Genomic DNA, 57,093 nt, shown 5'->3' on the forward strand with positions numbered 1-57,093 from the left:
AGCCAGAGCGCCCGGGCGTCCCCGGCGAGGGCCCCGCGGCCGGCGAAGGCGCGGCGCGGCACGACCGCGATCGAGTCGGGCGTCCCGAACGTGCTGCTGAGCGTCGCCCACACCGCGGGCGCGCGGTCCTTGGCGGCGTACAGCCCCACGACCCGCAGCGGCACCGGCCGTGCGCCCGCGCCCCGCACGGTGATCCGGCCGCCGAGGTCGACGGCGAGCTCGGCGGCGGCGGCCTCGGTCAGGGCGACCTCGGTCGCCCCGGCCGTGGCGCGCGGCCACCGTCCGGCGCGCAGCGCCGCATGCCGGCCGGTGTCCTGGAGGGCGACGACGGAGAGGGTGGCGTCCTCGCGCGGGTGCCCCCCGGCCTCGGTGACGGAGAGCTCGTCGTTGCGGGCCGCGGGGGCCCGCAGCGCGGACCAGGTGCGGTGGGGCACGTCGCCGTAGGTGCGGTCGAGGGCGGCCCGTACGTCGTGGTCCAACTCCCGGGTGCGGTCCGCCCGGTGGGGGCCCGCGACCTCGACGACGGCGTCCCGGTCGGCGGCCAGACGCCGCTGCACCCCGCCCTCGACCGCCTTCTCGGAGAGCGCGGCCAGCGCGGCGAGCACGGTGGCGGCGAGCAGCACCGCGAGCCCTGCCGCCCCCAGGACGAGCCCGTGGTGGCGGGTGGCGCGCAGGGCCGCGGGCAGGCGTCGTCCCCTCACCGCACCGGTCTCCCCCCGATCGACCGGCACAGTATGGGCGTACGCAAAAGTGGCCCGCAATGGATCCGGACGAACCGGAACCACCACGGGCCACTTGGCGGTCGAGACATCGTCCGCCCGGCGAGGAGCCATCGGCCCGGCGCGAAGCCGGGCGCGGCAGCGGGGTCAGCGCACCTCGGTGATCTCCGGACCACGCTGGAGCTGCCCCATGCCGCCGGAGAAGCGCGAGCCCTCCTGCTGCTCCTGCTGGACGCCCTCGGCGACCATCTGCGCGTCGTCCGGCAGCTTCAGGACGATCGGGTCGCGGGGCGCCATCGGGCCCTCGCCGCGCACGACGACGGTGTCACGGAAGATCTGCTCCAGGAGCCCGGCGGCCTGCGGCTGCACCGCGCCCTGGCCGGAGATCACGCCACGCAGGAACCAGCGCGGGCCGTCGACGCCGATGAAGCGCACGACCTGCACCCCGCCGGTGCCGTCGGGCAGCTGTACCGGGACCTGGGCGCGCAGCTCCCAGCCGAGGGGGCCCTCGACCTCGTCGATGACACCGCCCTGCTGGGTGATGCCGGAGGCGATCTCCTCGCGGACCTCGCCCCAGATGCCCTCCTTCTTGGGGGCGGCGAAGCCCTGCAGCTGGATGGCGCTGTCCTGGAGAACGACGGTGGCCGCGACGATCGCGTCGCCCGCGACCTCCACCCGCAGCTCCATGCCCTCGACACCCGGCACGAAGAGTCCGCCGAGGTCCACGCGGCCCTCACCGGGCTCGCGGACCTCCGCGAGGTCCCAGGGACCGTCGGGGCGGGGCTCGGGCTCGAGCCTCACGCGCGACCGCGCGGCGTCGGACCGGTCATCGCCATCCACGCCGTCGACGACCTGCTCGTCCGCGCCCGCCGCGTCCTCGGCGGCACTGTCCTTCTTGCGACGTCCGAACACGTCACTGTCCTTCCCGGTCGGATACGACCGATGCGTATCGATTCCCACCCGTTTGTTGGCCCGGGCTCGCGCCCGCGCCGGTGCCCACGGCGGCATGGCCGCCGGTGGACCCGAAGCCCCCCTCGGCCCGCGCCGATGCGGGAAGCTCCGCCACCTCCTGGAAGCGAACCTTCTCGACCTGCTGGACGACCAGTTGGGCAATCCGGTCGAAGCGCTCGAACCGCACTGCCTCGCGCGGGTCGAGATTCACCACGATCACCTTGATCTCTCCACGGTACCCGGCATCCACCGTCCCCGGGGCATTCACCAGAGCGACACCGCAGCGGGCGGCGAGGCCCGAACGGGGGTGCACGAAGGCCGCGTACCCCTCCGGGAGCGCGATGGACACCCCGGTGGGGAGCACCACCCGCTCGCCGGGGGCCAGTTCGCAGGATTCCGTCGTCCGCAGATCGGCACCGGCGTCGCCGGGCTTCGCGTACGCGGGCAGCGGCACCTCGGGGTCGACGCGCCTGATCAGCACGTTCAGCTCGGCCGGGCCGCTCAGGGGGGCAGGGGACGTCACGGGTTCACCTCGAAAGCGCGGGCACGCCGGACCTGGTCCGGGTTGTTCATGGCGGCCTGGATCTCCTCCGGCCTGCCGTTGTCGATGAAGTGGTCGACCTTCACCTCGATGAAGAGGGCGTCCGCGCGGACCGCGACGGGCCCCTCGGGGCCGCCGATCCGGCCGGTGGCCCTCGAGTAGATCTTGCGCCCGGCGACGGCCGTGACCTCGGCCTCCAGGAAGAGCACGGTGCCCAGCGGCACCGGCCGCACGAAGTCGGTCTCCAGCCGTCCGGTCACCGCGATCACGCGCAGCAGCCAGTTCAGCGAGCCCAGCGTCTCGTCGAGCGCGGTGGCGAGCACCCCGCCGTGGGCCAGGCCGGGCGCGCCCTGGTGCGCCTCGCGCACGGTGAACTCGGCCGTGATGGCCACGCCCTCGCCGGCCCGTGCCGCGAGGTGCAGTCCGTGCGCCTGACCCTCGCCACAGCCGAAACAGTGCTCGTAGTGGGCACCGATGAGCTCGCCCGGGGCGGGCGCGTCGGGGTGGCGGACGGGCGCTATGGCGTCGGCCGGGGGCGTCAGGGCTGCAGATGTACCACTCACAGGCGCAGACCTTACCTCCGCGTCAGGGCGCCGACCGCACCGTGCCAAGCTTGGTTCCATGCAGCCTTACGAAGAACGCCTGACCGCGCCCCGATCGTGGTGGTTCGTCTCGGTCCTGGTGGGGGTCGCGATGGCCCTGATCATGCTGCCGTTCGGCACCCTGCCGCTGCTCGGCGGCCTGGTCGGCGGCACGGCGGTGGCGGCGGTCGTGACCAGCGCGTACGGCGCGGTGCGGATCCGCGTGGTGGCGGGCTCACTGGTCGTGGGCGACGCGAAGATCCCGGTGTCGGCGCTGGGTGACGCGCAGGTGCTGACCGGCGAGGAGACGCGCGCCTGGCGCACGTACAAGGCCGACCCGCGCGCCTACATGCTGCTGCGCGCCTACATCCCCACGGCCCTGCGCGTGAACATCACGGACCCGCAGGACCCGACGCCGTACGTGTACGTCTCCACGCGGCGCCCCGAGGAGCTGGCGGCCGCCCTGGAGTCGGTACGGGCCGCCCGGCCCTGACGGCGGCGCTCAGCGGCCCCTGAGGGGGCACTGGGGCCCGGCCCGGAAGGCCCGGCGGGGCCGGCACCGGGAGGTCGGCGGCCCGGGAGTCAGCGGCCCAGCTCCTTGGGGATCTCCCCCATGCGCAGCGGGTCGCTCGGCCTGTCCAGGGGCGGCAGCGCGGGCAGCGCGTCCCACGGCACCTGGTGCTTGCGCAGGTCCCGACGGATCCGCCCGGCGAGCTTCCGGGTGTCCCGGCGGTTCATGACCGCGCCGACCGCGGCGCCCACCATGAAGGGCATGAGGTTCGGCAGGTTCCGGACCATCCGCTTCATGATCTGCTGGCGCAGCTCCCGCTTCATCTGGCCGCCGAGGGCGGCGTTGAGCGTCGCGGGCTTGGCGACGTCGATGCCGCGCTCCTGGGACCAGGAGTTCAGGTACGCCGTGCTGCGCTGCGTCAGGGGGCCTTCCGGCCGCAGGCCGTAGACCTCGTGCAGCTCGGCGATCAGTTTCAGTTCGATGGCGGCGACGCCGGTGATCTCCGCCGCGAGCTCGGCGGGCATCGCGGGCGGCACCGGCAGCATCGCGGCGGCGCCCACTCCCGCGCCCACGGTGGACGTGGCGTTGGCGGCGCCCGCGACGAGCTTGTCCGCGAGCTGCTCGGGGCCGAGGCCCGGGAACTGCTTGCGGAGGGTCGCGAGATCGCGGACCGGGATCCGCGGGGCGTTCTCGATGAGGCGGTCGGCGAGATAGCCGATGCCGGCCTTGGCGCCGCGCCCGCCCTTGCGCACGCCGTCCCTCACTCCGAGCGTGACGGCGGCGACCCGGCTGCCCCTGGACCCTGCCCCACGGGCATTCCGAGCGGTCCCGGGAGCCTTGTCCACCGCCGTCGCGTCCGGCGGCGCCGTCAGGGCGTCCGCCGGTTCGAGCGAGGCTGCCCCGGTGGCGGAAGAGCCTCGCCCGTCATCACGTGCACCGGCGTCCGGAACGCCGGCCTCGTCCGCCCCGCGCTTGCGGAAGCGGCGCTTCCTGGACGGGGTCGAGCCAGTCACGGCCGACCCCGCCTCAGTCGCAGTCGCGGCAGATCGGCTGGCCGTTCTTCTCTCGGGCCAGCTGGCTGCGGTGGTGGACCAGGAAGCAGCTCATGCAGGTGAACTCGTCCTGCTGCTTCGGGAGCACGCGCACGGCGAGCTCCTCGTTGGAAAGGTCGGCGCCGGGCAGCTCGAGGCCCTCGGCGGCCTCGAACTCGTCGACGTCGACCGCTGAGGTCGACTTGTCGTTCCGCCGTGCCTTGAGTTCCTCGATGCTGTCCTCGTTGACGTCATCGTCGGTCTTACGTGGGGTGTCGTAGTCCGTTGCCATGTCGCTCTCCCCCTCTGGGTGTCTGCGGTGTCTCAGCGCACGTAACGCGTGAGAGGCCGGACTTGTGCCCGACCTGAGGCGGAGATTTTGCCTCACATCAAGGTCTGTTACTCAATCGACACCCAACCGCACCCCTGAAGAGGTGATCGGGTTGGATGGCGATCGGGACCGTACACGGTCCGAATGTCGCACTTCACGGGCGCCACCCCGTGTACTTCCCGTGATCAAGACCCCCGAAAACCCGGATTTTCCCGGCTTTCCGACGACTTTCACGATCACAGAGAGTAGATGGCCGAAAAATCGCCTCTGTGATCGATCGCACACGTCCTTCCCGGGATGGGCCCCCGAAAATTCCGCGCAAAGCGAACAGGTCGGCGCGTCCGCGACAGCATCTCAGAGAGGCAAGGTGACTCGCATCACGAGGCCACCCCCCTCACGCGGCTCCGCGATGATACGGCCCCCGTGGGCCCGCGCCACCGACCGGGCGATCGACAGGCCGAGTCCGACGCCCTTGTCGCTGCCCGTGCGCTCGGTCCGCAGCCGCCGGAACGGCTCGAAGAGGTTGTCGATCTCGTACGCCGGGACCACCGGGCCCGTGTTCGACACCACCAGGACCGCCTGGCCGTGCTGGGCCTCCGTGGTGACCTCGACCCAGCCCTCGTCCGGCACGTTGTACCTGACGGCGTTCTGGACGAGGTTCAGGGCGATCCGCTCCAGGAGGACGCCGTTGCCCTGCACGACGGCCAGGCCGCGCTCCCCGCGGATCTCCACGTTCTTCGCCTCGGCCTCGGCGCGCACCTGGTCGACGGCGCGGTGGGCGACCTCGGCGAGGTCGACCGGCTTGCGCTCCACGATCTGGTTGTCGCTGCGGGCGAGCAGCAGCAGGCCCTCCACGAGCTGCTCGCTGCGCTCGTTCGTGGCGAGCAGCGTCTTGCCGAGCTGGTGGAGCTCGGGGGGCGCACCGGGGTCGGAGAGGTGCACCTCCAGGAGCGTGCGGTTGATCGCCAGGGGCGTGCGCAGCTCGTGCGAGGCATTGCCGACGAAGCGCTGCTGGGCGGTGAAGGCCCGCTCCAGACGGTCCAGCATCTCGTCGAAGGTGTCGGAGAGCTCCTTCAACTCGTCGTCCGGGCCGTCCAGTTCGATCCGCCGGGTCAGGTCCGTGCCGGCCACCCGGCGCGCGGTGCGCGTGATGCGGCCGAGCGGCGAGAGGACCCGGCCCGCCATCGCGTAGCCGAAGGCGAACGCGATCACGGCCAGGCCGAGCAGGGCGAGCAGCGAGCGGCTGAGGAGGTTGTCGAGGGCGTTCTGGCGCACCTGGTTGACGCACTCGTTCAGCGCGGAGTTGAGCTGCACCTCCGAGGGGTGGTCGGGCAGCCCCTGGAAGTTGGCGCACGTGCTGCTGCTGACCGTCGACTTGCCGGTGACCCGGAAGGGCAGGTCACTGCCCACGTTCAGGGCCTGCGCGGCGAGCAGATAGATGATCGAGAGCAGCAGGATGCCCGCGATGAGGAACATCCCGCCGTACAGCAGCGTGAGCCGTATGCGGATCGTGGGGCGCAGCCACGGGAAGGGCGGTTCGACCTTGCGGGGGTCCCAGGTGGGCTTCGGGGGCGCGGCTGGTGGCGCCGGGGTCGCGGCCACCGCCGATCAGATCCGGTAGCCCGAGCCCGGCACCGTCACGATGACGGCGGGCTCGCCGAGCTTGCGGCGCAGGGTCATGACGGTCACCCGGACCACGTTCGTGAACGGGTCCGTGTTCTCGTCCCAGGCCTTCTCCAGGAGCTGCTCCGCGGAGACGACCGCGCCCTCGCTGCGCAGCAGCACTTCCAGGACGGCGAACTCCTTGGGGGCCAGCTGGATCTCCTTGCCCTCCCGGAAGACCTCGCGGCGGTTGGGGTCGAGCTTGATCCCGGCGCGCTCCAGGACGGGCGGCAGCGGCACGCTGGTGCGCCGGCCGAGGGCACGCACGCGTGCCGTGAGCTCGCTGAACGCGAAGGGCTTGGGGAGGTAGTCGTCGGCGCCGATCTCCAGGCCCTCGACGCGGTCGCTGACGTCGCCGGACGCGGTGAGCATCAGGACGCGGGTCGGCATGCCGAGCTCGACGATCTTGCGGCAGACGTCGTCGCCGTGCACGAGCGGGAGGTCCCGGTCGAGCACCACCACGTCGTAGTCGTTGACACCGATGCGCTCCAGGGCGGCCGCTCCGTCGTACACGACGTCGACGGCCATGGCCTCCCGGCGCAGTCCGGTGGCCACCGCATCGGCGAGCAGCTGCTCGTCCTCGACGACGAGTACGCGCACGTCGCTGTCCTTCCTCTGTGCCCCTGCGGGCAGGTCTGGCGTGGGGTAAGGCCTCCATCCTGCCCCTTTCGGCCATAAACCGGCTGTAAGGCGGCCCTCAGGTGCTCCCGGGGCGCGGGAATGCGGGATTTTCTCCGGCGGTTGAGGTTTCTGCGGAAGGGGGCCAGGGGAAGACGGCCTTACACCCGCGATCACGCTTTGTATGTGGCACGCCACGAACCGCTTTCCGCGGAGCGGACGTGATCGCCCCTTCCCTTGAGGCACGCCCGTGCCATCGACGACCCACGACCCAGCCGAGGGGGCGCAACCATGGACGCATTCACCGCAGGTCTTCTGCAGCGCATAAAGGCCACGGAGTCCGACCTCACGAAGGCCCGTGAGACGGGAGACGACTTCCTTGCCGAGGTCGAGCTGGCGGAGCTGGAAGATCTCCACCGCCTGGCCGCCGAGCACGGCGTCGAGGTGGGCGTGCTCCACGCCTGACCCGCACTCCTGAGCGAGCTGCGCGGAAGGGCCCCCGCACCGGTGGACGCGGTGCGGGGGCCCTTCCGTGCGTCCGGGCGTCCCGCGGGGGCCCGGCGGACGTCTAGTCGTGCCAGGCGCCGAGGTCCTCCAGGCGGCCCTGGAGCGTCTCGAAGAGGCCGGGCGGGGCGGCGACGGCCAGCTCGCCCGACAGGGCCTCTCCGGGGCGTCCACCGGTCAGCGCGCCCGCCTCCCGGGCGACGAGGTCGCCCGCCGCGTAGTCCCAGGGGTTGAGCCCCCGCTCGTAGTACGCGTCGAGCCGGCCCGCCGCGACGTCGCACAGGTCGATCGCGGCCGACCCGGCGCGCCGGATGTCGCGCACCTCGGGGATCAGGTGGCGGGCCACCTCGGCCTGGTGGGCGCGGCGCTCGGCGACGTACCCGAAGCCGGTGCCGACCAGGGCCCGGTCGAGGGGCGGGGCGGGGCGCACGCGCGTGGGGACGTCGTCGAGGTGGGCGCCCCCGCCGAGGACCGCGTGGTAGGTCTCGCCGCGCATCGGGGCGTGCACGACGCCGACGAGCGTCCGGCCGTCCTTGCGGGCGGCGATGGACACGGACCAGTCGGGGCGGCCGTAGAGGTAGTTCACCGTGCCGTCGATGGGGTCGACGACCCACTGGACGCCGCTGCTCCCCTCGGAGCTCGCGCCCTCCTCCCCGAGGACGCCGTCGGCCGGCCTGCGCTCGGCGAGGAAGGCGGTGATCAGCTTCTCGGAGGCGATGTCCATCTCGGTGACGACGTCGACGGCGCTGGACTTGGTGGCGGCCACGCCCAGGTCGTCGGGGCGGCCGTCGCGCAGGAAGGTGCCCGCGCGGTGCGCGGCCTCCAGGGCGACGGCGAGGAGCTTGGCCGTGAGGGCTTCGGGTTCGGTCACGTCGGTCGTGTCGGTCACGTCGTTGTCCTCAGCGTTCTCAGCGTTCTCAGCGTTCTCAGCGTTCTCAGGCGTACGGGCTGTCGGCGCCCGCGGCCGCGGGCTTCGGGGCGCGGGCGGGGCAGCAGCCCACCGGGCACAGGTCGTGGCTCGGGCCCAGGGAGCCCAGGGCGCACGGGGTGACGGGCGTGCCGCTCTCGGCGGCCGCCCGCTCCAGGACCAGATCCCTGATCGCCGCCGCGAACCGCGGGTCGGCGCCCACGGTCGCCGACCGGCGCACCGGAAGGCCCAGCTCCGCCGCCTTGGCCTCGGCCTCCGTGTCGAGGTCGTACAGGACCTCCATGTGGTCCGAGACGAAGCCGATGGGGACCATGACGACCGCCGCGGCCCCGGCCGCGTGCCGCTCCTCCAGGTGGTCGCAGATGTCGGGCTCAAGCCACGGGATGTGCGGGGCGCCGCTGCGCGACTGGTAGACGAGCTCCCAGGGGTGCTCGACACCGGTCTCCTCGCGGACGGCGTCGGCGATGAGGCGGGCCACGTCGAGGTGTTCCCTGACGTACGCGCCGCCGTCGCCGTGCTCCTCGACGGGACCGGAGGTGTCCGCCGCGGCGTTCGGGATGGAGTGCGTCGTGAAGGCCAGGTGGGCGCCCTCGCGCACGTCGGCGGGGAGCTCGGAGAGCGACCGCAGGACGCCGTCGATCATGGGGCGCACGAAGCCGGGGTGGTTGAAGTAGTGCCGGAGCTTGTCGACCCGGGGCAGGTCCAGGCCTTCGGCCGCGAGGGTCGCGAGGGCGTCAGCGAGGTTCTCGCGGTACTGGCGGCAGCCCGAGTACGAGGCGTACGCGCTGGTGGCGAGGACGAGGATGCGGCGGTGGCCGTCGGTGACCATCTCGCGCAGCGTGTCGGTCAGGTAGGGCGCCCAGTTGCGGTTGCCCCAGTAGACCGGCAGGTCGAGGCCGTGCTCCGCGAAGTCCTTGCGCAGGGCGTCGAGCAGGGCGCGGTTCTGGTCGTTGATCGGGCTGACCCCGCCGAACAGGAAGTAGTGCTGCCCCACCTCCTTCAGGCGCTCCTTGGGGATGCCGCGCCCGCGTGTCACGTTCTCCAGGAACGGGACGACGTCGTCCGGGCCTTCGGGGCCGCCGAACGAGAGGAGCAGCAGGGCGTCGTACGGAGTGGAATCCAGCGCGTCGGACATGCAACCGATCCTGCCACCCGCCACCGACAGGCGGAAAACGGCCTCCGCCGATCGGAAAATTCCGGTGCGCCGTACCGCCCCGGAGCCGTAAGCTGTATGGGCCACCTTTACGCCTTACCGGAGCCGCTGCGTACCGAAGCCGCCCCGGCGCCCCAGCGGAGTCCACGTGCCCAGCCCTTACCGCGCCATCTTTGCCGCCCCCGGCACGAAGGCCTTCTCCAGCGCCGGATTCCTCGGCCGCATGCCGCTGTCGATGATGGGCATCGGCATCGTGACGATGGTGTCCCAGCTGACCGGGCGGTACGGCCTCGCGGGCGCCCTGTCGGCGACCGTCGCGCTGTCCGCGGCGGCGATCGGGCCGCAGATCTCCCGGCTCGTGGACCGGCACGGCCAGCGGCGCGTGCTGCGGCCCGCGACGCTGGTGTCCCTGGCGGCGGTCGCCGGGCTGCTGCTCTGCGCGAAGTTCGAGGCGCCGGACTGGACGCTGTTCCTCTTCGCCGCCCTGGTCGGCTGCGTGCCGAGCGTGGGTTCGATGATCAGGTCGCGCTGGGCGGTCCTGTACCGCGGCACCCCGCAGCTGCACACCGCGTACTCCTTCGAGTCCGTGGTGGACGAGGTGTGCTTCATCTTCGGGCCGATCATCTCGATCGGCCTGTCCACGGTGTGGTTCCCGGAGGCGGGGCCGCTGCTGGCCGGTGCCTTCCTCGCCGTGGGCGTCTTCTGGCTGACGGCGCAGCGGGCCACCGAGCCGGTGCCGCACTCCCGCGAGCACCACGCCAAGGGCTCCGCGCTGCGCTCCGGCGGCCTGCAGGTGCTCGTCGCCACCTTCGTGGCGACCGGTGCCATCTTCGGGTCGATCGACGTGGTCACCGTGGCGTACGCGGAGGACCAGGGCCACAAGTCCGCGGCCAGCCTGGTCCTCGCGGTCTACGCGCTCGGGTCCTGCCTGGCCGGGGCGGCCTTCGGACTGCTGCACTTCAAGGGGGCGCCCGCGCCGAGGTGGCTGCTGGGCGTCTGTGCGATGGCCGTGAGTATGATCCCGCTTCAATTGGTCGGGAACCTTCCGTTTCTGGCCGCGGCGTTGTTCGTAGCGGGCCTGTCCATCGCACCGACAATGATCACGACGATGGCCCTCGTCGAGCAGCACGTACCACGCGCGAAACTGACCGAGGGCATGACCTGGGTGAGCACCGGACTCGCGGTCGGCGTCGCGCTCGGCTCCTCCGCCGCCGGCTGGGTCATCGACGCCGCCGGGGCGGACGCCGGGTACAGCGTCCCGGGCGTCTCCGGGGCGGTCGCGGTCGCGGTCGGGTTCCTGGGGTATCGCCGGCTGAAGCGGCCGGTTCCACTACGGGGAGGGACCCATGAGTACGCGCACGGGCAGCGGGAAGAGCACACCGACGTGGCGTAACTGGGCGGGCAACGTCGCCGCGCGGCCGGTCCGCGAGGTCACCCCCGCATCGGTCGACGAACTGGCCGCCGCACTGCGCCGGGCCACCGAGGACGGCCTGACGGCGAAGCCCGTCGGCACCGGTCACTCCTTCACGGCGACCGCCGCGACGGACGGCGTCCTGATACGCCCCGACCTGCTGACCGGCATCCGCGACGTCGACCGCGCGGCCGGCACGGTCACGGTGGAGGCCGGCACCCCGCTGAAGCGGCTGAACGCGGCGCTCGCGCGGGAGGGCCTGTCCCTCACGAACATGGGCGACATCATGGAGCAGACGGTGTCCGGCGCCGTCAGCACCGGCACGCACGGCACGGGCCGCGACTCCGCCTCGATCGCCGCCCAGATCAGGGGACTCGAGCTGGTCACCGCGGACGGCACGGTCCTGACCTGCTCCGCCGAGGAGAACCCCGAGGTCTTCGCCGCCGCCCGCGTCGGCCTCGGCGCGCTCGGCGTGATCACCGCGATCACGTTCGCCGTGGAGCCGATCTTCTTCCTCACGGCCCGCGAGGAACCGATGACCTTCGACGCGGTCACCGGGGACTTCGACGCGCTCTTCGCCGAGAACGAGCACTTCGAGTTCTACTGGTTCCCGCACACCGGCAACTGCAACACCAAGCGCAACAACCGCAGCCCGGGCCCCGCGGCCCCGCCCGGCCGGGTGAGCGCCTTCGTCGAGGACGAGCTGCTCTCCAACGGCCTCTTCCAGGTGGTCAACTCCCTGGGCCGGGCCGTCCCCGCGGCCATCCCCGGCATCGCCAAGGTCTCCAGCAAGGCACTCTCCGCCCGGACGTACACGGACATCCCCTACAAGGTGTTCACCAGCCCGCGGCGGGTGCGCTTCATGGAGATGGAGTACGCGGTTCCGCGCGAGGCCCTCGTGGAGACGCTGCGCGAGCTGAAGGCGATGGTGGACCGCTCGCGGCTGCGGATCAGCTTCCCCGTGGAGGTGCGCACCGCCCCCGCCGACGACATCGCGCTCTCCACGGCCTCGGGCCGGGAGAGCGCCTACATCGCCGTCCACATGTACCGGGGCACGCCCTACCAGGCGTACTTCACGGCCGCCGAGCGGATCTTCACGGCGCACGAGGGGCGGCCGCACTGGGGCAAGGTGCACACGCGCGACGCGGCGTACTTCTCGAAGGTGTACCCGCGCTTCGGCGAGTTCACTGCCCTGCGCGACCGCCTGGACCCGGGCCGCCTCTTCGGCAACGACTACCTGCGGCGGGTCCTCGGCGCCTGACCGGGACCCACCGCGGGCGTCGTGCCGCGCGGCATCCCGTCCCCTAGGGGGCGTCTCGCCGATCTTCGTGGACAGGCCGCGGCGTCTGGTGCGGTGCATCGCCGTGCGGCCGGGCCGCCCTCGTACTGGTGGTACGAGGGCGGCCCGGCCGTGCGGCGAGGTGCCGTGCCAGACGCCGCGGACCCGCGAAGATCGGCGAGACGCCCCCTAGGGCTGGGGCGTCTCGCCCTGGCGGCCCTCGCCGCCGTTCCCGGTGCCCGTGCCGTTCGACGGCGTGGGCGTCGGGGTCGACGGGGTGGGCGTCGGGTCCGTCTTGGAACCGTCGTCCCCGGAGTCGTCGCCCGTGCCCTTGTCGGGGTCCGTGCCGGTGCCCTTGTCCGGGTCGTCCTTGGAACCCTGGCCGGTGCCGTCGCCCGTGCCGCCGCCCGGCGTCCGGCCGGTCCCGTCCGGGTCCTGCGTGGCGTTGTCGCCGCCGGTGCCGGAGCCGTCGCCGGTGCTCGGCGTGCCGTTGTCCGAGGGCTGGACGGACGGTTCCTCGGTGGGCGTGGTGGGCCGCTCGTCCCGGGAGGAGTTGCGCCCCGAGAATCCGTTGCTGATCGTCGTGCCCTTGCCGCCGCTGAGGTCCTTCCCGGAGATCAGCTCGTACGTGGTGATGCCGCCCATGGTGACGCCGAACACGACGGCTGCGGCGATCAACGGCCGCTTCCAGCTGCGGACCTGCGTGCGGTGCGTGGTGCCCGCGGTGAACTCCTGCGACGGGAGCGGCGGTTCGAGCGCCGTCGTGGGCGCCGCGTCCGCGCCGGTGGTGCGCAGCACGCGCGTGGCGTCGTCACGCGGCACCGATGGGGTGGCGTCCACCGCACCGAGGAGCTGGGTCCGCTCGTCCTCGGGGACGCCCGGGGACACGGAGGGCAGCATCGTGGTGGCGTCCGCGTCGTGCGGGGCGGGCGGCACCGTCGTGGGGTCCGTCCCGGCGGCCGGGAGGACCGTGGTGGGGTCCGCGTCCTGGGCCGTGGGCAGCAGGGCGGTCGGGTCGGCATCGGTGCCGGCGTCCGCCCGCAGCGGTCTCCCCCACGTCGTGGTCACCGGACCGGTGGGGCCCGCGGCCCCGGTGTACGCGGCGGTCCTGAACGTCTCGGGCACCGGCGTCGCGGCCGTCACGGGAACCTGCCGGGCCCTTGGCTTGGCCTGCACCGTGACGTCGCGTATCTGCTCGCCCGTACGCCTGAAGAAGTGCTGGAAGACGGTGCCGCCGCAGGTCGCGATCGCACTCACGACACCGGCGCCGAGGATCGTCCCGTACACGCCGAGGTTCGAGGCGAGCTTCGCCGCCACGACCGCGGCGATGGCGCTTCCCGCCACCTGCGGCACGCTCAGATCGAGGCGCCGCTTTTCCTCCGGCTCCTCCTGGTCCTTCGACTCCTTGCCGGAATCCGGCTTTTCACGCATCTCCGACCCTTGCCTGCCTTTCTCGACCGACTACACGAGACAGGGACGTATGGGCGAAGTGATTAGTTCCGTTTCTGCCTTTTCCGTGAAGTGCGCCACGCGCGCGTGGGAAAGACCCGGGCGGGGCGGCCGCCAACTCCCTTCCGGCGCGAGAAGTTCGGCGGCGCGGCGGTCCACCCGCGTGGCCCGAATGGAGTACTGTTGCGAGCCCTGGGTCCGGTCTCCCGCCAGGGTGCCCGGGGCCTTGCAGGACCGCCGGGTGGGGGGCTCGCTGCACAGGGTGACGAACCTCGTCACTTAGCGTTGTGAAATGGTAACCGTGCCATAACGGCGATCCAGGGCCCCTGCCCGACACGCCGGGCAACTCGGCAAGGTTGTGGCAGGCTGCACCCGGGCAGGCCACACTCGACTAGCGGAAGCAGCGACGCACGTGACGTCGGCAGGCACCACCCGGGAGGTCCCCATGCCCGAACTGCGTGTCGTGGCCGTCAGCAACGACGGCACACGGCTGGTGCTGAAGGCTGCGGACAGCACGGAGTACACGCTTCCGATCGACGAGCGGCTGCGTGCCGCCGTCCGCGGCGACCGGCCCCGACTCGGCCAGATCGAGATCGAGGTGGAGAGCCACCTCCGCCCGCGCGACATCCAGGCGCGGATACGTGCCGGTGCCAGCGCGGAAGAAGTGGCGCAGCTCGCCGGGATCCCCGTCGATCGCGTCCGCCGCTTCGAGGGCCCCGTGCTCGCCGAGCGCGCCTTCATGGCGGAGCGGGCGAGGAAGACCCCCGTGCGCCGTCCCGGCGAGAACACCGGACCCCAGCTCGGCGAGGCCGTGCAGGAGCGGCTGCTGCTGCGCGGGGCCGACAAGGACACCGTCCAGTGGGACTCCTGGCGCCGCGACGACGGCACCTGGGAGGTCCTGCTCGTCTACCGCGTCGCGACCGAGCCGCACTCCGCGAGCTGGACGTACGACCCGCCCCGGCGGCTCGTCCAGGCCGTGGACGACGAGGCCCGTTCGCTGATCGGCGAGACGGACGACATCGCCGCGCCCGAGCCCAGCTTCCCGTTCGTGCCGCGCATCGCCCGGCTCCCCCGGGACCGCCCCGCGGACCGGCCGCTGGACCGCGCCCTGGACCGTCAGCTGGACCGGCCGAGCATTCCGCCCGCCCCCGTCGATCCGCCGGAGGAGGGCACCGGTGCCGCCACCGCGGTCGCCGAGCAGGAGCGCGACTCGCTGACCAGCCTGCTGGAGGCGGTGCCCAGCTTCCGCGGCGACATGGTGGTGCCGGAGCGCCCCTCGGTCACGGCCGCCACGGAGCTGCCGCCCGCCGCGGCGGACGAGCCCGAGCAGGAGCCGGACGCCGAGGAGCCCCCGGCGGCGTCGGCCGGGGCCGGCGCGGCCTACGCGGACGTGCTCATGCCGCGCTCGGTGGCCAGCCACCGCGACCGGCTCGTCGGTTCCACGGACCGCCAGGCCGAGGCCGACGGCGTGCGCCCCGGGCGCCGCGCCGCGGTGCCCAGCTGGGACGAGATCGTCTTCGGCACGCGCCGCAAGAAGCAGGAGTAGCGGAGCACTCCCGCGGGCGGACCGCCGCCCACGGGAGCCGCTGCGGAGAGGGCCCACGCCGAGTCGGCGTGGGCCCTCTTGCAGTCGGCGAGCGAGCGCTACTGCGGGTCCGCGCCCGTCGCCACGGGACGCGAGGAGTCGGCCGACCACTCCGACCACGAGCCGACGTAGAGCGACGCCGGAATTCCCGCCACGGCGAGCGCGAGCACCTCGTGGGCGCCCGAGACGCCCGAACCGCAGTACACGCCGACCTCCGCGGTGTCCGCCGCGCCCAGCGCCTTGAAGCGGTGCGCCAGCTCCTCGGCGGGCTTGAAGCGGCCGTCCGCCGCGACGTTCTCCGTGGTCGGCGCCGACACCGCGCCGGGGATGTGACCGGCCACGCTGTCGATGGGCTCGACCTCGCCGCGGTAGCGCTCGGCCGCGCGGGCGTCCAGGAGCAGGCCGGAGCGGGCCAGGGCCGCGGCCGAGTCCGCGTCCAGGAGGTCCTTGCTGTTCGGGGCGGGCTCGAAGGTGCCCTCGGCCGGGGCCGTGCCCGGGCCCTGCTCCAGGGGGCCGGTCCACAGGCCGATACCGCCGTCCAGGACCCGGACGGAGGTATGACCCGTCCAGCGGAGCATCCACCACAGACGTGCCGCCGCCCAGTTCTGGCCACCGTCGTAGACGACCACGGCCCGCTCCGCGCCGACTCCCGCGGTCCGCATCACGGCACCGAAGCGGGCCAGGTCGGGAAGCGGATGCCGGCCCTTGGCACCGGCGGGACCCGCCAGGTCGGCATCCAGGTCGACGAAGACGGCCGACGGGATGTGCCCCTCCTCGTACGCCGTGCGCAGGGAGCCTTCGTGGTGCCAGCGGACGTCGAGCAGGACGGGCGGATTCTCGCCCGCCAGCTCGCTCGCGAGTTCGGATGCGGAGATGATGGCATTCATGGCCCCATCCTTGCGCACGGGGTGGTCGCGCCGCCAAGGTCCGGCTACCCTGCTCCGCCGGACGACGCCCGGACACGGGGCGTATGGAACCATGCACGCCCTGTACGGCGAACCGCCTCGACCCGGTCACCGGACGTTCACGGATGGGACACCGGAAATCGGGCATCTACCGCGGGAAGCCGGACAGCGCGGCGCGGTCGGGGGGCGCCGCGCGACGGGCGGTGCGAGCATCTGCACGGGCGCGATGCCGCGCGGCGATGGCACGCGCATTCGAGACATTTGAGAATGGAAGCTGAACGGCCGGCACGAAGGCCGAGGAGAGGGTGACGATGACCGAGGCGCGGGCGAATGGGGTCTCCCCTGGACAGGGCTCTTCGGAGTCCCTGGGCACGGTGCGGCCTGACGGCCCGGGAACCGGCCGGCACACGCCCGGCACGCCCTGCTGGGTGAGCCTGATGGTGCACGACCTGACCGCGACCCAGGAGTTCTACGCGGCGCTCTTCGGCTGGGAGTTCCGGCCGGGGCCCGAACAGCTCGGGCCGTACGTGCGGGCGCTGCTCGACGGCCACGAGGTGGCGGGCATCGGCCGGCTGCCCGACGACCGGCACCTGCCGGTCGCCTGGACGCCGTATCTGGCGTCGGACGACGCGGGCGAGACGGCGGACGCGGTGCGGCACTGCGGCGGCACGGTCGGTGTGGGCCCGCTCGACGCGGGCGAGGCCGGACGGCTCGCGATCGCCTCCGACCCGTCGGGCGCCGTGTTCGGCATCTGGCAGGCCGCGGGCCACCTGGGCACCGCGGTGGTCGGCAGGCCCGGCACGCCCGCGTGGAACGAGCTGGTGACCCGGGAGACCGCCGGCGTCGTGAAGTTCTACCAGACGGTTTTCGGCTGCATCGACGAGCCGGTGGTCTCCGCCGACTTCGACTACGTGACGCTGCACGTGGGCGGTCGCCCGGTGGCGGCCGTGCACGGCGTGGGCCAGGCGCTCCCCCGCGACCGGGGGCCGCACTGGATGACGTACTTCGAGGTCGCGGACGTGGACGAGACGGTCAACCGGGTCATCGAACTCGGCGGCCATGTCGTCAAGCCGACCTGGGACGACCCGCAGGGCCGGATGGCGACGGTCGCGGACCTGGAGGGCGCGGTCTTCACCGTCGTGCACTCGCGCACCGACGCCTGAGCCCGCTCACGCACCGGCCACCGCGTCAGGCGCGGGCGCCCGCGTCGACCGGCAGGACGTCCGGGGACAGCGCGCCCGCGCGGGCGGTCGCCGCCGTCGCCCTGCGCCGGTGGTGGCGGCGGCACAGCACCTCGTAGCCCACCTCGTCCGCCGGCTGGTTGACGTCGCCGACGACGACTTGGGCGCCCTCGACGACCATCTCGCCGCCTATGGTGCGGGCGTTGTGCGTGGCGCGGGCCCCGCACCAGCACAGCGCCTCGACCTGCAGCACCTCGACGCGGTCGGCGAGCTCGACCAGGCGCTGCGAGCCGGGGAAGAGCTTGGAACGGAAGTCCGTGGTGATGCCGAAGGCGAAGACGTCCAGGCCGAGGTCGTCGACGACCCGGGCGAGCTGGTCGATCTGCTCCGGCGCGAGGAACTGGGCCTCGTCCGCGATCACGTAGTCCGCGCGGCCGCCCCGCGAAAGGTGGTCGACGAGATGCGCGTAGAAGTCGAAGTCGTCCGCGGCCTCGGTCGCGTCGGTGACGAGGCCGAGCCGGGAGGAGAGCTTGCCCTCGCCCGCGCGGTCGTCCCGCGTGAAGATCATCCCCTGCAGTCCGCGGGCGGAACGGTTGTGCTCGATCTGCAGAGCCAGCGTGCTCTTTCCGCAGTCCATCGTTCCGGAGAAGAACACCAGCTCGGACATGGGGGGTTGAAGACCTTTCGGGGACGGGCCGGGAGTGGGCGGGGCGGGGACGGTCAGGAGCGTACTTCGAGCAGGGGGACGAGCTGTTCGACGGGGGTCATGGAGCCGTGCATGCCGACGAGCGCGGACTCCTTGGGCTCGCGCTCCGTGGCCACGATCGCCACGTCGTCGTGGGCGGCCGCGACGACGTCGCCGATGCGCTCGTACACACGTTGATCAACGTGTGGACCGAACCAGCCCGCGGCGATGGCCTCGTCGCGTCCGGCGACCCAGAACTGCTCGCCGAGCACCTCGCGCCACACCGTCAGGACGTCGTCGACGGCGCCGGGCACCGCGTAGACGTGCCGGGCGCGGCCCTCGCCGCCGAGCAGGGCGACGCCCGCGCGCAGCTCCCAGTCCTCGTCGAAGTCGATCCGGGACGCCTCGTCGAAGGGGATGTCGAGCATGCCGTGGTCCGCGGTGACGTACAGGGCGCTGCGCGGCGGGAGCTGTTCGGCCAGGCGCTGGGCGAGCCGGTCGACGTACATGAGCTGGCCGCGCCAGGCGTCGGAGTCGACGCCGAAGCGGTGCCCCTTGCCGTCCACTTCCGCGTAGTACGTGTAGACCAGCGAGCGGTCACCGGCGGCCAGTTGTTGCGCGGCGAGGTCCATGCGGTCCTCGCCGGAGAGCCTGCCCCGGAAGGAACCGCCGCTGAGCGCGACCTTGGTGAGCGGGGTGTGCTCGAAGTGCGGGGCCGAGACCTGCGCGGTGTGCACGCCCGCGTCGTGGGCCCGCTGGAAGACGGTGGGGTGCGGCTGCCAGGCGTACGGATCGGTCCAGGGGTTCCAGCGGAGCTGGTTCATCAGCTCGTCGGTGGCGGGGTTGCGGACCGTGTAGCCGGGCAGGCCGTGGTCGCCGGGGGGCAGGCCCGTGCCGACGGAGGCGAGCGAGGTCGCCGTCGTGGCGGGGAAGCCCGCGGTGACGGGGCGGCCGGTGCCGCCCCGCGAGCTCTGCAGCAGCGAGGTCAGGAAGGGGGCCTCGGCCGGATGGGCCCTGAGCTGCTCCCAGCCGAGCCCGTCGATCAGGAAGACGCAGTTCCGGTCGGCCGGGGCGAGTTCGGGGATGACCGGCGCGAAGCCGTCGACGCCCTGGTGGGCGACCAGCGTGGGCAGCAGGTCGGCGAGCGATCCCGCGCCGTACGCGGGCACGGGCGCGGTGTCGAGGGCGAGGGGTACTACGTCGTCCCAGGAAGGCAGGGCCATCAGCGGGCGGTGGCCGCGGTCGCCTCGGACAGCGCCTGGGCGAAGGCGAGGGTCTGCCGCACGGTGTCGGGGCCGTCGCCCGCCTCGCTCACGCGCAGGCTGAGGTCGTCGGCGGTCGAGCTGCCCGTGTACCCGTGGTCCGCCTCGCAGTTGGGGTCGCCGCAGGCCGCGGGCTCCAGGTCGATGCGGGACACGGCGCCCCAGCCGATGGTCAGGACGACCTCGCGGGGCGGCGTCCCGGGCACGTACTTCTCGGGGTTGGCGACGACGCGGCTGACCACGACGGAGGAGATGCGGCCGATCTTGACCGACTCGGTGGAGGTCGTCGCGTACGGCGTCGGGGAGGTGCTGTCCGCCGCCTGCTCGTCGGTGTGGCTGACGATGAAGCGCGTGCCGGTCAGGACGAGGACGGTGACGTGCCGGCGCACTTCGTTGGCGTCGAACGTCGTCTCCTGGTGGACCAGGTAGGACCCGATGGCCTCGCCGCCGATCGCGGCCTCCACCGCCTCGGCCACGAGGGCCGGGTAGTAGCCGCTGCGCTCGATCGCCGCGCGCAGCCCCTGGGTCGTCGTACCGGTCTTTGCCATGCCGTCCATCCTACGGCCCGGTGCGGGGCGCACGGTGCCCCGCGGGCGCCTCGGGTCGCGGACGGTGCCCCCGGGTCCCCCTCGGCCCCCTCAGTACCCCGGAAGGGTGCGCGGGCCGAGGTCGTCGCGGGCGGGCGGGGGCGCGAGCCGGACGGAGGCGCCGAGCACGGAGAGGCCGTGCGGGGCGACGACCACCGGCTCCAGGGTGACGGCCACGACCTCGGGGTGGTCGTCGACGAGCCGGGAGACCCGTTGGAGCAGCTCCTCCAAGGCCGGGGTGTCGACCGGCGCGGAGCCCCGCCAGCCGAACAGGAGCGGCGCCGTCCGGATGGACCGCACCAGGGAGCCCGCGTCCCGGTCGGTGACAGGGATGAGGCGGTGGGCGGTGTCGCCGAGCAGTTCGGACGGGGCGCCCGCGAGCCCGAACGAGAGCACCGCCCCGGCCGCCGGGTCGATGACCGCGCGGACGACGGTGTCGACGCCGCGCGGGACCATGCCCTGGACGACGGGCCGCAGCTCGGCGGGCTTGCCGAAGGCGTCGGTCAGCTCCTGGTAGGCCCGGCGCAGTTGCTCCTCGTCCGCGAGGTCGAGGCGCACCCCGCCGAGGTCGGCGCGGTGGCGCAGGTGCGGGGCCGTGGTCTTGAGGGCCACGGGGTAGCCGAGGGTGCGCGCGGCCCGCACGGCCGCGTCGGGGTCGGGCGCGGGCAGGGCCTCGCGCACCCGGATGCCGTAGCGCCCGAGGAGTTCGTGGGCGTCGGCGGGGGCCAGGGTGGTGCCCCGTGCGTCGGCGTCCTTGGCGAGCAGGTCGTCGATGCGCCCGGCGGCGCCGTGCTCGTCGATGTCGTCGTACTCGTGGACACGTCCCGGTTCGGCCGCCTCGCGCCGCCACTGGGCGTACTTGACGGCTTCGGCGAGGGCGCGGACGGCCCGCTCGGCGGCGGGGTAGGCGGGGATCCGGTACGGCCCGGCGGCGGGCTCGTCCGGGGCGTCGGCGGGCGCGTCGGCGGACCCCGCGGGCGCTGCGGCTTCCGCCTGCTCCGCGGCAGCTGTCGCCCGGGCGGGGTCACCCGTGCCGCCGGCCGGGGGTGCGGGGGCGTCCGGGCGGGTGCTCGCGGCGGCGGAGAGGGCCTCGGCGAGGCCGCCGAGCTCCACGTGGACGACGGCGACGGGCTTGGCGGGGCAGCCCGCGGCGGCGGCCCGCAGCTCCGTGGCGAGCGTCTCGGGATCGGTGGTGGCGCCGTCCTCCCCCACCCAGGGGATCGCGTTGACGATCACCGCGTCGCATCCGTCGTCCGACAGCGCGTCGGCGAGCGCGGCCCGGAAGTCGGCGGGGACCGCGCCGGTCGTCAGGTCGCGCGGGGGCAGCGGGCGCAGGCCGTCGGCGACGCACGCGTCGTACGTGAGCAGGCCGAGGGACTCGGAGTTTCCGAGGATGCCGACCCGGGGCCCGGCGGGCAGCGGCTGGCCCGCGAGCAGCAGCCCCGCGTCGACCATCTCCGTGACGGTGTCGACGCGGATGACACCCGCCTGGCGCAGCAGGGCCGAGACCGTGGCGTGCGGCAGCCGGGTCGCCTGCACGGCGTGGCCGGTCGGCGCGATGCCGCTGTGCCGGGCGCCCTGGACCACCACGAGGGGCTTGACGGTCGCCGAACGCCGGGCGAGGCGGGTGAACTTGCGGGGGTTGCCGATGGTCTCCAGGTACATCAGCGTGACGTCGGTGTCCGGGTCCTCGAACCAGTACTGGAGCAGGTCGTTGCCCGACACGTCCGCGCGGTTGCCGGAGCCGACGAAGGTGGACAGACCGGCGCCGCGCCGGTGCAGACCGGAGAGCAGGGCGATGCCGATCGCGCCGGACTGGGTGAACAGGCCGATGCGCCCGCGCGCGGGCGACTGCGGGGCGAGCGACGCGTTGAGCCGGACGTCCTCGGCGGTGTTGATCACGCCGAAGGCGTTGGGTCCGATGATGCGCATGCCGTACGAGCGGGCCTGGCGGACCAGTTCACGCTGGCGCTCGCGGCCCTCGGCGCCGCTCTCCCCGTACCCGGCGGAGAGCACCACGAGACCGCGCACCCCGCGCTCGCCGCACTCGGCGACGACCTGGGGCACCCGGTCGGCGGGCACCGCGACCACCGCGAGGTCGACCGGCTCGCCGATGGCCGCGACGGAGCGGTGCGCGGGCACTCCGGCGACCTCGGTGCCGTCGTCGAACGCGCTGTTCACCGCGTACAGGCGGCCGGTGAAGCCGGACTCCCGGAGGTTGGCGAGCACGCTGTGGCCGACGCCTCCGGAGGCGCGCCCCACGCCGATCACCGCGACCGAGCCGGGCGTCAGGAGGCGCTGCACGGACCGCCCCTCGGCGCGCTGTTCGCGGGCGCGCTGCACGGCGAGCGAGCGGTCGGTGGGCTCCAGGTCGAACTCCAGGCGGACGACGCCGTCCTCGAAGCTGCGCTTCTGCTGGTAGCCCGCGTCCGTGAACACCTTGATCATCTTGCTGTTGGCGGGCAGCACCTCGGCGGCGAAGCGGCGGATGCCGCGCTCCCTGGCGACGGCCGCGATGTGCTCCAGGAGGGTGGAGGCCACTCCCCTGCCCTGGTGGGCGTCCTGCACGAGGAAGGCGACCTCGGCCTCGTCGGCGGGGGCGCTGGCGGCCATGCCGCGCTCGTCGATGCGGTCGTAGCGCACGGTGGCGATGAATTCGCCGCCCACCGTGACCGCGAGGCCCACCCGGTCGACCTGGTCGTGGTGGGTGAAGCGGTGCACGTCCTTGGCGGACAGCCGGGGGTAGGGCGCGAAGAAGCGGTAGTACTTCGACTCGTCCGAGACCTGCTCGTAGAAGCTGACCAGGCGGTCCGCGTCCTCGGCCGTGATGGGCCTGATCCGGGCGGTCCCCCCGTCGCGCAGCACCACGTCGGCTTCCCAGTGAGCGGGGTAGTCGTGCCGATCCTGCTGATCCGACGGGGTCTGCATGGGGCCAGGGTACGGGTCGCGCGCCCGCGGGGACCGGGGCAGGCTAGGGGGTGCCTCCGCGGTCCCCGTGGATCACGGAGGCCGAGACACCCCCTGGGACAGGTCGAAAGACGCCCGGGAGCAGGACGTATGTCCGACAGAGCACCCGTGACGGCATGAGACACTGGTCTAGACAAGTGTGAGACACCTGGAAGGGCAGCAACACATGGCTGAGCGCCGCGTCAACGTCGGCTGGGCCGAGGGCCTTCACGCCCGACCCGCCTCCATCTTCGTCCGTGCGGCCACGGCCGCCGGCGTCCCCGTGACGATCGCCAAGGCCGACGGCAACCCGGTCAACGCCGCCTCGATGCTGGCGGTCCTCGGCCTGGGCGCCCAGGGCGGCGAGGAGATCGTGCTCGCCTCCGACGCCGAGGGCGCGGACGCCGCTCTCGACCGGCTGGCGAAGCTCGTCTCGGAGGGGCTCGAGGAGCTGCCGGAGACGGTCTAGGACACGTTCCTTCTGGGACACGTTCACAAAGCAGTGCCTCGATGGGGTCGTCCGGAATTCCGGACGACCCCATCGACGTTTGTGCGCGCACATTCCACGCCCGATCGACGGGCCATTCGACGGGAATGGGCGCACGCCGGAGAAACGCACCCATAAAGCACGCCGAAGAGGCCCGGGGCGAATTGCTTCTCTTTGTATACGGCGTCGTCGTTAATTCCGGAGACCCACCGTGTTGACGGCATGTTGCGGATCCCTCACACGGCCGCCCCCGCGCGCGGGCCGCGGCCGGTGGGCGGCCGCCGTCCGCGCGGCGTGCGCGGCGGTGAGCGTCCTGGCGCGGTCCGCGTCCCCGCGGGTCACCGCGTCGACGATCGCGGCGTGCTCGGACCAGGTCTCGGCCGGCGCCGCCGGGGGCTCCACCTCGTACATCCAGGCGACCTTGTGCCGGAGCTGGGTGAGCAGCGCGCTGAGGCCGGGGCTGCCGGACGCCTGGGTGAGCGTCTCGTGGAACCAGCCGTCCAGGGGGCGCAGATCCTCCCCACGGCCGTTCCTGGAGCGCTCCTGGCCGAGCCTGACCAGGCCGCGCAGGACCTTGAGGTGCGCGTCCGTGCGGCGCTGCGCGGCCCGGGCGGCGGCGAGCGGCTCCAGCAGCGTCCTGACCTCCAGGAGGTCGGCGGCCTCCTGCTCGGTCGGCTCGGCCACGCACGCGCCCGCGTGTCTGCGGGTGACGACGAACCCTTCGGCCTCCAGGGTGCGCAGGGCCTCGCGGACGGGGACGCGCGAGACCCCGTAGCGCCGCGCGAGGAGTTCCTCGGTGAGCCGGCCGCCTCTTTCGTAGACGCCCGCGACAATGTCGTCCCGGATGGCCGTGCATACCGAGTGCGCGGGAATGCGCATGACCGGACCTCCGCCTTAATCCCCGCGAAACGCGGTCGACCGACACTCGTTCCGCGACTCTATTGCAGAGCGCGGGAATTTCCGACGGCGGACCGGAATCCATGGATATCTTTTGGCCAAGAACGGCGGCACGGCGAAAGCCCCGGTTCGCCGGGAACCGGGGCTTTCGGTGAGGTGCTGCGGGGTCCGCGTCGGGTCAGACGCCGACGCCGTGCGAGCGCAGGTAGGAGACCGGGTCGATGTCCGAGCCGTACTGCTCGCCGGTGCGGGCCTCGAAGTGGAGGTGCGGGCCGCTGGAGTTGCCGGTGGAGCCCGACAGGCCTATCTGCTGGCCCGGGGTGACCGCCTGGCCGACGCTGACGCTCAGGGACGACATGTGGCCGTACTGGGTGTACGTGCCGTCGTTCATCTTGATGACCACGTTGTTGCCGTAGGCACCGCCCCAGCCGGCCTCGACGACGGTGCCGGAGCCGACGGCGTGGACCGTCGTGCCGGACGCGGCGTGGAAGTCGATGCCGGTGTGGCTGCCGGAGGACCACATGCCGCCGCCGGTCTGGTAGCCCGTGGAGACGTACGAGCCGGAGATCGGGGCGACGTAGCTGTTGAGGCGCTTGCGCTCGGCCTCGCGGGCGGCGCGCTCCTTGGCCTCGCGCTCCTTCTTGGCCTTCGCCTTGGCCTCGGCCTCGGCCTTGCGCTTCTCCTCGGCCGCCTTCTTCTTGGCGGCCTCTTCGGCCTTCTTGGCCGCGGCGGCGTCGTCGGCGGCCTGGCGCTGCGCGGCGGCCTGCGCGTCGATGCTCTCGGCGAGCGAGTCGCCGACGGAGATCGCCTGGGTGAGGCCGGTGTGCTCGAGGGGCGCGTCGTCGGCGGCGGCGAGCGCCGGGGCGGCCAGGCCTCCGATGACACCGGTGGTGGTGAGCGCTGCGACGCCCGCGACATTCGCGGTGGTACGCGTGATGCGGCTGGGACGACGGTGCTTCCCGGTGGCACGGGTGAACGCCATGTGGCGGGTGTTCCTTTCCTTCCCTCTCGCCTACCGGGTTAGCTGACGGGTTCGGAGCAGGAAGGTCTCCTACGGATCCCTCGCCTCGCGGCAAGGTGTCCGATTCACCCCAGGGGACATGTGGGTCCCCGGCTCCCCTGGCTCGCGCCGTACGGGGACTCGGCGATGACTGTCCGGTGCCGCGGCTGCGGCGTACTGCGTGACGAACAGCCGGACCGACGCTAAACGGGGCGTCTTTCAATCGACAAACAGAACGCGACTTTTGTAGCGCACGCCACACCGCAACAGGCACAACAGGCAACGTCCGTACGAATTCGGACATATGAGGACCCCGGCCACCTAAGCGGTCACCGGGGTCCTGATATGTCCTGACTGTGCCTCAGCCCTTCGTGCGCTCCGGGCCGTGCGGGGCTCAGCCCGTGACCACACTCACGTCGCCGATGCCGAGCGCCCTGACGGGCTCCTCGATCCGCGCGGCGTCGCCGACCAGGATCGTCACCAGACGGTCCTCCGGGAAGGCGTTCACGACGGCCGCGGTGGCCTCCACGGTGCCGGTGGCGGCGAGCTGGCGGTACAGCTGCGCCTGGAAGTCGTCCGGCAGGTTCTGCTCGACCTGGTCGGCGAGGGTGGCCGCCACGGAGGCCGCCATCTCGTACTTGAGGGGGGCCACGCCCACCAGGTTCTGCACGGCGACGTCGCGCTCGGCGTCGGTGAGGCCGTCGGCCGCGAGGGTGCGCAGCACCTTCCACAGGTCGTCGAGCGCCGGGCCGGTGGACTCGGTGTCCACGGAGCCGCTGATGGCGAGCATCGCGGCGCCCGTCCCGTCCGGCGCCGAGCGCAGCACCTGGCTGAACGCCCGTACTCCGTAGGTGTATCCCTTCTCCTCCCGCAGGACGCGGTCCAGACGGGACGTGAGGGTGCCGCCCAGGCAGTACGTGCCGAGGACCTGGGCCGGCCACACGCGGTCGTGCCGGTCGGCGCCCACGCGGCCGATGAGCAGCTGCGTCTGGACCGCTCCCGGGCGGTCCACGATGACGATGCGGCCGCGGTCGTCGGCGGTCACCTGGGGCACCGGGCGCGGCTCGCCCGCGGGGCCGGTCCAGGCTCCGACGGTGTCCGCGAGGACGGCGTCCAGGTCGGTGCCGGTCAGGTCGCCGACCACGACGAGGGTGGCCGTGGCGGGCCGGACGTACTTCTCGTAGAAGGCGCGCACGGCCGCCGAGTCGATGGCCGTGACCGTCTCCTCGGTGCCCTGGCGCGGACGCGACATGCGCGAGGTCGCCGGGAACAGCTGCCGGGAGAGCTCCTTGGCGGCGCGGCGCGCCGGGTTGGCGGCCTCGTGCGGGATCTCGTCCAGGCGGTTGCGCACGAGCCGCTCGATCTCGCTGTCCGCGAAGGCGGGGGCGCGCAGGGCGTCGGCGAGCAGGCCGAGCGCCTTGGCGAGCCGGGAGACCGGGACCTCCAGGGAGACCCGTACGCCCGGGTGGTCGGCGTGCGCGTCGAGCGTGGCGCCGCAGCGGTCGAGCTCGGCGGCGAACTCCTCGGCGGAGTGCTTGTCCGTGCCCTCGTTGAAGGCCCGCGCCATGATGGTGGCGACGCCGTCGAGGCCCTCCGGCTCGGCGTCCAGGGGCGCTTCGAGGTGGATCTCGACGGCGACGACCTGCTGGCCGGGGCGGTCGCAGCGCAGCACGGTGAGGCCGTTGGGCAGGGTGCCGCGCCCGGGCGCCGGGAACGCCCAGGGCTTGGCCGTACCGGCCTCGGGCATGGGGTGGAACTGCATCGTCGCGGCCTCGGTCACTTCGCCGCCTCCTCTTCCTCTGCGTCCGCCGCGTCCTCGTCGGCGGCGGTCACGGGTTCGTACACGAGCACCGCGCGGTTGTCCGGGCGCAGGCGCGCCCCGGCGACCTCCTGGACCTCCTGGGCGGTGATGTCGAGGACGCGCTGGACCGCGGTGAGGGCGAGCTGCGGGTCGCCGAACAGGACGGCGTAACGGCACAGTTCGTCGGCGCGGCCCGCGACCGTGCCGAGCCGGTCGAGCCACTCGCGCTCCAGCTGTGCCTGGGCGCGCTCCATCTCCTCCGGAGTGGGGCCCTCCGCGGCGAAGCGGGCCAGCTCCTCGTCGACCGCGGCCTCGATGACCGGGACCTCGACGTCGCCGGACGTCTTGACGTCGAGCCAGCCGAGCGAGGGTGCCCCGGCGAGGCGCAGCAGCCCGAATCCGGCGGCGACCGCGGTGCGGTCCCGGCGCACGAGGCGGTTGTAGAGCCGGGAGGACTCGCCGCTGCCGAGGACGGTCAGCGCCAGGTCGGCCGCGTCGCACGCGCGCGTGCCGTCCTCAGGGAGGCGGTAGGCGGCCATCAGGGCGCGCGCGGGGACCTCCTCCTCGACGACCTCGCGCAGCTCCTCGCCGATGCGCTCGGGCAGGGAGCCGTCGCGCGGGGGCTGCTTGCCGTCGTGCCCGGGGATCGACCCGAAGTACTTCTCGACCCAGGCGAGCGTCTGCTCCGGGTCGATGTCGCCGACGACCGAGAGGACGGCGTTGTTGGGCGCGTAGTAGGTGCGGAAGAACGCGCGCGCGTCCTCCAGGGTGGCCGCATCCAGGTCGGCCATGGAGCCGATCGGCGTGTGGTGGTACGGGTGGCCCTCGGGGTACGAGAGGGCGGTCAGCCGCTCGAACGCCGTGCCGTAGGGGACGTTGTCGTAGCGCTGGCGGCGCTCGTTCTTGACGACGTCGCGCTGGTTCTCCATGGACTCGTCGTCGAGCGCGGAGAGCAGCGAGCCCATCCGGTCGGCCTCGAGCCACAGGGCCAGCTCCAACTGGTGGGCGGGCATCGTCTCGAAGTAGTTGGTGCGCTCGAAGCTCGTCGTGCCGTTGAGCGAGCCGCCGGCGCCCTGGACCAGCTCGAAGTGGCCGTTGCCGTGCACCTGCTTCGAGCCCTGGAACATGAGGTGCTCGAAGAGGTGCGCGAGGCCGGTTCGCCCCTTGACCTCGTGGCGGGAGCCGACGTCGTACCAGAGGCAGACCGCGGCGACCGGGGTCAGGTGGTCCTCGGAGAGCACCACGCGCAGGCCGTTGGCCAGCCGGTGCTCGGTCGCTGTCAGGCCGCCGGAGCCGGCCTCGGCCGCGGCCGTGTGACCCATGGGCATGTACGTCCCTTCGATCGCAGGATCATCGCTGGAGCAGAACACTCGATCAGCGCCATCGCTGTCGGTCCTGCCACTGTATGCAAGCGTGCGGACACCTGACGAAGTTCCCGGTCCGCCCTCGGCGTAGTCGGGTGTGACGACGCCACGACACGGGTCGTGGTCGGCGTTGTCAGTGGGACAGTCCACAATGGTCGGCGTCAGATCCCGCACTTGTTGGTGAAGGAGCCGCAGCAGCGATGGCCCGCCGCAGCACGAAGACCCCGCCGCCCGACGACTCGTACGAGGAGAAGATCCTCGACATCGACGTCGTCGACGAGATGCAGGGCTCCTTCCTCGAGTACGCGTATTCGGTCATCTACTCCCGCGCCCTGCCGGACGCCCGCGACGGCATGAAGCCCGTCCACCGCCGGATCGTCTACCAGATGAACGAGATGGGCCTGCGCCCCGACCGCGGCTATGTGAAGTGTGCCCGCGTCGTCGGCGAGGTCATGGGCAAGTTGCACCCGCACGGCGACGCGTCGATCTACGACGCGCTGGTGCGGATGGCCCAGCCCTTCTCGATGCGCCTGCCCCTGGTCGACGGCCACGGCAACTTCGGCTCGCTCGGCAACGACGACCCGCCGGCCGCCATGCGCTACACCGAGTGCAAGATGGCCGACGCCACCTCGCTGATGACGGAGTCGATCGACGAGAACACCGTCGACTTCGAGCCGAACTACGACGGCCAGGAGACGGAGCCGACCGCTCTCCCCGCCGCCTACCCGAACCTCCTGGTCAACGGCGCGTCGGGCATCGCGGTCGGCATGGCGACGAACATGCCCCCGCACAACCTCGGCGAGGTCATCGCCGCCGCCCGCCACCTCATCAAGCACCCGGGGGCCGACCTCGAGACGCTGATGAAGTACGTGCCGGGCCCCGACCTGCCCACGGGCGGCCGGATCGTCGGTCTGAACGGCATCAAGGACGCCTACGAATCCGGCCGCGGCACCTTCAAGACCCGCGCGACAGTCTCCGTGGAGAACGTGACGGCGCGCCGCAAGGGCCTGGTCGTCACCGAACTGCCCTTCACCGTCGGTCCCGAGAAGGTCATCTCCAAGATCAAGGACCTGGTCGGCTCCAAGAAGCTGCAGGGCATCGCGGACGTCAAGGACCTCACCGACCGCGCGCACGGCCTGCGCCTGGTCATCGAGATCAAGAACGGCTTCGTCCCCGAGGCGGTCCTGGAGCAGCTCTACAAGCTGACGCCGATGGAGGAGTCCTTCGGCATCAACAACGTCGCCCTGGTCGACGGCCAGCCCCTCACCCTCGGCCTCAAGGAGCTCCTCGAGGTCTATCTGGACCACCGGTTCAACGTGGTGCGCCGCCGCAGCGAGTTCCGCCGCGGCAAGAAGCGCGACCGCCTGCACCTGGTCGAGGGCCTCCTCGTCGCCCTCCTGGACATCGACGAGGTCATCCGCCTCATCCGCTCCAGCGAGAACTCCGCGCAGGCCAAGGAGCGCCTGATCGAGCGCTTCTCGCTGAGCGACATCCAGACGCAGTACATCCTGGACACGCCGCTGCGCCGGCTCACCAAGTTCGACCGCATCGAGCTGGAGTCCGAGCGCGACCGGCTCAACGGCGAGATCGACGAGCTGACCGGCATCCTGGAGTCCGACGCGGAGCTGCGCAAGCTGGTCTCCACGGAACTGGCCGCCGTCGCCAAGAAGTTCGGCACCGACCGGCGCACGGTGCTCCTGGAGTCCTCCGGCACCCCGGCCGCCACGGTCTCGCTGCAGGTGGCGGACGACCCGTGCCGGGTGCTCCTGTCCTCGACGGGCCTGCTGGCCCGCACGGCGAACGGCGAGCCCTTCGCGGACGGCGACACCAAGCGCGTCAAGCACGACGCGATCGTCTCGGCGGTCCCGGCGACGGCCCGCGGCGAGGTGGGCGCGGTCACCTCGGAGGGCCGGCTGCTGCGCCTCTCCGTGGTGGACCTCCCCCAGCTGCCGGAGACGATGGGCGCGCCCAACCTCTCCGGAGGGGCACCCGTCTCGGAGCTGCTCTCCCTGGAGAAGGACGAGAAGCTGATCTGCCTGATGACGCTCGACGAGTCCTCGCCGGGCCTCGCGCTGGGCACCGCGCAGGGCGTCGTCAAGCGGGTGGTCCCCGACTATCCCTCCCACAAGGAGGAGTTGGAGGTCATCACCCTCAAGGACGGTGACCGGATCGTCGGCGCGGCCGAGCTGCGCACCGGCGAGGAGGACCTGGTCTTCATCACGGACGACGCCCAGTTGCTGCGCTACCAGGCCGCGCAGGTCCGCCCCCAGGGGCGCCCGGCGGGCGGCATGGCGGGCATCAAGCTCGCCGACGGCGCGAAGGTCATCTCCTTCGCCGCGGTGGACCCGGCGGTCGACGCGGTCGTCTTCACGGTGGCGGGCTCGCGCGGCACGCTCGACGACTCGGTGCAGACGACGGCGAAGCTCACGCCGTTCGACCAGTACCCCCGCAAGGGGCGTGCCACCGGTGGGGTGCGCGTCCAGCGGTTCCTGAAGGGCGAGGACTGCCTGAGCTTCGCGTGGACGGGCCCGACCCCGCCGTACGCGGCCCAGCGCAACGGCGCCCCGGCCGAGCTGCCGGAGATCGACCCGCGCCGGGACGGCTCGGGCGTGTCCCTGGCCAAGCCGGTGGCGGCGGTGGCGGGCCCGGTGTAACGGGCGGCCCGGCGGCGCTCAGACGCCGGGGGCGGCGTCCGTGTCGGCCCCGGGGTCCGCGTCGGCCGTGTCGTCCACGGCGTCCGCGTCCGGCTCCTGGACGTACCGCAGGACGCCCCACATGCCTTGCTCGTCGGCGTGCGGGGCGTCCTCGCGACAGCCTTCGAGCTCCTTCTCCAGGGCCGGTACGTCGACGCCCGACCCGATGAGCACGAGCTGGGTCAGCCGCGGCTCGCCCGGAGCCCACGGCTCCGGGTAGAAGCGCAGGAACCGGCCCACGGCGTGCACCTCGTAGCGGTTGCGGGGGTCGGCGGGGCCGAAGTCGACGTACCCCTTGATGCGGTAGAGCCCCTCGGGCCTGCTGTCGAGCAGGGCCATCAGCGGGCGGGGGCCCAGGGGCACGTCCGAGGTGAAGGACAGGCTTTCGTAGGCGGAGTGCAGGTGCTCGCGGTGACCGCAGGCGGCGCCGGCCCGGTGGTCCTCGCCTTGCCCGTCCAGAAGGGCGCCCTCGCCCCGAAGACCGTCCTCGTTCTGAAGACCGTCCGCACTCTGAAGGTCGTCCGCACTCTGAAGGTCGTCTTCCCGAAGGTCGTCGAAGGAGAGCTGCCCGACCCGCTCCCCCACGGGCGCGCGGTCGAAGAACAGTTCCACGTCGACGCGGCCGTAGGAGGCACCGACGACGGCCGCGCGCCCCGCGAGCCCGCGGACGACACCGAGTACGCGCTCCCGCTCCCCCTCGCACACCCGGTCGGCCTTGTTGACGACCACGAGATCGGCGATGCCCAGGTGCCGTTCGACCTCGGGGTGCCGCTCCCTGGTGGCGTCGAACTCGGCGGCGTCGACGACCTCCACGAGCCCCCCGTAGACGATGTGCGGGTTCTCGCTGGCCAGCAGCATCTTCACGAGTTCCTGCGGCTCGGCGAGCCCGCTGGCCTCGATGACGATGACGTCGATCCGCGCGGCAGGTGCGGCGAGGCGCTCCAGGTAGGTGTCGAGTTCGCTCGCGTCCACGGCGCAGCACAGACAGCCGTTGCCGAGCGAGACGGTGGAGTCGCCGAGCTGCCCCGCGACCGACATGGCGTCGATCTCGATCGAACCGAAGTCGTTGACGATCGCGCCGATCCGGCTGCCGCCGCTGCGGTGCAGCAGGTGGTTGAGCAGGGTCGTCTTGCCGGAGCCGAGGAAGCCGGCGAGGACGACGACGGGGATCTGGTGCTGGTTCAACGCGGACCTCCGCACGGCAGGTCTCTGCGCTGCGGACCTCTCGTGTCGACGCTGGTACGGACCGGGGCGGCTGCCGTACGACGGATGAAGACCGACCCAGGATAGGCACGGGCGGCCGGGCCGCGAAGTGAACGATTGTTAGCGGCGCGCGCGGGGCACACGTTAGACACGGCGCCGGTATGTTCGACCACCGCTTCCTTCCGTGCGCCTCCTCTCCGCCTCCCCGCCGATCAGAGCCGCTCGGCACCCTGGGAGACGGCAAGCGCACCGCCCACCGCTCGCCGGTCCGCTCCCTGTCGACCCGCACCCGACGACCGGCGGACGGTCGCCGATTCGGGGGTTGACATGGCCACACAGAAATCTTGGATACGGGGGGCCGGTTCCGCCGCGGCAGGTCTGGCCCTGACCGTCGGCACCGTCAGCACACTCATCGCCCAGCACCATCAGCTCAAGATGCTGCGCCTGCGGCTCGAACGGTGTGAGCGGACGGACCGGAGCGAGCAGCAACGGCACGTCAACCTGGCCAACCAGCAGCGCCTTCAGTGGGAGCTGCTGAGCAAGGCGATGGAAGACCCCGCGCTGGCCGCGGTACTCGATACGTACGAGGACCCCGTACCGCCCGCCAAGCACCGGCAGTTCCTCTTCGCCAACGCCCTGTACACCAATGCGCTGCTCGCCTACCGCATCGGCAACGTGAGCCGGATGGAGCTCTTCGGTCATCTGCGCGGCACCCTGCAGAACCCCATCTTCCGCGAGTACTGGGAGGTGACCCGGGCCGCCCGGGCAAGCCTGGAGGACGACTCCGTGGAGGCTCGGGTGGGCCGGATGGTGGACCACTTGATCCATGAACTGGACGAGGCCGACACGGAGGAATGGTGGGTGGTCGGTACACCACCTGAGCAGTAATCAACCGTCGGCCGAGGGGGCGACGGGCGCCTTCGGCCGAGGTGGGCGAGGGTCACACCTTTCTGCAGAGCCGACACCACCGGGACCTTTGTACAGATTGGCCGATTCTCGACTGTCTTGGCGGGTGAAATCGGCATGTCCGAGCCCCTGGCGGATGGCAACGTACGGCTCGTGACCACTCCAGACATCACCCGCCGCATCGGCGCCTCACCTCGTCAGCGCGGCAGCCTCGACGGCAACACGTGCCCGGACATCTTCGAGCTGAGTGACGGCTCCTTCGCCGTGATCGGCGCCGACCGGACCGCGGCACTCGACAGCAAGCTCCCGTCCGACGCGGGGCGTTCCAGTGACGAACGGATCGTGGTCATCACGCGTGAGACGCTACTTCGAGCCAAGGTCGACATTCCTGATGTCTGATCGCCCTGCCTGATCGCCGTGCCTGATCACCATGTCTGATCGCCGTGCCTAGTCACCATGTCTGATCGATGAGCCGGCGCCCGCTCCATGGATCGCGTCGGCGGGTCGGACCTCACACCAACGCCCGCTGGGCCTGGGCACGTTCTGTGGCCAGGCCCTCTTTCCGTGAGCGTCGTACGGGCCCGGCTCGTAGGCGGGGCCGGCCACCCGCGCTCCTCAGAAGCCGTGCGGCACCGCCACCGGCGCCTCCACGCCCACATACCGCGCCGCCGGGCGGATGATCTTCGAGTCGCGCGCCTGTTCCAGGATGTTCGCGCTCCAGCCGACCACCCGTGCGGACGCGAACGTCGGCGTGAACATCTCGCGGGGCAGCCCGCACAGCTCCATGACCACGCCCGCGTAGAACTCCACGTTCGTGTGCAGCTCGCGCCCCGGCTTCAGCTCCGCCAGGATCGCCTCGACCTGCCGCTCGACCTCGACCGCGAACTCCACCATCGCGCCGCCGAACTCCAGCGCGATGTCTCGCAGCATGCGCGAGCGCGGGTCCTCGGTGCGGTAGACGGGGTGGCCGAAGCCCATGATGCGGTCCCCCGCGAGGACCCGTTCGCGGATCCAGCCGTCGATGCGGTCGGGCGTGCCGATCGCATCGAGCGTGTCCAGCGCGCGGCTCGGCGCACCGCCGTGCAGCGGACCCGAGAGCGCGCCGACCGCACCCACCAGGCAGGCCGCTACATCCGCGCCGGTCGAGGCGATGACCCGGCCGGTGAAAGTGGACGCGTTGAACCCATGGTCAATGGTTGAGATCAAGTACTGCTCGATGGCCCGGGCACGGGCCGCGTCCGGCTCCGAACCGGTCAACATGTAGAGGTAGTTGGCCGCGTACGACAGGTCGTCGCGCGGCTCGACGGGGTCGAGCCCTTGGCCGAGCCGGTGCAGCGCGGTGAGCAGGGTCGGCACCACGGCGGCCGCGGCCAGCGCGTCCGCGCGGCGCCGCTCGTCGTCGATGTCGTACACGGGGCGGAAGCCCTTCGACGCCCCGAAGAGCGAGAGCGCGGTGCGGAGGCCGGACAGCGGTCCGGACAGCACGCTCGCGCGGGCGATGGCGGGAAGCGCGTCCCGTACCTCGTCGGGGAGGTGGCGCAGCCGGGCGGTCTCCGCCGCGAACGCGGCACTCCGACCCGCGTCCGGCAGTTCGCCCCGGAACATCAGGTGCCAGACGTCCTCGAAGCTGCGCTGTCGCGCGAGCTCGACGGCCGAGTACTGGCGGTAGTGGTAGAAGCCCTCGTATCCCCTCACGTCGCCGATTTCCGTCTCGGTGACGACGACGCCCGCCAGCCCTCGGGGGACCTGGACGGGTTCGGCGGGGGTGGCGGCGGAGCCATTGATCGGCATGTTGTTCCTCGACTTCCTCCGTGGACTTGATTCGACTGTCCATGCTTGACTCGATCTCTGTCAATATTGATCGAATCAATATGTGCATACAGATGTCGGGATGCGGATACGGTGACGGCTATGACGGATCAAGGCGCGCACGACGGCCGACGGCTCAGCACCAGGGAAGCCGCCGAGCTGCTCGGCGTGAAACCGGAGACCGTGTACGCGTATGTGAGCCGCGGCATGCTCAGCAGCCGTCGCGGACCGGGCGCACGGGGCAGCACGTTCGACGCCCAGGAGGTCGAGGCGCTCGCCCGCAGGAACCGCAGGGAACCCGCGGCCCCGACCACGGGCAACGAACTCTCCGTACGCACACGCATCACGCTCATCGACAAGGACCGCTACTTCTTCCGCGGTGTCGACGCCACGGAACTCGCCCTGAACCACTCCTACGAAGAAGTCGCCGAGTGGCTGTGGACCGGCGTCCTGCGTCCCGGCACCGGCTTCACCGCCCCCAAGGAGACGGTCGTCGCGGCCCGCCGCGCCGTCACCGCGCTGCCCGAGCACAGCGGCCCGACCGACCGGCTGCGGGTCGCCGCCATCGCCGCCGCGGCCGCCGACCCACTCCGCTTCGACCTCTCCGAAGAGGCCGTCATCGGCACCGGTCGCACGCTGATCCCCACCCTCGTCGCCGCGCTCCCGCCGGTCCTGCCCGGCCACCGCGACGAAGGCCCCCTGGCCCGCCGCCTGTGGGCCCGCCTGACGGGCCGCACGCCCGACGAGGCGTCGCTGCGCGCCCTGGACACCGCCCTCGCGCTGCTCGTCGACCACGACCTCGCCGCGTCGACGCTCGCCGTCCGGGTCGCCGCGTCGGCGCGCGCCCACCCCTACGCGGCGGTGTCGGCGGGACTCGGCGTCCTGGAAGGCCCGTTGCACGGCGCGGCCAGCGGTCTCGCCCACCGGCTGCTGCTCGACGTCCTCGACCGGGGCAGCGCCGCCCCCGTCGTGGCCGACGAACTCCGCGCCGGCCGCCGCATCCCCGGCCTCGGCCACCGCCTCTACGCGGGCGAGGACCCGCGCGCGCAAGCGCTGTTCGCCCTCCTGGAGGGGATGCCGAAGGCCGGGCCCGCCCTCGCCGCGGCCCGCGACGTGGTGGCCACCACCGCCCGCCACACCGACCTGCGGGCCAACGTCGACCTCGCCCTGGCCGTCCTGACGGCGTCCTCCGGGATGCCCGCCGAGGCGGGCGAGACGGTCTTCGCGGTGGCGCGCACCGCGGGCTGGATCGCGCACGCCCTGGAGGAGTACGAGGAACGGCCGCTGCGCATGCGCCCCAGCGGCCAGTACGTCGGTCTGCGTCCACCGCAGCCGATGCCCGGCCCCGCCGCCCCCACCACCGCCTGAAGCCGCCGCCCGACCGGCGCCGTCGGCCCACCTCTCCGGAGGCGCGAACCGCCCGAGGCGGGGCGCGCGTTAGGCTCGCCCGCGTGAGTACGTGCGCGACCGCCTCGCGGGACCTGGACGAGCCCCTCGCGGGGACCGCGGCCACCGCCAGGACATGGCTACTGCTGGAGCAGCCGGGGCCCTGGGGCGCCAAGGCGCTGACGTCCAGCCATCTCGACCCCGACGTCGGCCGCGCCCTGGAGAAGGCCGCCGAGGGAACCGGCGTACGCGTCGCCCTCATCCGCCGCCCCGGCCGCCACGCGGACTGCCACGGGACGTCCCGGCAGCAGGTGTACATCGGCCACACCGTGCCCGGCGGCGGCTGGCTGCGCGGCGCGGTCACCGATGATCCGCGCCGCCTGCTGGACCTCGACTTCGCGGCCCTCGGCGCGGGCGACCACGGCGGCTTCGGCACCCCGCACACGGGCGCCCCGCTCGCGCTCGTCTGCACCAACGGCAAGCGCGACCGCTGCTGCGCCCTGCTCGGCAGGCCGCTCGCCGCCGAGCTCGCCGCCTCGGGCGAAGAAGGCGTCTGGGAAATCACTCATCTGGGTGGCCACCGCTTCTCCCCCACGCTGCTCGTGCTGCCCCACGGATACGCGTACGGCCGCATCGGACCGCACACCGTCAAGGAGATCCTCGGCGCGGCCGGCGCGGGCCGCGTCGTCACCGAGGGCTGCCGGGGCAACTCGGCCTGGGACCGTCCCGGCCAGGCGGCCGAGCTCGCGGTGCGCACCGCGACCGGCGAGGACGCGGCGGGGGTCCTGAACGTCATCCTTACGGAGGGCGCGGCCCCGCGCTGGGAGGTGACCGTCGCGCACGCCGACGGCCGCCGGTGGCGGGTCACCGTCGCCCAGGGCGCCTCACTGCCGCCCCGGCCGGAGAGCTGCGGCGCGGCGCTCGCGTCCCCGGCCCGGATGGATGCCGTCGCGGTCCACGCGATCGGCGACGGGACGGCAGGGCGACGACCTCGCGCGTAGGCGCCCCGACGACTCCGACCGCCGCGCGGGGCCGCTCCACGCGGTCGTACGAGATCCCCACCACAGTGACTACGGGGAAGCCCGCCCGCGGCCGTACCGTTCGTACACATGAGCCCGACCTCCCCTGCGCGACGCCTCCGCCTCGGCCTGCCGCGGCGTGTGTTCTCGCAGGTGCTGCTGATGCAGCTGGCCATCGCGGCCGGCGTCGCGGTGCTCGCCACGGGCCTCTTCCTCGCGCCGTTGAGCGACCAGCTCGACGACCAGGCGATGCGCCGGGCGCTCGCCATCGCGCAGACGACGGCCGCCCAGCCGCGGATCGCCGAGGACCTGGCCGCCTCGCGGCCCACGACCGACGGGCCCGTCCAGGCCGCGGCCGAACGGATCCGGCGGGCCAGCGGCGCCGAGTACGTGGTGATCATGAACAAGGACGGCGTGCGCTGGTCGCACACCGACCACGGCCAGATCGGCAAGGTCGTCTCGACCGACCCCAGCGACGCCCTCGCGGGCCGCGCCGTCATGGAGATCGACAACGGCACGCTGGGCCGCTCCGCGCGCGGCAAGGTGGCGCTGCGGGACGCCGAGGGGCGGATCGTGGGCGCCGTCTCCGTAGGCATCGAGTACGACAGCGTGCGGGCCCGCCTGGTCCACTCGATCCCGGGGCTGCTCGCGTACGCGGGCGGGGCGCTGGCCGTCGGCGCGCTCGCCGCCTACCTGATCTCCCGCAGAGTGCAGCGGCAGACCCGTGACCTGGCCTTCTCCGACATCTCGGCGCTGCTCGCGGAGCGCGAGGCGATGCTGCACGGCATCCGCGAAGGGGTCGTCGCCCTGGACCGCGGAGGCCGGATCCGGCTGCTCAACGACGAGGCCCAGCGCCTCCTCGGCCTCGGCACGGAGGTCGTCGGCAGGCCGCTCGACGACGCCCTCGGCCCGGGCCGTACGACCGACGTGCTCGCCGGCCGCGTCACCGGCACCGACCTGTTGACCGTCCGCGGACAGCGCGTCCTGGTCGCCAACCGCATGCCCACCGACGACGGAGGCGCCGTCGCCACGCTGCGCGACCGCACGGAACTGGAGCAGCTCGGCCGCGAGCTCGACTCCACCCGCGGCCTCATCGACGCCCTGCGCGCCCAGGACCACGAACACGCCAACCGCATGCACACCCTGCTCGGTCTGCTCGAACTGGAGATGTACGAGGAGGCCGCGGAGTTCGTCGGGGAGGTGGCGGGCGCCCACCGGGTGACCGCCGAGCAGATCACCGAGAAGATCCGTGACCCGCTGCTCGCGGCGCTGCTGGTCGGCAAGGCCACCGTCGCCGCCGAGCGGGGCGTCGCGCTCTCCGTGCCGCGGGACACGGCGCTGCCCGACCGGCTCGTCGACCCGGGCGGCCTCGTCACGATCGTGGGCAACCTCGTCGACAACGCGCTCGACGCCGCCGCGGGCACCCGCCACGCGCGCGTGGCGGTGGATCTGCGTACCGAGGGGCGGGCCGTGATCCTCCAGGTGCACGATTCCGGTCCGGGCGTGCCCGCGGAGCAGCGCGAGACCATCTTCACCGAGGGCTGGACGACCAAGGAGCCCCCGGCCCACGGCAAGCGCGGCATCGGCCTGGCCCTGGTCCGGCGGCTCGCCGAGCGGCAGGGCGGCAGCGCGCGGGTGGGCGAGGCCCCGGACGGGGGCGCGGAGTTCACCGTCGTCCTGCCCGAGGCGCTCACCGAGGCCGGTCTCGCGGCCGGGGGCGTCGACGAGGCCGAGCACGAGGCCACCGCGCACGAAGGAGCGACGATGCACAGCGTCCCGAAGGAGCCGAGATGATCGAGGTCCTCGTCGTGGACGACGACGTCCGGGTCGCGGAGGTCAACGCCGCCTACGTGACGAAGATCCCCGGCTTCCGGGTGGCGGCCACGGCGCACGATGCCGCCGAGGCCCTGCGCCTCGTCGACGACGTCCCCGTCGACCTGGTGCTCCTCGACCACTACCTGCCGGACGAGACGGGCCTCTCGGTCGTGCGCAACCTGCGGGAGCGGGGCCACCAGACCGACGTGATCATGGTGACGGCGGCCCGCGACGTCGCCACCGTCCAGGCGGCGATGCGGCACGGCGCACTCCAGTACCTGGTCAAGCCGTTCACCTACGCGGGGCTGCGCGCCAAGCTCGACGCGTACGCCACGCTGCGCCGCACGCTGGACGGCGGCGGCGAGGCCGAGCAGGCCGAAGTGGACCGCATCTTCGGCGCCCTCTCGGCCACCCCGGCGCCCGAGCTGCCCAAGGGGCACTCCCCCACCACGGCGGAGCTGGTGCGCCGGGCGCTGATGGCCGCCGAAGGGCCGCTGTCCGCCCAGGAGCTGGCGGACCGCACCCGGTTGAGCCGGCAGACGGCACAGCGCTATCTGAAGCTCCTGGAGCGCGCGGGCCGGGTCCGGCTGAGCCTCAAGTACGGCGACACGGGCCGCCCCGAGCACCGCTATGCGTGGGCGGCCAGCACCTGACCTCCGTCGGCGGCCCCTGGCTCCCCAGGCTTTCCGCGTACGCCGTCACGCCGCTCCGGCGCCGGTGAGGGACCGCACCTCCGTCTCCGCGTGCTTGGCCTCGTCGGCCACCTCGCGCGAGGTCACCGTGCCGAACCACCCCGCGAGGAAACCCAGCGGAACGGAGACCAGACCAGGGTTCTCCAAGGGGAAGTACTGGAAGTCGACGCCGGGGAAGAGGGAGTTGGGCCCTCCGGAGACCACCGGCGACAGGACCACCAGCACGAGCGCGGGCAGCAGCCCGCCGTACACGGACCACACCGCGCCCCGCGTGGTGAAGTTCCGCCAGAACAGGGAGTAGAGCAGCACCGGCAGGTTGGCCGACGCGGCGACGGCGAAGGCGAGGCCCACCAGGAAGGCCACGTTGAGATCGCGGGCCAGCAGGCCGAGGCCGATCGCGACCACGCCGATCCCTGCGGCGGCCACGCGGGCCACCGCCACCTCGCTGCGGGGCTTGGCGTCGCGCCGCCGCAGGGAGGCGTACAGGTCGTGGGCGACGGACGCGGACGAGGCGAGCGTGATGCCGGCGACCACGGCGAGGATCGTGGCGAAGGCGATGGCGGCGACGACGGCGAACAGAACCGTTCCGCCCGTGGAGTTCGCTCCGCCGCCCAGGTCGAGCGCGAGCAGCGGAACCGCCGTGTTCCCCGCGGCGTTGGAACCGCGCACGGCGTCCGGGCCCACGAGCGCCGCCGCGCCGAAGCCGAGCACGATCGTCATCAGGTAGAAGCTGCCGATAAGGCCGATCGACCAGACGACCGAACGCCGTGCCGCCCGGGCGGTCGGCACGGTGTAGAAGCGGGACAGGATGTGCGGCAGCCCGGCCGTGCCGAGCACCAGCGCGAGCCCGAGGCTGATGAAGTCGAGCCGCGAGGTCCAGTCGCCGCCGTATCTCAGGCCGGGCGAGAGGAACCGGTCGCCGTGACCGCTGCGGTCCGCCGCGGTCGTCAGGAGCTGGTTGAAGTCCCCGTGGAAGCGCACCAGGACGAGCACGGTCAGGGCGATCGCGCCGCCCATCAGCAGGACCGCCTTGACGATCTGGATCCAGGTCGTGGCCCGCATGCCGCCCAGGGACACGTAGATCACCATCAGGGCGCCGACGCCGATCACGGTCCAGGTCTGTGCCGCCTCGCCCGTCCCGCCGAGCAGCAGCGCCACCAGGGACCCGGCCCCCACCATCTGGGCCACGAGGTAGAGCACGGACACGGTGACCGAGGACGTGCCGGACGCGATGCGCACCGGGCGTTCCTTCATCCGCGCGGCGACCACGTCGCCCAGGGTGAACCGGCCGCAGTTGCGCACCAGTTCGGCCACCAGGAAGAGCACCACCAGCCAGGCGACGAGGAACCCCACGGAGTAGAGCAGCCCGTCGTACCCGAACAGGGCGATCAGCCCGGAGATCCCGAGGAAGGAGGCCGCCGACATGTAGTCGCCGGCGATGGCGAAACCGTTCTCCATGGGGGAGAACAGCCGCCCGCCCGCGTAGAACTCCTCGGCCGAGCCGTGTCGGTTGCGGCTCGCCCAGGTGGTGATCGCCAGCGTGACGGCCACGAACGCCCCGAACAGCAGGAGCGCGAGGGTCTGGTGGTCTCCCTTCACCGCTCCGCCCCCTGTTCCCGCTCCGCCGCCGCGCCCTGCTCCCGCGCCGCGTCCCGCTGCCGCTGCTCGTGCTCCCGCTCCTGCTCCCGTTTCTGCTCGAACACGGCCCAGCGCAGGTCCAGGGCCGCCCGGTCCCGCCGCACTCGCGCGTGCCGTGCGTACGCCCAGGTCAGCAGGAACGTGGTGAGGAACTGGCCGAGCCCTGCCAGCATCGCCACATTCACCGCGCCGCTGACGGGGCGGGCCATCAGGTCGGGGGCGGCCGTCGCGGCCACGACGTACGCCACGTACCAGGTGAAGAAGCCGATCGTCGCCGGGACCACGAACCGTCGGTAGCGCCTGCGCACCTCCTGGAAGGCGTCGCTGCGCTGCACCTCCAGGTAGATGTCGGCCGGGCTCACGCTCTGCTGAGGGGGCGCGGCCCGGGCGGGCGCCACCGCAGCCGGCGCTCCGGTCCCGTCCAGCTCTCCCCAGCCGGAGGCGAGTGCGTCGTACCAGGGATCCCTGAGATCACCGGACCGGCCCCGGCCGGTTTCGGCCCGGCCCGGCACCACATCGGGCCCCTCGTGCTTGTCCACCGAACTCTCCTTAGTCCGCGGCCCTGTTCGGCCACGTGCCCAAGGATGGGCAGAAGGGAGAGGTCCCTGACTCTCCTCCTCACGCTCTTCACCCCATCAGGTGAAGCCTCGTCAGCTTCCGGGGCGCCCTTCCGGCTTGGTGAGCCCGTGCCGGAAGGCGTACCGGACGGCCTGCGCGCGGTCTTTGAGGCCCGCCTTCGCGAAGAGGTTGTTGATGTGGGTCTTCACCGTCGCGGTGGAGACGTGCAGGGCGCGGGCGATCTCGTGGTTCGTCATGCCCTCGGCGATCAGCACGAGCACCTCGGTCTCCCGCACCGTGAGGCCGTCGGGCGGGGCCGCCGCCGGGGCGGTCTCGGGCTCCGACAGGCGCTCCAGGAGCCGCCGTTGGATCTGCGGGGAGAGCCCCGCGTCCCCGGAGATCACACCGTGGACGGCGCGGACGATCTCGTCCCCGCCGGCGTCCTTGGTCAGATAGCCGCGGGCGCCCGCCTTGAGTGCCGGGAACAGCGAGTCGTCGTCGGCGTAGGTGGTGAGCACGACGACCTGCGTCCCGGGGTGTTCGGCACGGATGCGCCGGGTGGCCTCGGCGCCGTCGCAGCGGGGCATCCGCAGGTCCATCAGGACCACGTCCGGGGCCAGTTCGGCGACGAGGCGGACGGCCTCGAAGCCGTCGGCGCCGGAGCCCACCACCTCGATGCCGGGCAGCAGCCCCAGCAGCATGACGATGCCCTCGCGCACCACGGTCTGGTCGTCGACCACGATCACCCGCGCGGGTGGCCTTTCCGTGCCGTCCGCGGCACGGGCCGTCTTCTCGGCGGCGGTCCCGGCGGCGCTCTCGTCCCCCGTCATCCCGGCACCCTCAGCGTCACCACGAAGCCCTCCTCACCCGGTCCCGCTTCCAGGGACCCGCCCAGCAGCTCGGCACGCTCACGCATGCCGAGCAGACCGTACCCGCCGCCGGAGGCGGCCAGTTCCCCCGGCGAGTGCCCGCCCTCGTCCCGCACGTCGAGCCTGACCTCGTGCCGGCCGTACGCGAGACACACCTCGACCTTGGCGCCCGGCGCGTGCTTGCGGACGTTCGTCAGGGCTTCCTGGGCGACCCTGCGGACCGCCTGGGACGCCTCGGCGGGCAGCGCGCGCCGCTCCCCCGTGACGGTGACCTCCGCGCGGTCGGCCGTGACCAGCTCGCGCAGGAATTCCTCGACGGGGGTCATCTCCCCGCGCAGCGCGGACAGCGCCTGCCGGGTCTCGGCGAGCCCTTCCCTGGCCATGGACCGGGCCGCCACCACCCGGTCCAGGATCTGCTCCTTGGTGGCGTCCTTCTCGATCAGCAGCCGCGCGGCCTCCAGGTGGACGAGCTGCGCGGAGAGGCTGTGCGCGAGCACGTCGTGGATCTCCCTGGCGATCCGGGTCCGCTCGGCGAGCGCCGCCGACTCGGCCTCGGCGGCACGCGCGGCACGCTCCTGGGCGAGCAGCCGGTGGGCGCTGCCCCGGGCCTCGGCGTCCAGCCGCAGGGTGTACCCGGCGAGCCCGAGGCCGACGGCGACGAGTGCGGTGATGAGCCAGCCGTCGCTGCTGAACGCGGCGTACCCCGTCAGGGCCGCGAGCGCGCAGGGCGCGGCCGCGGCAAGCGGCAGCCGCTCCAGGGCGGCGACCGCCACGGCGCACCACAGCACCGTGGCGAGCACGCGCCAGTCGCCCGCCTGTGCGGCGAAGGCGCACCCCATGAGGAGTGCCGTCAGGGCCAGGGAGGGCCACAGTCGGTGGGCGTAGGAGACCCGGAAGAACGCCCATCCGGCGCAGCTGACCACCACGACCAGGGCCAGTCCTGCGACCAGGTGCAGCCCCCGGTTCTCGTGGAACGCGCCCCAGAGCAGGCTGGCCAGGACCACCACGCGCAGCACCCGGATGAACCAGAGCCGTGCGCGGCTCAGTCCGGCCCAGGTGAGCGCCTCTCTGGAGGGCCATCTCGTCCACCGGTCCGCGCTCACACCGGTTCCTTCCGCATCGGGTCGTGCGCCAGGTCGGCAACACCGTACGTCGCGCGCCCGGGCCCCGCGCGCAGCACCAGCAGGCCGCTGCGCACCAGCAGGGTGGCCGCGAGGGCCAGCATCAGTGAGGCGCTGCCCTGGCGGATGTCCAGCAGCGCGCCCGCTCCGTACAGGGCGGCGCGCAGGCCGATACCGGCCGCCCAGACCACGGCGGTGGCCTTGGTGCCCTTGCTCCACGCGGTGCCGTCCTGCGCGGTCCACACATGCGAGGTCCGTGCCCAGGCTGCTCCCATCGCGAGGCCGACGAGCAACTCGGCGGCGAGCAGGGCCGCGGCGGCGGCGCGGTGCGCGGGGTCGATCAGGCCGGGTTCGCGGACGGCCAGGAAGACCAGCACGGCCGGTATGAGCCACCAGCGCCGGTCGGTGCCGATCTGCTGCGCCTTGAACTGGCGGACGACCACCAGCGCCACGACGGCGCAGATCACCAGTGCGTTGGTGAGCCCGGACATGTCAGCCTCCGTACGACGAACGGGACGAGGCCGATCCGCGGGGGATCGACGCCTTCGACGCTACGGAGATCTGCAGGTCATGGGATCGGCGCAGGGGTTGAACAGGGGTGGAGCCGTGTCCTCCACCCGTGGGTGGAGGACACGGCTCCCGTGCCGTCCGGGGCTCGCTACGCGTCGATGCGCGAGCGGTCCAGCGTCGCCGCGGAGCTGGTGATGAACTCCTTGCGCGGCGCGACGTCGTTGCCCATCAGCAGATCGAAGACCTGCTCGGCCGAGTCCAGGTCGGAGATGTTGATCCGCCGCAGGGTCCGGAAACGCGGGTCCATCGTCGTCTCGGCCAGCTGGTCGGCGTCCATCTCGCCCAGACCCTTGTAGCGCTGGATGGAGTCCTTGTACCGGATGTTCTTGCGCTGCAGCTCCAGCAGTGTCTCGCGCAGCTCACGGTCGGAGTACGTGTAGACGTACTTGTCCTGGCCCTTCTTGGGCTGGCTGAGCTCGATCCGGTGCAGCGGCGGCACGGCGGCGAAGACCCGGCCGGCCTCCACCATGGGCCGCATGTAGCGCTGGAACAGGGTGAGCAGCAGGATCCGGATGTGCGCGCCGTCGACGTCGGCGTCGACGAGCAGGATGATCTTGCCGTAGCGCGCCGCGTCGATGTCGAAGGTCCGGCCCGACCCGGCTCCTATGACCTGGATGATCGCCCCGCACTCGGCGTTCTTCAGCATGTCCGTGACGGACGCCTTCTGCACGTTGAGGATCTTGCCCCGGATCGGCAGGAGGGCCTGGAATTCGGAGTTCCGGGCGAGCTTGGCGGTGCCGAGCGCGGAGTCGCCCTCGACGATGAACAGCTCGCTGCGCTCCACGTCGTCGCTGCGGCAGTCGGCCAGCTTCGCCGGCAGCGACGAGGACTCCAGCGCGGTCTTGCGGCGCTGCGCGTCCTTGTGCTGGCGGGCCGCGATGCGGGTGCGGGCGGCGGCGACGGCCTTGTCCATGACGGCCCTGGCCTGCGCCTTCGCGTCCCGCTTCGTCGAGGTGAGGAACGCCTTGAGTTCCTTGGCGATGACGTTGGCCACGATGCGGTTGGCCGCCGAGGTGCCGAGGACCTCCTTGGTCTGGCCCTCGAACTGGGGCTCGGCCAGCCGCACGGTGACGACCGCGGTCAGGCCTTCGAGGGCGTCGTCCTTGACGATGTCGTCCTCGGCGACCCGAAGGACCTTCTGGGCGCGCAGGGCCTCGTTCATCGTCTTGGTCAGCGAACGCTCGAAACCGCTCACATGGGTGCCGCCCTTGGGGGTGGCGATGATGTTGACGAAGGAGCGGAGCGTCGTGTCGTACCCGGTGCCCCAGCGCAGCGCCACGTCCACGCCGAGCTCACGGGTGACCTCGGTGGGCGTCATCTGGCCGTGGTCGTCGAGGACCGGCACGGTCTCCTTGAAGGTGCCCTGGCCGGAGAAGCGCAGGACGTCGCAGACGGCCTTGTCCTGGGCGAGGTACTCGCAGAACTCGCTGATCCCGCCGTCGAAGCGGAAGGACTCCTCGCCCTTCGTGCCGCCCTCGCCGAGGCCGAACTCGTCCCGGACGACGATGGTCAGGCCGGGGACCAGGAACGCGGTCTGACGCGCGCGCTGGTGCAGGTTCTCCAGGGAGAGCTTGGCGTCCTTGAGGAAGATCTGCCGGTCCGCCCAGTAGCGCACCCGGGTGCCGCTGCGGGTCTTCGGGATCTTCTTGACCTTGCTCAGCGTGGCCGACGAGTCGAAGGGGGCGTCGGGCCCCGGCTTGGCGAAGGCGCCGGGGACACCGCGCCGGAAGCTGATGGCGTGGGTGTGCCCGGCGCGGTCCACCTCGACGTCGAGGCGGGCGGAGAGCGCGTTCACCACGGAGGCGCCCACGCCGTGCAGGCCGCCCGAGGCGGCGTAGGAGCCGCCGCCGAACTTTCCGCCCGCGTGCAGCTTCGTCATGACGACCTCGACCCCGGAGAGGCCGGTCTTGGGCTCGACGTCGACCGGGATGCCACGGCCGTTGTCCCGGACCTCCACGGATGCGTCGTCGTGGAGGATGACCTCGATGTGGTCGCAGTACCCGCCCAGGGCCTCGTCGACGGAGTTGTCGATGATCTCCCAGAGGCAGTGCATCAGGCCGCGGCTGTCCGTCGAGCCGATGTACATGCCCGGACGCTTGCGGACGGCCTCGAGTCCCTCCAGGACGAGCAGGTGCCGCGCGGTGTAGTTGGAACCGTCCCGGTCTGCTCCGGTCAGCAATGCTGTGGACGGCACGGACGTCTCGGCGGTCACGCGGTTCGCTCCTCGCTGAATTTCAAGGGGGGTCCTTTGGGGTAAGGACGCGGCTTCGGTTACCGGTGAGAGGGTACCGAGGCCTGGTAGAGCCGTTGTAACGCCACCCTCGTCTCAACCCAGACTAGTCCAGATTCGTATGCACGTTCGATCCCTCGTTGGAGTGAAGCGCACGTCACGTTCCCTTCGAGGCATGAACCATTTAGGCTCCGGGCACGTCCTCATGAACAACCCGGCAAGCCAGCCGGTCGGGACCCGACCTGACAGACAGCGCGAAACCGTAAGACACGTAAGAGACGCAATACGGCACATTCGCCGCCAACCGGCAACGGACAACCTCCTCAAAAAGAAACTTCGAGGAAAAGCCACGAGCGGGAACGTTTTCGGCCTGGTTGGATGTTGACCCTGGTACGACAGCTCGTCGAGCTAGAGAAGAGGCGACGTGACTACTGTTCTGACCCCCGCGAGCCCCCTGACGGCCGCTGATCGCTGCGACCGCTGCGGCGCCCAGGCATACCTGCGCGTCGTCCTGTTGAGCGGCGGTGAACTGCTCTTCTGCGCCCACCACGGCCGCAAGTTCGAGCCGGAACTCAAGAAGATCGCCGCTGAGATACAGGATGAGACGGAGCGACTGACCGCCGTTCCCGAGAGCGCCACCGAAGAGGAACGCTGACACCTCGCACCCACGACGAGCCAGCTCCGGCACACCAGGCCGGTGAACGGGCGGCCGTCCTTGCCGACAGGCAGGGGCGGCCGCCCGCTCTCGTCACAGGGGCGCTCACGGGCCTTCTCGGGCCTCCTGGGCCGGCCGCGTGGCCGGGCCCGGTGCGGACTGCCGCCTCAGGCGCCGCCGCGCAGCACCCGGGCGACGTCCGAGATCCGCGTGTAGACGCCGGGGCTCCCCGGACGGCCGCAGCCGCTCCCCCAGGAGACGAGCCCGATGAGCCGCCCATGGGCCACCAGCGGCCCGCCGCTGTCCCCCTGGCAGGCGTCCCGCCCGCCCTCCATCTCACCGGCACAGAGCATCGTCCGGGCGACGTACCGCCCGTCGGCACTGCCCGGATACGCCTCCTCGCACACGGCGTCCGCCAGCACCTCCACGCGCGCGGCGCGCAGCGAGCGGGCGTAGTCGCCCGCCCCCGTGGTGTCGCCCCAGCCGTACACGGAAGCGCCCGTGCCCGGCGCGTACGCCGTGTCGCCGGAGGGCGCCATGGCGATCGTGGATCCCTTCGGCAGCGGCTCGGCCAGGGTGAGGGCCGCCACGTCCCCGGAATTCGTGTAGTTGTCGTAGTCCGGGTTGACCCAGACGTCACGTACCGGAATCTCCTCCCCCTCGTCCGAGCGCAGGTCTCCGCGCCCGGAGATGACCTTCAGGTCCGACACCTGCCCCAGGGGCACCCCCAGGACGTCCTTGCTCATGCAGTGGGCCGCCGTCAGGACCGTCGTGCGTCCGACGACCACGCCGCCGCAGAACTGTCCCGCGCGCGCACCGCCGAACCGGTCACGACTGGAGACGGCCACCACCCACGGGGTCTCGGACGCCTGCACGGGTCTGCCTCCGATGACCACGCTGTCGGCGGCCGCGGGGACCGGAGAGGCCAACGGCAGGGCGGCGGCAGTCGCCACCAGGGCGACCAGCCCTGTCGACGCACTGGCGAAGGGACGACGCATGCGATCTCCTCACTCTGGGTTGCCATCGCGTACCCAGAGTCATGCAGTATCGCGTACCGCGCACGCGAAAAAGACCCGAAGCCGCACAATGCGGGCTTCGGGCCTTTCGCGGAGCGCCGTGGCGCCTGTCGGTGCCTAGTCGAGGTAGTCGCGCAGGACCTGCGAACGCGACGGGTGACGCAGCTTCGACATCGTCTTCGACTCGATCTGACGGATGCGCTCACGCGTCACTCCGTAGACCTTGCCGATCTCGTCGAGGGTCTTGGGCTGGCCGTCCGTGAGACCGAAGCGCATGGAGACCACGCCCGCCTCACGCTCGGACAGGGTGTCCAGGACGGAGTGCAGCTGCTCCTGGAGGAGCGTGAAGCTGACCGCGTCGGCCGGCACGACCGCTTCGGAGTCCTCGATGAGGTCACCGAACTCGCTGTCGCCGTCCTCACCCAGGGGGGTGTGGAGGGAGATCGGCTCGCGGCCGTACTTCTGGACCTCGATGACCTTCTCGGGGGTCATGTCGAGTTCCTTGGCCAGCTCCTCCGGGGTGGGCTCGCGGCCCAGGTCCTGGAGCATCTGGCGCTGGACACGGGCCAGCTTGTTGATGACCTCGACCATGTGCACCGGGATACGGATGGTGCGGGCCTGGTCGGCCATGGCGCGGGTGATCGCCTGACGGATCCACCAGGTGGCGTACGTGGAGAACTTGTAGCCCTTGGTGTAGTCGAACTTCTCGACCGCGCGGATCAGACCGAGGTTGCCCTCCTGGATGAGGTCCAGGAAGAGCATGCCGCGGCCGGTGTAGCGCTTGGCCAGGGAGACCACCAGACGGAGGTTGGCCTCCAGGAGGTGGTTCTTGGCGCGGCGGCCGTCCTCGGCGATGATCTCCAGCTCGCGCTTGAGCTTCGGAGCGAGCTTGTCGGCGTTGGCCAGCTTGTCCTCGGCGAACAGACCGGCCTCGATGCGCTTGGCGAGCTCGACCTCCTGCTCGGCGTTGAGCAGCGGGACCTTGCCGATCTGCTTGAGGTAGTCCTTGACCGGGTCGGCCGTGGCACCGGCTGCGGCGACCTGCTGGGCCGGCGCGTCGTCCTCGTCCTCGTCGGAGAGCACGAAGCCCTGGGCGCCCTCCTCGGCGGGCTCGCCCTCGCCGGGCTTGCCGGCGGCGGGTGCCTCCTCGGTGGCCTCTTCGTCCAGGAGCTCGTCGGCGTCCTTCTTGGAGGTGGTCTTCTTCGCCGCCGTCTTCTTGACGGCGGTCTTCTTGGCGACGGCCTTCTTGGCCGTCGTCTTCTTGGCGGCGACCTTCTTCGCGGGCGCGTCCTCGGCGGCGCCGTCCGCGGTCGGCGCCTCAGTGGCTGCGGTGGCGGTGGGCTTCGCCGTGGCGGTCTTCGCCGCGACCGTCCTGGTCGCGGTGCGCTTGGCCGGGCTCTTCGCTGCGACGCTCTTGCGGGGGCGCTTCGGCTCCGCGGCACTGACCATCAGCGTCACACCCTCTTCCTCGAGGATCTGGTTGAGGCTGCGCAGAACGTTCTTCCACTGAGTGGCCGGAATCTGGTCAGCTTCGAAGGCACGACGCACGTCATCGCCGGCGATCTGCCCATCAGCCTTTCCCCGCTCGATGAGCGCCATGACAGAGACGGATTCGGCGATCTCCGGCGGGAGCGTACGGGATGTGCTGGCCGACACGAACAACCTCTCGGAACGTTGGAAAACGGCTTCCGGCCCCGTCCATTGTGGACCGGAGCCGACGACCGGCGGCTGGGGATTGTGCCGACGGCGCGGGCGGGGCCGGGGAGCTGCACAGCGCCGCGAACGACGGCTGTATTCCTTCCTCGGCTATCACCTCTTAGGTCATCGCGCTGTTCCTTGGAGCGTTACGCCCAATCTACGTGGCCCGAGTCACACCCCGTAAGCGCTCAAAAGCATCCAGACACGGTCACAAGCGACCTATACGCATGCACGAATGATCCCCGGATGCCCCGCGAAGAAACCCCCACGGTCGTGTCGCCGGACCCCGCCGGGCTCTCGAGGAGCCCGTGGAGGTCCGGCGACACGGGGGAACGGCGGCGGAGCCGTGGCCGGCGTACGGAGTGACGTACGCGACGCTCGGCGCTGCCGCGAGGCACGCGCACGGCCGCGGCGCCGAGGTGGCGGCGCGGTCAGTGCTCGCGCGGGGCGGGCACGACGCGCTCCACCTCGGGGTGGACCGTGAGCAGCTGCCGCATGGCGGACTCGGCGCCGGACCCGTCACCCGCGGCGAGCGCGTCGACGATGCGGGAGTGGTGCACGAGGGAGGCCTCGGTGGGGCGGTCGCATCCGGTGACGGGCCCGCCCGAGACCTGGAGGGCCGCGGAGACGATGCCGGAGAGGTGCTCCAGCATGCGGTTGCCCGCGAGCTGGATGAGCAGCGAGTGGAACTCGGAGTCGGCGCGCGAGAACGTGATCCCGTCGCCCTGGCCCAGCGCGTGCCCCATGATCTCGACCATGTCGGCGAGGCGCTGCTGCACCTCCTCGCGGCCGTGCCCGGCGGCCAGGCGGGCGGCGAGGGGCTCGATCATCCAGCGGAGCTCGCCGAGCTCGCGACGCTGGTCGTCGCGCTGCGGCCCGAAGGCACGCCACTCGATGATGTCCGGGTCGAGCAGGTTCCAGTCACTGACGGGACGCACGCGCGTGCCGACGTTGGGACGGGCGCTGACGAGGCCCTTGGCCTCGAGGACGCGCAGGGACTCGCGGACGACGGTCCGGGAGACCTCGAAACGCTGCCCGATCTCCTCGGGTACGAGCGGACGGTCGGCGCCGAGGTCACCGGAAACGATCATCTGGCCGAGCTGCTGGACGAGTTGGCCGTGCAGCCCGCGGCCGCGGTTTCCGGCGGCGCGCCGGCCCACACGCCCCAGGTCCTGGTCGGCGCTGTCCCACACGGGGGCGACGCGCTCGCCCGCCGGGGACTCGGTGTAGGGGTATCGGTCGAGGTCACCCGGGCCGGCGAGACCGGAGTCGGCGGAGCGGGCGGTGGTCATCATGGTGTGCGCAAGGGTACTCACGGATCAGTTGTCGGCGTTGCCCCCAACTCCCTTGAGGTCTTTGGTGAAAAGCACACGAAAGGGTGATCGCTTACCTCGCCGCAATTGACGCCTTATCGGAAAGAAACGGACGCCACCCCGGAGTTGCCCACCGACCCGCGCGGGAGGGCCCCGGAACCCTCTCAGCGGACTCTGGCGCGCGCCGCCGTGAGCACATATGCGCAGAGCAGAGCGGTGAGCGACAACATCAGTGCACTGCCCACGGGTTGGGCGACCATGCGCACCCCGGCCGCCAGGTACCGCTCCGCGCCGAACGGCCACTGCACCAGCGCGAGGTCCCTCAGCCGTCCCGGAAGTCCGGCCGCCGATCGCACGGACGGACCCTCGACGGCCTTTTGTACGAGCGGTACGACGAGGATCGGGACAGCGAGCACCGCGGCGAGCCCGGCGGTGGTGGACCGGAAGACACCGGCGGCCAGCACACCGGCCCAGGCGCAGCCGATGACCAGGGCGGTCCAACTCGCGGTCAGGCTCGGCCAGTCCGCGGGAACTTTCGTGAGCTCCTCTCCGTATACGAGGTGGAGCAGCGCGGCGTCGCAGGCGATCACGAGGCCGCCGAGCAGCAGGGCGGTGGCGGCCGCGACGAGCAGTTTGGCGCCGAGCATCCCGAGGCGGCGCGGGACGGTGCCCCGGTCGGCGGCGAGGGCGGGGTGGCGGAATTCGTCGCCGAAGGCGAGGGCTCCCAGCAGTCCGGCGCCGAGGACCGCGGGCGGCAGGGGAAGTTCCTGCGGCCAGGCGGCGAGCAGGCGCGGCTGGGGCGTGTGCCCGGCCCGCGCGAGGAAGACGCAGAGCACGGCGGAGGTGGCGAGGACGGCGGCCAGGGTCAGATAGCCGGTGGCGACGCCCAGCAGCCGACGCAGTTCGTAGCGCAGGGGACGGAGGGGACTGCGGCTGGGGCGGACGGAGATGGGGGGCGGGAGGACGGACAGCGCGTCCTGAGGAGTGGCCGTGGCCGAGGCCGAGGAGCGGGCGCCGGAGCGCGGGGCTTCACCGTCGGACGGAAAGAACGCGCCGTCGACGTCCAGGGGGAACGTGTCGTCGCCGTCGAGCGGGGCAAGGGGAATCAGCCGGAACGGCAGTTCTTCGGTCCGACCCTCGGCCTCACGGTCGGTGCCGCCGTCGGCCTCGGGGCCGCCGGGCTCCTGGGTGGCCTGCGGGGCGGGCTCCCCGGCAGGGACCGGGCCAGAGGCGGCGGTAGCGGTAGCGGCACTTGCGGAGGCTGTGGCTGCTGCGGCTGCCGCGGAGGGCGCGTCCGGCTCGTCGGCGAGGGTCTCGGACGGATGCCCGTGGGCGACGGCAGCCGCATCGGCGTTCTCGTTCGCGTCTGCGTGCGCGTCTGCCCGTGCGTCCGTAGGCGCGTCTGCTTGTGCTGTCTTCGTACCCGTGTTCGCGGTCGTGGTGCGGCGGGATGCCGCCGCGTCGGGCTCGGTGGCGGTCACGGGTCCGTGCGGGGCGTCGGGCCGCGCCGGGGGTCCCGCATCACCGATCTCGTCGGCGAGTTGGTGGACGAGGATGCTGTGCCGGTACGCGGTCTCCCCCACGTCGGCGCAGTTGCTGCCGTAGACGGAGAGCCTGTTGCCGTCCTCCTTCACCACCTCGATGGAGCGGCGGGCCACGCGCGCCTCCTTGGTGAGGAGCGCGCACAGCCGGGCGGCGTGCGGGCTGCGGACGGCGACGCGGGGGCGGAGCCTGGTCCGTGCGAAGTCCGCGGCCTCCTGGTCGGCCACGAGTCGGCCCGCCTCCAGCGTGACGACGCGGTCGGCGGTCCGCGCGGCCTCCCGGGGGTCGGTCGTGGTGAACAGGACCGTGCCGCCGTGGCTCGCGTGGGCGCGCAGAATTCCGTGCAGCCACGCGCTCTCCCGGGCCGAGAGCCCGTCGCCGGGGCCGTCGAGGACGAGGGTGTGCGGGTCGGCGAGGAGCGCACAGGCGAGCCCGAGGCGGCGGTCCATGCCGCGCGAGAGGGTGCCGAGGCGCTGCTCGCGGAGGCTGACGAGACCGACGACCTCCAGGACGTCGTCGGCACGCAGGACGGGCACGCCGACCGCCGCGCACAGCATGCGCAGATGGCCGCGGACCGTGCGCGCCGGGTGTCCCGGGACATCGCCCAGGAGGACGCCCACCTCGCGCGAGGGGTGGGCGATGCGGTGCAGGGGGCGCCCTCTGAAGTACGTGACGCCACGGCCCTGTTGGAGTTCGAGCATGAGCCGCAGCGCCGTGGTCGGGCCGGCGGCCTCGGCGCCGAGCAGCGCCGTGACACGGCCGGTGCGCGCCTCGAAGGACACGTCGTCCACGGCGGGCGGGAGCTCCTTGCGGGGATTGCTGGTCAGTCCGATGGCCTGGATCATCGCTTCTCTCGCAGGGTGTGCGACCGCTCGGCGGCCGGGGCACGTCCACCGGATCGGGGACGGACGAACCCCGTGGGTACTGCAGCAAGATAACGCGACATTTGCGGCTTTTCGGTCAGGGTGTGGGCCACTGGTGTCCAGCGAACGGCCCGGCCCCGGCAGGACCAGCAGGTGACGGCGAGCGCGGTCCTCAGACTTCGGGGCGCAGCATCGGCGGGTTGAGGAGCGTGGCGCCGCCCGCGCGGAAGAGCTGGGCGGGACGGCCGCCCTGCCGTGTGGTCGTCCCGCCCGTGGGGACGAGGAAGCCGGGCGTGCCGGTGACCTTGCGGTGGAAGTTGCGCGGATCGAGGACGACGCCCCAGACCGCCTCGTACACGCGGCGCAGCTCACCGACGGTGAACTCCGGCGGGCAGAAGGCGGTGGCCAGCGAGGAGTACTCGATCTTGGAGCGGGCGCGCTCCACGCCGTCCGCGAGGATCTGGGCGTGGTCGAAGGCGAGCGGTGCCGCCTGCTCGCCCTCGCGGCCGTAGCCGCCCTGCTTGAGCAGGGCCTCGACCGGGGCCCAGCGCGCGCTGTGCGCGTCGCCGCCCGCCCGGGGCGCGGGCAGGTCGGGAGCGAGGGCGAGGTGGGCGACGCTGACCACGCGCATCCGCGGGTCCCTCTTGGGGTCGCCGTATGTGGCGAGCTGTTCGAGATGCGCGCCGTTGGCCTGGGCCGGGGCGTCGGGGTCGTGGGCGCACAGGCCCGTCTCCTCGATCAGCTCGCGCGCCGCCGCGGCCGACAGGTCCTCGTCCTGGCGTACGAATCCTCCGGGCAGCGCCCAACGCCCCTGGAACGGCTGCTCGCCGCGGCGCACGGCCAGCGCGCAGAGCGCGTGACGACGCACGGTCAGCACGACCAGATCGACGGTGACTGCAAAGGGCGGGAAGGCCGACGGGTCGTAGGGCGACATGCCGCGATCATAGTCGTCTTCCTGACGATAAACACCTCCTTCGCGGATCGCTTCCCTGTCCGATTCGCCCGGCCCCCGTCCGTGCTTCGCCGTCCCGCCCCTGCCCGGCCGGCGGGTTCACACCCCCAACTGCAGCCTCTCGGCCGCCTCCTCGACCATGGTCATGCCCAGTCGGCTCACCCGCACCGAGAACGGGGCTCCGGCGACGCTCAGCCCGCTCAGCCCCAGCTCGCCCAATGGGGTGCCGCGGACCGGGCGCAGCGTCACCGTGCCCGCGGGCGCATCGGGCCGGATTCCGGCGAGCGCCACCAGGACGTGCACTCCGGCGGCCGCGGCAGTGGCCGCGGGGCGGCAGGCGGCCGGGTGGGGCAGCGGAGCGCCGCCCTCGGTGCGCTGCTCCCCCGCGTACATCTCGGGCAGGCGGTGGCCGAACGTCTCGGCGGCGGACAGCAGGCCGCGCAGCAGCGAGGCGGCCTCCTTCTCGTACCCCGCCGCCGCCAGGCCGGTGACGGCGACGGCCGTCTCCTGCACGCGGACCGACCCACCCCGGTGCCCGAACGGGTTGTACGCGGCTTCCTTGGCGCCCAGGCTGCGCAGACCCCAGCCGGAGTCCATGGCGGGTCCGCCGAGCAGCCGGGCGAGCTGCTCGGTCCTGACCTTGTCGAGGAGTCCGGGGGCGAGTCCGCCCGCACCGAGCAGGCCGGTGTCCAGGAGGTGGGCCGCGCCCGCGGTGAGGTGGGGCACGGGCCGTCCGTCGGCCAGCCGGGCGGCCGCCGGTCGGCCGCCCGCCCGGTCCTCCACCCAGAACTCCTCCCGGAACGCGGACCGCAGGCGGCCGGCCCACTGCCGCAGTCCCGCGCCGTCCGCGCGACCGTGCGCTTCGAGCAGGTCGGCGCCGAGCAGCGCGGCCCGGTGCGCATGGGCCTGGATCTCGCCGCGTGCGAGTCCGCCGGGGACGGCATCGGAGAGGAACACGCCGTCGCCCACCGTGGTGCGCAGCCAGCGCAGGCATCCTTCCGCCGCGGGTAGCAGATCCTCCACTTCCTGTCCGGGCATCCCCCAACGCCACGCCTCCGCGAGGAGCACCGGGAACAGCAGGGTCGCCTCCGCGCCCGTGCAGCCGGGCGGCAGGTGTGGTCCCGCGTCCCGGAGGGGGCCCGGGATCAGGCCCGACCGTGGCCCCGGTCCGGTGAGTTGACCGCGGGCGAGGGTGCGCAGGGTGCCGGCCGCGATGCGCGTGCCGAGCGGCAGCGCCATGCGGGCGGCGGCCAGCGCCTCGGCCGGGGCGAGTCCGCAGCGCCACGGCGCCCCCGCCGCCGGGAACATGTCGGTGGGGTGTTCGGGGTCGCGCAGCAGCAGCGCTTGCAGGTCCTCGACGGACCGGGCGAGGAGCGGCTCGACCCGCGGGTCGTCGCCGACGGCGCGCGCCCCGGCGACCGCGCGCAGCAGGCCGTGTCCCGCCGCGCGGATCGGCCCCGTGCCGTCCGGCCGGACCCGCAGCTCCACGCTCCGGGAGGCACCGGGCGGCAGGTCGACCTCCCAGCGCAGCAGCCCCGCGGATGCCAGGGCGTCCGCGGGCGCGGGGTCCGCGGTGACCAGGCAGTTGGCCGTGCCGGACGACCAGCGCATGCCGGAGCCGTACACGCTGGCGGGCAGTTCGGGCCCGGGGCGGCCCGAAGCGACCAGGCCGACCTCGGCGAGGTCCGTGCCGAGGGAGACCTCTACGGGCAGCCGAAGGGTGCGCCCGGAGGCGCTGTGCAGGGTGATCCGCTCCGTGCCGTCCGCGTAGCGGATCCGCTCGACGACGACCTCCGGGTCGGGGCCGGCGTCCGTCGGCAGGCGGAGCGTCCCGACGAAGCGTGCGCTGTCCGCCGAGAGCATGCGGGCCTGCACCGCGACCGGTTCGCGGCCCGCGACACGCACCTGACAGCGGGACAGGGTCCTGCGGCCCGCGCGGTAGAAGCCCTCCAGGCCCTCGCCGGTCAACTGCCCCTGGTCCGTGGAGATCGCGAGGGCGGGCAGGGCGACGCAGATCAGCAGGGCGTGTGCGGGCGGAAGCTCCGCGGGGCGGCGGGGCGCCGGGCCCGGCGTCGGAACCGGGGCCGGGCGACCCGACAGGCCGGGCAAGGGCGTGGGGGCCGGCACGGCTCGCCGGGGTCCCTCTTTGCCGGAGACGGACAACGGGGCGGGAAGA

General features: G+C 72.5%; 49 protein-coding genes and 1 riboswitch (1 of these 50 only partly in view). Of the genes, 15 read left to right on the forward strand and 34 right to left on the reverse strand.

What is annotated here, in order from left to right; genetic code table 11:
• The 4 genes from ACFYXE_RS25875 to ACFYXE_RS25890 form a co-directional block, all read right to left on the reverse strand.
• A protein-coding gene (locus tag ACFYXE_RS25875) for an FtsX-like permease family protein (RefSeq protein WP_389316073.1) crosses the window boundary here: on the reverse strand, positions 1-701 show its start. It extends 2,563 nt beyond the left edge of the window; 701 of the gene's 3,264 nt are visible here — the first part of the coding sequence; its start codon is at positions 699-701; its stop codon lies off the left edge, out of view.
• A 165-nt stretch (positions 702-866) separates the two neighbouring features.
• Positions 867-1,631, reverse strand: coding sequence for a DUF3710 domain-containing protein (locus ACFYXE_RS25880; protein WP_361164406.1), 765 nt, complete (start codon positions 1,629-1,631; stop codon positions 867-869).
• 1 nt (position 1,632) lies between these two features.
• A complete protein-coding gene (gene dut, locus ACFYXE_RS25885) occupies positions 1,633-2,193 on the reverse strand; it encodes a dUTP diphosphatase (protein ID WP_361164403.1) in 561 nt (186 codons plus the stop codon).
• The gene (locus ACFYXE_RS25890; protein WP_361164400.1) at positions 2,190-2,774 is read right to left on the reverse strand and encodes a PaaI family thioesterase; all 585 of its coding nucleotides are present in this window, start codon (positions 2,772-2,774) and stop codon (positions 2,190-2,192) included. The genes dut and ACFYXE_RS25890 overlap by 4 nt, the downstream gene beginning before the upstream one ends.
• A 58-nt stretch (positions 2,775-2,832) precedes the next feature.
• On the opposite strand from ACFYXE_RS25890, the gene ACFYXE_RS25895 reads away from it, so the two are divergent.
• A complete protein-coding gene (locus tag ACFYXE_RS25895; protein ID WP_361164397.1) occupies positions 2,833-3,285 on the forward strand; it encodes a DUF3093 domain-containing protein in 453 nt (150 codons plus the stop codon).
• 89 nt (positions 3,286-3,374) lie between these two features.
• Here the strand turns inward: ACFYXE_RS25895 and ACFYXE_RS25900 are convergent, their stop codons facing one another.
• From ACFYXE_RS25900 to ACFYXE_RS25915, 4 genes are all read right to left on the reverse strand, one after another.
• A complete protein-coding gene (locus ACFYXE_RS25900; RefSeq protein ID WP_361164394.1) occupies positions 3,375-4,316 on the reverse strand; it encodes a hypothetical protein in 942 nt (313 codons plus the stop codon).
• A 13-nt stretch (positions 4,317-4,329) separates the two neighbouring features.
• Positions 4,330-4,626 (reverse strand): DUF4193 domain-containing protein, encoded by a 297-nt coding sequence (locus ACFYXE_RS25905; RefSeq protein ID WP_055544889.1) that lies wholly within the window; start codon positions 4,624-4,626, stop codon positions 4,330-4,332.
• Positions 4,627-5,019: 393 nt separating this feature from the next.
• Positions 5,020-6,267: a HAMP domain-containing sensor histidine kinase gene (locus ACFYXE_RS25910; protein WP_361164391.1), complete on the reverse strand. Its 1,248-nt coding sequence runs from the start codon at positions 6,265-6,267 to the stop codon at positions 5,020-5,022.
• 6 nt (positions 6,268-6,273) lie between these two features.
• Positions 6,274-6,927, reverse strand: coding sequence for a response regulator transcription factor (locus ACFYXE_RS25915; protein WP_055563081.1), 654 nt, complete (start codon positions 6,925-6,927; stop codon positions 6,274-6,276).
• A 309-nt stretch (positions 6,928-7,236) separates the two neighbouring features.
• Here ACFYXE_RS25915 and ACFYXE_RS25920 point away from each other — a divergent pair, with 309 nt between their 5' ends.
• The gene (locus tag ACFYXE_RS25920; protein ID WP_165283794.1) at positions 7,237-7,410 is read left to right on the forward strand and encodes a hypothetical protein; all 174 of its coding nucleotides are present in this window, start codon (positions 7,237-7,239) and stop codon (positions 7,408-7,410) included.
• Between the two features lie 103 nt (positions 7,411-7,513).
• On the opposite strand, the gene ACFYXE_RS25925 is transcribed toward ACFYXE_RS25920, so the two are convergent.
• Together ACFYXE_RS25925 and ACFYXE_RS25930 are read right to left on the reverse strand one after the other, a co-directional pair.
• Complete coding sequence (locus ACFYXE_RS25925; protein WP_389316078.1) at positions 7,514-8,338, reverse strand: inositol monophosphatase family protein; 825 nt, start codon at positions 8,336-8,338, stop codon at positions 7,514-7,516.
• A gap of 46 nt (positions 8,339-8,384) precedes the next feature.
• Positions 8,385-9,512 carry a ferrochelatase gene (locus tag ACFYXE_RS25930; RefSeq protein WP_389316080.1) on the reverse strand — a complete coding sequence of 376 codons (1,128 nt, stop codon included), beginning with the start codon at positions 9,510-9,512 and terminating at the stop codon, positions 8,385-8,387.
• 166 nt (positions 9,513-9,678) lie between these two features.
• Between ACFYXE_RS25930 and ACFYXE_RS25935 the strand changes: the two genes are divergently transcribed.
• Positions 9,679-10,923 (forward strand): MFS transporter, encoded by a 1,245-nt coding sequence (locus ACFYXE_RS25935; protein ID WP_389316082.1) that lies wholly within the window; start codon positions 9,679-9,681, stop codon positions 10,921-10,923.
• Entirely contained in the window at positions 10,877-12,202 is a 1,326-nt protein-coding gene (locus tag ACFYXE_RS25940; RefSeq protein ID WP_389316084.1) for a D-arabinono-1,4-lactone oxidase, read from the forward strand. The genes ACFYXE_RS25935 and ACFYXE_RS25940 overlap by 47 nt, the downstream gene beginning before the upstream one ends.
• A gap of 207 nt (positions 12,203-12,409) precedes the next feature.
• Here ACFYXE_RS25940 and ACFYXE_RS25945 read toward each other — a convergent pair whose 3' ends face one another.
• Positions 12,410-13,651 (reverse strand): hypothetical protein, encoded by a 1,242-nt coding sequence (locus ACFYXE_RS25945; RefSeq protein ID WP_389316087.1) that lies wholly within the window; start codon positions 13,649-13,651, stop codon positions 12,410-12,412.
• Between the two features lie 463 nt (positions 13,652-14,114).
• On the opposite strand from ACFYXE_RS25945, the gene sepH reads away from it, so the two are divergent.
• Positions 14,115-15,215 carry a septation protein SepH gene (gene sepH / locus ACFYXE_RS25950; protein ID WP_389316089.1) on the forward strand — a complete coding sequence of 367 codons (1,101 nt, stop codon included), beginning with the start codon at positions 14,115-14,117 and terminating at the stop codon, positions 15,213-15,215.
• Between the two features lie 98 nt (positions 15,216-15,313).
• On the opposite strand, the gene ACFYXE_RS25955 is transcribed toward sepH, so the two are convergent.
• On the reverse strand, positions 15,314-16,141 hold the full coding sequence (locus tag ACFYXE_RS25955; RefSeq protein WP_389316091.1) for a sulfurtransferase: 828 nt from the start codon (positions 16,139-16,141) through the stop codon (positions 15,314-15,316).
• Between the two features lie 455 nt (positions 16,142-16,596).
• Here ACFYXE_RS25955 and ACFYXE_RS25960 point away from each other — a divergent pair, with 455 nt between their 5' ends.
• Complete coding sequence (locus tag ACFYXE_RS25960; RefSeq protein ID WP_389316093.1) at positions 16,597-17,322, forward strand: VOC family protein; 726 nt, start codon at positions 16,597-16,599, stop codon at positions 17,320-17,322.
• A 25-nt stretch (positions 17,323-17,347) separates the two neighbouring features.
• Here ACFYXE_RS25960 and ACFYXE_RS25965 read toward each other — a convergent pair whose 3' ends face one another.
• The 4 genes from ACFYXE_RS25965 to ACFYXE_RS25980 form a co-directional block, all read right to left on the reverse strand.
• Entirely contained in the window at positions 17,348-18,007 is a 660-nt protein-coding gene (locus tag ACFYXE_RS25965) for a thymidine kinase (RefSeq protein WP_361164361.1), read from the reverse strand.
• Between the two features lie 53 nt (positions 18,008-18,060).
• Positions 18,061-19,248 carry an alkaline phosphatase family protein gene (locus ACFYXE_RS25970; protein ID WP_389316096.1) on the reverse strand — a complete coding sequence of 396 codons (1,188 nt, stop codon included), beginning with the start codon at positions 19,246-19,248 and terminating at the stop codon, positions 18,061-18,063.
• Entirely contained in the window at positions 19,248-19,835 is a 588-nt protein-coding gene (locus tag ACFYXE_RS25975; RefSeq protein WP_361164355.1) for a DUF5998 family protein, read from the reverse strand. The genes ACFYXE_RS25970 and ACFYXE_RS25975 overlap by 1 nt, the downstream gene beginning before the upstream one ends.
• A 90-nt stretch (positions 19,836-19,925) precedes the next feature.
• Entirely contained in the window at positions 19,926-22,802 is a 2,877-nt protein-coding gene (locus ACFYXE_RS25980; protein ID WP_389316098.1) for a GNAT family N-acetyltransferase, read from the reverse strand.
• Between the two features lie 205 nt (positions 22,803-23,007).
• Between ACFYXE_RS25980 and ACFYXE_RS25985 the strand changes: the two genes are divergently transcribed.
• Complete coding sequence (locus ACFYXE_RS25985) at positions 23,008-23,289, forward strand: HPr family phosphocarrier protein (protein WP_003993478.1); 282 nt, start codon at positions 23,008-23,010, stop codon at positions 23,287-23,289.
• Between the two features lie 210 nt (positions 23,290-23,499).
• Here ACFYXE_RS25985 and ACFYXE_RS25990 read toward each other — a convergent pair whose 3' ends face one another.
• From ACFYXE_RS25990 to ACFYXE_RS26005, 4 genes are all read right to left on the reverse strand, one after another.
• A complete protein-coding gene (locus tag ACFYXE_RS25990) occupies positions 23,500-24,186 on the reverse strand; it encodes a GntR family transcriptional regulator (RefSeq protein WP_389316101.1) in 687 nt (228 codons plus the stop codon).
• Between the two features lie 196 nt (positions 24,187-24,382).
• On the reverse strand, positions 24,383-25,186 hold the full coding sequence (locus ACFYXE_RS25995) for a M23 family metallopeptidase (RefSeq protein ID WP_361164345.1): 804 nt from the start codon (positions 25,184-25,186) through the stop codon (positions 24,383-24,385).
• A gap of 12 nt (positions 25,187-25,198) precedes the next feature.
• A riboswitch (cyclic di-AMP (ydaO/yuaA leader) is annotated at positions 25,199-25,361 on the reverse strand.
• A gap of 237 nt (positions 25,362-25,598) precedes the next feature.
• On the reverse strand, positions 25,599-26,984 hold the full coding sequence (locus ACFYXE_RS26000; RefSeq protein WP_389316104.1) for a M16 family metallopeptidase: 1,386 nt from the start codon (positions 26,982-26,984) through the stop codon (positions 25,599-25,601).
• Complete coding sequence (locus tag ACFYXE_RS26005) at positions 26,981-28,333, reverse strand: M16 family metallopeptidase (protein ID WP_389316106.1); 1,353 nt, start codon at positions 28,331-28,333, stop codon at positions 26,981-26,983. Before ACFYXE_RS26005 ends, ACFYXE_RS26000 begins: the two co-directional genes overlap by 4 nt.
• A gap of 236 nt (positions 28,334-28,569) precedes the next feature.
• Between ACFYXE_RS26005 and ACFYXE_RS26010 the strand changes: the two genes are divergently transcribed.
• Positions 28,570-31,023 (forward strand): DNA topoisomerase (ATP-hydrolyzing) subunit A, encoded by a 2,454-nt coding sequence (locus ACFYXE_RS26010; RefSeq protein WP_389316108.1) that lies wholly within the window; start codon positions 28,570-28,572, stop codon positions 31,021-31,023.
• Positions 31,024-31,041: 18 nt separating this feature from the next.
• Here the strand turns inward: ACFYXE_RS26010 and ACFYXE_RS26015 are convergent, their stop codons facing one another.
• A complete protein-coding gene (locus ACFYXE_RS26015) occupies positions 31,042-32,247 on the reverse strand; it encodes a CobW family GTP-binding protein (protein WP_389316110.1) in 1,206 nt (401 codons plus the stop codon).
• Positions 32,248-32,592: 345 nt separating this feature from the next.
• On the opposite strand from ACFYXE_RS26015, the gene ACFYXE_RS26020 reads away from it, so the two are divergent.
• Together ACFYXE_RS26020 and ACFYXE_RS26025 are read left to right on the forward strand one after the other, a co-directional pair.
• Positions 32,593-33,153 carry a DUF6082 family protein gene (locus tag ACFYXE_RS26020; protein WP_389316112.1) on the forward strand — a complete coding sequence of 187 codons (561 nt, stop codon included), beginning with the start codon at positions 32,593-32,595 and terminating at the stop codon, positions 33,151-33,153.
• 171 nt (positions 33,154-33,324) lie between these two features.
• On the forward strand, positions 33,325-33,570 hold the full coding sequence (locus ACFYXE_RS26025) for a hypothetical protein (RefSeq protein ID WP_389316114.1): 246 nt from the start codon (positions 33,325-33,327) through the stop codon (positions 33,568-33,570).
• A 216-nt stretch (positions 33,571-33,786) separates the two neighbouring features.
• Here the strand turns inward: ACFYXE_RS26025 and ACFYXE_RS26030 are convergent, their stop codons facing one another.
• Positions 33,787-34,962, reverse strand: coding sequence for a citrate synthase/methylcitrate synthase (locus tag ACFYXE_RS26030; RefSeq protein WP_389316115.1), 1,176 nt, complete (start codon positions 34,960-34,962; stop codon positions 33,787-33,789).
• A gap of 120 nt (positions 34,963-35,082) precedes the next feature.
• Between ACFYXE_RS26030 and ACFYXE_RS26035 the strand changes: the two genes are divergently transcribed.
• The 4 genes from ACFYXE_RS26035 to ACFYXE_RS26050 all read left to right on the forward strand — a co-directional run bounded on the left by ACFYXE_RS26035 (position 35,083) and on the right by ACFYXE_RS26050 (position 39,853).
• The gene (locus tag ACFYXE_RS26035) at positions 35,083-36,348 is read left to right on the forward strand and encodes a citrate synthase family protein (protein WP_389316117.1); all 1,266 of its coding nucleotides are present in this window, start codon (positions 35,083-35,085) and stop codon (positions 36,346-36,348) included.
• A gap of 83 nt (positions 36,349-36,431) precedes the next feature.
• Complete coding sequence (locus tag ACFYXE_RS26040; protein ID WP_361164324.1) at positions 36,432-37,367, forward strand: sucrase ferredoxin; 936 nt, start codon at positions 36,432-36,434, stop codon at positions 37,365-37,367.
• A gap of 108 nt (positions 37,368-37,475) precedes the next feature.
• The gene (locus tag ACFYXE_RS26045; RefSeq protein WP_389316120.1) at positions 37,476-39,179 is read left to right on the forward strand and encodes an ATP-binding protein; all 1,704 of its coding nucleotides are present in this window, start codon (positions 37,476-37,478) and stop codon (positions 39,177-39,179) included.
• Positions 39,176-39,853 carry a response regulator gene (locus tag ACFYXE_RS26050; protein WP_389316122.1) on the forward strand — a complete coding sequence of 226 codons (678 nt, stop codon included), beginning with the start codon at positions 39,176-39,178 and terminating at the stop codon, positions 39,851-39,853. Before ACFYXE_RS26045 ends, ACFYXE_RS26050 begins: the two co-directional genes overlap by 4 nt.
• Before the next feature lie 45 nt (positions 39,854-39,898).
• Here the strand turns inward: ACFYXE_RS26050 and ACFYXE_RS26055 are convergent, their stop codons facing one another.
• The 6 genes from ACFYXE_RS26055 to ACFYXE_RS26080 all read right to left on the reverse strand — a co-directional run bounded on the left by ACFYXE_RS26055 (position 39,899) and on the right by ACFYXE_RS26080 (position 46,860).
• Entirely contained in the window at positions 39,899-41,491 is a 1,593-nt protein-coding gene (locus tag ACFYXE_RS26055; protein ID WP_361164315.1) for a cation acetate symporter, read from the reverse strand.
• Positions 41,488-42,069 (reverse strand): DUF485 domain-containing protein, encoded by a 582-nt coding sequence (locus ACFYXE_RS26060; RefSeq protein ID WP_389316125.1) that lies wholly within the window; start codon positions 42,067-42,069, stop codon positions 41,488-41,490. Before ACFYXE_RS26060 ends, ACFYXE_RS26055 begins: the two co-directional genes overlap by 4 nt.
• A 111-nt stretch (positions 42,070-42,180) precedes the next feature.
• The gene (locus tag ACFYXE_RS26065; RefSeq protein WP_389316127.1) at positions 42,181-42,918 is read right to left on the reverse strand and encodes a response regulator; all 738 of its coding nucleotides are present in this window, start codon (positions 42,916-42,918) and stop codon (positions 42,181-42,183) included.
• Positions 42,915-44,060, reverse strand: a complete 1,146-nt coding sequence (locus tag ACFYXE_RS26070) for a sensor histidine kinase (RefSeq protein WP_389316129.1) — start codon at positions 44,058-44,060, stop codon at positions 42,915-42,917. Before ACFYXE_RS26070 ends, ACFYXE_RS26065 begins: the two co-directional genes overlap by 4 nt.
• Positions 44,057-44,569, reverse strand: a complete 513-nt coding sequence (locus ACFYXE_RS26075) for a DUF1453 domain-containing protein (RefSeq protein ID WP_389316131.1) — start codon at positions 44,567-44,569, stop codon at positions 44,057-44,059. Before ACFYXE_RS26075 ends, ACFYXE_RS26070 begins: the two co-directional genes overlap by 4 nt.
• 167 nt (positions 44,570-44,736) lie before the next feature.
• Positions 44,737-46,860, reverse strand: coding sequence for a DNA topoisomerase IV subunit B (locus ACFYXE_RS26080; RefSeq protein WP_361164303.1), 2,124 nt, complete (start codon positions 46,858-46,860; stop codon positions 44,737-44,739).
• 442 nt (positions 46,861-47,302) lie between these two features.
• On the opposite strand from ACFYXE_RS26080, the gene ACFYXE_RS26085 reads away from it, so the two are divergent.
• Positions 47,303-47,533 (forward strand): hypothetical protein, encoded by a 231-nt coding sequence (locus tag ACFYXE_RS26085; RefSeq protein ID WP_055544920.1) that lies wholly within the window; start codon positions 47,303-47,305, stop codon positions 47,531-47,533.
• A 167-nt stretch (positions 47,534-47,700) separates the two neighbouring features.
• Here ACFYXE_RS26085 and ACFYXE_RS26090 read toward each other — a convergent pair whose 3' ends face one another.
• The 6 genes from ACFYXE_RS26090 to ACFYXE_RS26115 form a co-directional block, all read right to left on the reverse strand.
• Positions 47,701-48,531, reverse strand: a complete 831-nt coding sequence (locus ACFYXE_RS26090) for a serine protease (RefSeq protein ID WP_361164300.1) — start codon at positions 48,529-48,531, stop codon at positions 47,701-47,703.
• Between the two features lie 135 nt (positions 48,532-48,666).
• The gene (locus ACFYXE_RS26095; RefSeq protein ID WP_361164297.1) at positions 48,667-50,211 is read right to left on the reverse strand and encodes an RNA polymerase sigma factor; all 1,545 of its coding nucleotides are present in this window, start codon (positions 50,209-50,211) and stop codon (positions 48,667-48,669) included.
• 467 nt (positions 50,212-50,678) lie between these two features.
• Positions 50,679-51,563 carry a FadR/GntR family transcriptional regulator gene (locus ACFYXE_RS26100; RefSeq protein WP_389316134.1) on the reverse strand — a complete coding sequence of 295 codons (885 nt, stop codon included), beginning with the start codon at positions 51,561-51,563 and terminating at the stop codon, positions 50,679-50,681.
• A gap of 161 nt (positions 51,564-51,724) precedes the next feature.
• Positions 51,725-53,947: an ATP-binding cassette domain-containing protein gene (locus ACFYXE_RS26105; RefSeq protein ID WP_389316136.1), complete on the reverse strand. Its 2,223-nt coding sequence runs from the start codon at positions 53,945-53,947 to the stop codon at positions 51,725-51,727.
• A 190-nt stretch (positions 53,948-54,137) separates the two neighbouring features.
• On the reverse strand, positions 54,138-54,899 hold the full coding sequence (locus ACFYXE_RS26110; RefSeq protein WP_361164288.1) for an NUDIX hydrolase: 762 nt from the start codon (positions 54,897-54,899) through the stop codon (positions 54,138-54,140).
• Positions 54,900-55,016: 117 nt separating this feature from the next.
• Positions 55,017-57,044 (reverse strand): glycogen debranching N-terminal domain-containing protein, encoded by a 2,028-nt coding sequence (locus tag ACFYXE_RS26115; RefSeq protein ID WP_389316139.1) that lies wholly within the window; start codon positions 57,042-57,044, stop codon positions 55,017-55,019.
• Positions 57,045-57,093: the final 49 nt, after the last annotated feature.

Origin of the sequence: Streptomyces sp. NPDC002564 (genome assembly GCF_042889645.1) — a bacterium.
GTDB lineage: Bacteria > Actinomycetota > Actinomycetes > Streptomycetales > Streptomycetaceae > Streptomyces.

What these genes read in the sequence shown, in the direction of transcription:
- ACFYXE_RS25905 (WP_055544889.1), bottom strand. Translation starts at nt 4,626, where the DNA reads ATGGCAACGGACTACGACACCCCACGTAAGACCGACGATGACGTCAAC.
- ACFYXE_RS25940 (WP_389316084.1), top strand. Translation starts at nt 10,877, where the DNA reads ATGAGTACGCGCACGGGCAGCGGGAAGAGCACACCGACGTGGCGTAAC.
- ACFYXE_RS26075 (WP_389316131.1), bottom strand. Translation starts at nt 44,569, where the DNA reads ATGTCCGGGCTCACCAACGCACTGGTGATCTGCGCCGTCGTGGCGCTG.
- ACFYXE_RS25970 (WP_389316096.1), bottom strand. Translation starts at nt 19,248, where the DNA reads ATGGCCCTGCCTTCCTGGGACGACGTAGTACCCCTCGCCCTCGACACC.
- ACFYXE_RS25975 (WP_361164355.1), bottom strand. Translation starts at nt 19,835, where the DNA reads ATGGCAAAGACCGGTACGACGACCCAGGGGCTGCGCGCGGCGATCGAG.
- ACFYXE_RS26045 (WP_389316120.1), top strand. Translation starts at nt 37,476, where the DNA reads ATGAGCCCGACCTCCCCTGCGCGACGCCTCCGCCTCGGCCTGCCGCGG.
- ACFYXE_RS26110 (WP_361164288.1), bottom strand. Translation starts at nt 54,899, where the DNA reads ATGTCGCCCTACGACCCGTCGGCCTTCCCGCCCTTTGCAGTCACCGTC.
- ACFYXE_RS25895 (WP_361164397.1), top strand. Translation starts at nt 2,833, where the DNA reads ATGCAGCCTTACGAAGAACGCCTGACCGCGCCCCGATCGTGGTGGTTC.
- ACFYXE_RS25955 (WP_389316091.1), bottom strand. Translation starts at nt 16,141, where the DNA reads ATGAATGCCATCATCTCCGCATCCGAACTCGCGAGCGAGCTGGCGGGC.
- ACFYXE_RS26010 (WP_389316108.1), top strand. Translation starts at nt 28,570, where the DNA reads ATGGCCCGCCGCAGCACGAAGACCCCGCCGCCCGACGACTCGTACGAG.
- ACFYXE_RS26105 (WP_389316136.1), bottom strand. Translation starts at nt 53,947, where the DNA reads ATGATCCAGGCCATCGGACTGACCAGCAATCCCCGCAAGGAGCTCCCG.
- ACFYXE_RS26030 (WP_389316115.1), bottom strand. Translation starts at nt 34,962, where the DNA reads ATGCCGATCAATGGCTCCGCCGCCACCCCCGCCGAACCCGTCCAGGTC.
- ACFYXE_RS25945 (WP_389316087.1), bottom strand. Translation starts at nt 13,651, where the DNA reads ATGCGTGAAAAGCCGGATTCCGGCAAGGAGTCGAAGGACCAGGAGGAG.
- ACFYXE_RS25990 (WP_389316101.1), bottom strand. Translation starts at nt 24,186, where the DNA reads ATGCGCATTCCCGCGCACTCGGTATGCACGGCCATCCGGGACGACATT.
- ACFYXE_RS25930 (WP_389316080.1), bottom strand. Translation starts at nt 9,512, where the DNA reads ATGTCCGACGCGCTGGATTCCACTCCGTACGACGCCCTGCTGCTCCTC.
- ACFYXE_RS25960 (WP_389316093.1), top strand. Translation starts at nt 16,597, where the DNA reads ATGGTGCACGACCTGACCGCGACCCAGGAGTTCTACGCGGCGCTCTTC.
- ACFYXE_RS25995 (WP_361164345.1), bottom strand. Translation starts at nt 25,186, where the DNA reads ATGGCGTTCACCCGTGCCACCGGGAAGCACCGTCGTCCCAGCCGCATC.
- ACFYXE_RS26020 (WP_389316112.1), top strand. Translation starts at nt 32,593, where the DNA reads ATGGCCACACAGAAATCTTGGATACGGGGGGCCGGTTCCGCCGCGGCA.
- ACFYXE_RS25920 (WP_165283794.1), top strand. Translation starts at nt 7,237, where the DNA reads ATGGACGCATTCACCGCAGGTCTTCTGCAGCGCATAAAGGCCACGGAG.
- ACFYXE_RS26050 (WP_389316122.1), top strand. Translation starts at nt 39,176, where the DNA reads ATGATCGAGGTCCTCGTCGTGGACGACGACGTCCGGGTCGCGGAGGTC.
- ACFYXE_RS26035 (WP_389316117.1), top strand. Translation starts at nt 35,083, where the DNA reads ATGACGGATCAAGGCGCGCACGACGGCCGACGGCTCAGCACCAGGGAA.
- ACFYXE_RS25985 (WP_003993478.1), top strand. Translation starts at nt 23,008, where the DNA reads ATGGCTGAGCGCCGCGTCAACGTCGGCTGGGCCGAGGGCCTTCACGCC.
- ACFYXE_RS25980 (WP_389316098.1), bottom strand. Translation starts at nt 22,802, where the DNA reads ATGCAGACCCCGTCGGATCAGCAGGATCGGCACGACTACCCCGCTCAC.
- ACFYXE_RS26005 (WP_389316106.1), bottom strand. Translation starts at nt 28,333, where the DNA reads ATGCCCATGGGTCACACGGCCGCGGCCGAGGCCGGCTCCGGCGGCCTG.
- sepH (WP_389316089.1), top strand. Translation starts at nt 14,115, where the DNA reads ATGCCCGAACTGCGTGTCGTGGCCGTCAGCAACGACGGCACACGGCTG.
- ACFYXE_RS26090 (WP_361164300.1), bottom strand. Translation starts at nt 48,531, where the DNA reads ATGCGTCGTCCCTTCGCCAGTGCGTCGACAGGGCTGGTCGCCCTGGTG.
- ACFYXE_RS26065 (WP_389316127.1), bottom strand. Translation starts at nt 42,918, where the DNA reads ATGACGGGGGACGAGAGCGCCGCCGGGACCGCCGCCGAGAAGACGGCC.
- ACFYXE_RS25965 (WP_361164361.1), bottom strand. Translation starts at nt 18,007, where the DNA reads ATGTCCGAGCTGGTGTTCTTCTCCGGAACGATGGACTGCGGAAAGAGC.